Below are 49,273 nucleotides of genomic sequence, written 5' to 3' on the forward strand. Positions count from 1 at the left end.
TAGCTCCCGCATCAGTCTCATAGGTTTCGCCTTGCGAATTTTTACTAAATCCAGAAACCTTTCTACCCAATACAGGTAAAGCCAAACGACCTTTCAACTTATTAAAATCAGCACGTAACGCTAGCATTGTCGGCTCGCCTTGCTGATTACCGACAGCGTCTCCAAATTGAAACTTACTTTGACGTTCCAATTCGACAACAAGATCTTGCACGGACTGAGCCTTTTGCGCAAGTTCATCCATATGCAAGCGCTCATTTTCCAAACTTTCTTCAGATTTTTGTTGCAACTTAGCTTTTTCAGCCAATAAAAGTTGTAAACGCTTCTTTTCCTGCCTTTGGGCAGAAACTGAATTTTCAAGTTCTTGTGTTTCGTGTTTGACTTCGCTTTCGACAACCTCAAGCTCGCGTAAGGTAACATTTAATGCTTCCATGCGTTGGCGCATATCTGGAACAACCGCACCAAGAAGAGCCGCACTGCGCACCGCTTGCAATGCATCATCAGGATGGACAAGAATTGCTGGTGGAGGCTTAAGACCAAGCCGCTCTATAGCAGCCAATACTTCAGAAAACTCAGCGCGCCTTTTTGCAAGTCTTTTTTCAACCACTTGTTTTTCATCGAATAAACCAGCAAGACGAAATTCACCACGTTGAACGGCTTCAGCTAAGTGCCGCTCTTGGCTAGCGCTATCTACCAAAGCTTGCGTCAAACTATGTTGGTCTTTTTTCAAACCATCTACTTCTATTAAGAGTTCTGCTGCTCGCTCCTTGGACAGCGTCATATTTTGCTCTATTTCTTCCAAGGCTTTATTGGCTAAGGCTTTACCATCATTTGGGCGATTATCTTGCGCGAAAACGAAATTTATAGAAAATAAAACGAAAATAGCAACTAAAGCCAAATGCAAACTTACAGCCAAACGCTGCCCCGCAGCCAATTGAGGCAGCGGAAACAAATGCTTATCCATATTTGGGCGCTTTAGAGTTTTAATCATGACACTTTATATGAGGTGATATTGGCAAAAATCAGATTACAAATATTTTTTGGCTTTTACTAACGATTTTTATTCTATTATTACAAATAATTAATATAAAACTAAAACACTATAAATTTTATAGTAATTGATATTTCAAAACAACAAAAACAAGCCAAATGATTATCAATCACCTAGGCAGATGTAAAGCCTGTAAATATATCATTTTATAAAGGGAAAAAGAAAAAGGCTGCGCGGGAGGAGATGCGCAGCCTTTCAATCTCGAATATGGCTTGGGAGGAGGAAGATGCCATATTCAGCATGGGCTCTTGGGAGGAGGAGTAGAGCCCAGTGACCATATGTATATTTCAAACGATTTAGTTTCACAACCAACAATAATGCATAGCTGACATGCACTAACCGCAAAAGGAATTTGAAACAGAATTTAAATTGCCTCACCTTTTAATAAACGGGGTGAATCATTGCTAAGACCCGACGCTTCTTTAATGAAATAATTTTTCAGCGCCGGCAAACGATCTACAACTCCAAGACCAAAGTCGCGAAGCGCCCGCAATGGCGTAAAATCATTAGAGAACATGCGGTTTAAAACATCGGTGGTAATGCCCATCCGCACAGTTTCATAACGACGCCAACGCTCGTAACGCTCCAATGCTGACATTGCGCCAATATCAAGTCCAAGGCGGGTAGTTTCAACAATAACTTCAGCAAGGGCAGCAACATCGCGGAAACCCAAATTTAGCCCCTGCCCTGAAATAGGATGAATACCATGGGCGGCATCGCCAGCCAATGCAAAGCGTGGACGAACAAAATCGCGCGCCAGAGTTAGACCAAAAGGAAAGCCGCGTTTTTCGCCTTCAAGGCGAATAGCACCCAAATGGTGACCAAAGCGCATTTCAAGCTCAGCCTCAAACACAATGTCATCACTTGCCAATAATTTCTTGGCATTTTCTTCTGACTCATTCCAAACTAGTGACGAGCGGTTGCCTTTAAGCGGCAAAATAGCAAAAGGTCCTGCGGGTAAAAAATGCTCCTCAGCACGGCCATTATGGGGGCGCTCATGTGATACGGTACACACAATACCAACTTGGCCGTAAGGCCAATAAAGCGTTTTAATACCAGCCTTATCACGCATTTTAGAGCGAACGCCGTCAGCCCCAACCAAAAGTTTTGATTGATAAACCTCACCATTATCAAGATAAATACGCACATGATTATCAAAGGTTTCAAAATTTTCAACCTTGACACCTTCATGAACAATAACCCCAAGCTCACTGGCTTTTGCATGTAACGACGCATTCAAATGCCTATTTTCCACCATATAAGCAAAGGGTTCACCAGGATTAACATCGCCTTCAAAAGTTAGAAAAATGGGACGCACCGGATCCGACAAGCGCGAATCTGTTATAACCATATCAGTGATAGGCTGAGAAAGTGGCAATACCTCTTGCCAGCAATTTAAATGGTCGAGCATACGCACTGCGGCAGCGGCAATAGCTGAAGCGCGAGGATCATTTTTCCATGCACCGGGTTTGCCTGCATCAATAATAACCACATTAAGCTGCGGCGCGGCTTTTTTTACTGCCACCGCCAGAGAAAGACCAACATATGCGCCACCTGCAATAACAAGATCGACATTTTTGCCATCAATGGATTGAGCCTTAGTCATCGTGGTTTTACTCCTGATCGGATCGTTTTTTGTCTTTCATTTGATTTTTCATAAAATCAAATGCGCCCACCATATTACTGTTCTTCACCAAGAATACAAGAAGAAGTGTATACCCAATGATTGACTCTGACTTTAATGCCGGTTTAAAAAATATTATAAGGGTTGAAATTATATAAACACGGCAAGTATGCGAATTGAACCTCGCCGATTTTCAAAGATTAAAAATGGGAGTTTAAGATCATGGTCAAACAGGTTGATGCACTTTTAAATATTCTCGATCTGGAAATGATTGATATTGATCTTTTTCGCGGTCAAAGTGGTACTTCCCTTTGGCAACGCGTTTTTGGTGGCCATGTGATTTCGCAATCCTTAGTTGCTGCACAAAACACGGTAGAAAGCACACGTTTTGTTCACTCTCTGCATGCTTATTTCATGCGACCTGGCGACCCAGAACACCCGATTATTTATCATGTAACCCGCTTGCGTGATGGCCGCAGCTTTTCAACACGCCATGTTATTGCCAGCCAAAATGGTAAACCAATCTTTACCATGACTGCATCCTTTCAGGTGGAAGAACAAGGCCTTGAACATTATATGGCAATGCCTGACAATGTGCCAATGCCCGAAGATATAAAGGATGACCCCAGCGCCAACCAAAAACTCATGGAAAAAATGCCCGAGGATATGCAACGTTATTGGCGTTGGGATCGGCCATTTGCGTTGCGCCCCGTTTCACTTGAGCATTATATTAGCGATGAAAAACTGCCGCCGCGTCATGGCGTTTGGGTAAAGCTATTTGATGAAATTCCACAAAATCCACAGTTAAATGCAGCAATGCTGGCCTATGTATCCGATACAACCATTCTTGACACTGCGCTTTTTGCCCATGGTCTTTCAATTACCGACCCATCAATTCAAGCCGCTAGCCTTGACCATGCGATGTGGTTTCACCGTCCATTTTCTTTTGATGACTGGTTATTTTATTATCAAGATAGCCCAAGTTCAAGTGGTGCGCGTGGGTTTAGCCGTGGCCTTATTTATGACCGCCAAGGTGTTTTGGTGGCCTCTGTTACGCAAGAAGGGCTTATTCGCAAAATCTAATTATTCTGTGCTCTAAACTTTAGCAAATGCAATTATGGGTAATGTTGAATTTCGTGAGACATTACCCATAAAAGCTATAAAACATTGAGCATTAAATTGATCGACAGGTAAAATTAAAACCAATTAATTTAATTTTTTCACCAAAAACCAAGATACATCGAAAAACCTAATGTATTTAATAGTGTAAATTTTACATAAGATAAGTTGCAGTTTTAATAAAGACAAAATTTCTCGATTAATTTTTTTAAATTTTAAAAAATTTATTTATATTTAAAAAACACTCAAAGCCTAAACCACTGTGTTTATTTGTTTTAAATCAATGTTTTTTTTAGCAGTTAGTATAATATTGACATTATAATAACTTTAAAGGATGCATCACTATGGTTAGGTTAAACAATATAAACCGACGCAATCTTTTAACCGGAGCTGCTGCAATTGGGGTCGTTGCACCAATTATTATTGATCGCGCCTTTGGACAAGATAATACCAATAAAGCAGATGTCAAAAATGAAGAAGACATTGCACATTTACCACGAAAAAAAATTGAACTTGTTGCACCTCCATTTGTGCATGCTCATGAACAAGCGACCAATAGCGGTCCTTGTATCATTGAAGTTACCATGACTTGTGAAGAAAAACTTATAACATTAGATGATCAAGGCACTAAGACTTGGGCAATGACATTTAATGGCTCAGTTCCAGGACCATTACTTGTTGTTCATGAAGGCGATTATGTTGAACTTACCCTTATAAATCCTGCAACCAACCTTTTAACCCATAATATTGATTTTCATGCTTCTACTGGTGCCATGGGCGGCGGGTCACTTACCCAAATTGCACCAGGAGAAAAAACAATTCTTCGTTTTAAGGCTGATAGAGCAGGCACATTTGTTTACCATTGCGCAGCACCTGGAATGGCTCCTTGGCACGTCACAAGCGGTATGAATGGTGCCATTATGGTGCTACCTCGCCAAGGCTTGAGTGACGGCAAAGGCACTAAGCTTCATTACGATAAAATTTATTATATCGGCGAACAAGATTTTTATATTCCCAAAGATAAAGATGGTAACTATAAAGAATATGAAAATATTACGGATAGTTACGAAGACACATTAAAGGTCATGAAAGGACTTATTCCTACTCATTTGGTTTTTAATGGTTCCGTTGGTGCTTTAACCGACAAAAATGCATTAACAGCATCGGTTGGCGAAACTGTTTTATTTGTACATTCTCAAGCAAATAGAGACACACGTCCACATTTAATTGGTGGGCATGGTGACTTTGTTTGGAACACAGGCAAATTTGCAAATATGCCCGAACGAAACATGGAAACATGGTTTATTCCAGGTGGTGCCGCAGGTGCAGCTCTCTATACGTTTAAACAACCCGGCACTTATGTCTATCTTAATCACAACCTTATAGAGGCGTTTGAACTTGGAGCTTTAGCACAAGTTAAGGTGACAGGCGAATGGAATAATGACTTAATGAAGCAAGTATTGCCAGCGACCGCCATTTAACCTGTTTTAGCACTCTTCATTTTAATGCAATATAGCCAGATTAGCGTGATTTAAATTCAAATCGCGCTAATCTGGTTTTTTGTTTTTTAAAGCTTTATTATCAGTGGCATTTTTTTGCTATTGATATTTTTAAATTTTGCGTACATCTATTGTACAAGGATTAATTAAATTGCAAAAATAATTATTTAATACTATAAGTTATTTAATATCATTATCGATATATTAATAAGAATTATTATAATTTTGAAATTTGGCATTTTAACACTTATTACCATTTTTAAAGCTTATTTAATTGTAAAGTTTAAAAGACCCTTGCAAATAAAAATACTTTAATTAATGATTGCATAAAAATTTTTAATAAATCATCTATTTATATAATTTTAAAGGAAATGAAGTTTTATGAACTTCCCAGAGAGCCCGCCAAAATCATGCACCCGCCCAGCCAAAAAGCGTTTCTGGCGCATTATTGGAAGCGTGGTTTTAGCGGTATTTGTTCTTTATAGCATTGCTTGGTATTTTTTATCAGCCCATGTGCAAAAAGTGATTGAGGAACGCCTTGCAGCTTCTGCTGATCGTGGCATGATTATTTATTGCGAAAATTTACATAAAACTGGTTTCCCCCTGCGCATTGGCAGCGCATGTGACAGTATTAACTATCAATGGCCAACAGCAGGCATTGCTATTTCGACCAATGGCTTTGTTGCAAGTGCCCCTATTTTTGCGCCACGTTGGCGCTTATTACAAGCAACCTCACCCGCCAATTTTGAAATACCCGGTCTGAAGCCGATTGGCGCAAATTGGCAAAGATTGCAAATCGATTCAGAATTAGAGCACGGCCATGTGAGCGAGTTAAACTTACGCATTGATCAACTTGAAATGCATAATTTTGATGACAATCGCCAAGAGATTGGACTTTTAAAAGCCGATTTTATCCGCCTCGTATCAAATATAGATAGCGCAGCAATGCATATTGATCTCACTTATGATCAATTAATCTTGCCGCTGTCGATTAGTGGCAACACCATAGTTTTACCAGCCATTAATGGTAAGATGATAATCAACCTTTATGAACCACAGCAATTGCTTCAGCCATCAATTGGTCCATGGAGTAATCGCTTACGCTCAATGCAGGGTAATATTGAAAATGCCAGCTTAGAATTTGAAGGTGGTGGCGCATTTAGCCTTTCGGGAAAGTTTAATTTTTCTCAAGATGGTTATCTTAATGGCAACTTTCAGATTGCTTTTATAAATACAATCGACCTAAGCCAGAAATTACGCACTATATTCCCAGCGCAATCATCCAATATTAGTAGTTTTTTCTTTGCTCTTAATTCACTTCCTAAAGATCAAAACGGCAATCCAATTGTTAATTTTAATGTAAAACACGGCGAAATTAGCGCGTTATTTTTCAAATTGGGACACATTCCTCCCGTTTAAATTGCATATACTTTTCATATAATTTTCAAGGAAACGAATAAAGGGCATTTACCTTCTACAAGTTAAATGCCCTAAATGCTTAAAAAACGCCTAATATGGGCTAAATCTTAATTTTCATTAGTTAGCAAACCTATCTCATTTCAAACGACGATGCTTGGTCGCGTTTTTGTTGTTTTTTGCGCCGCCATGGCGCATTGATCAAGCAATCACCCGCCATGATAGAGCCATAAGGGATTACTTCTTCAACAATATCGGCAAGGCCGTAATCCTTTATTTGCTGCTTTACTGCTGCCGCATTTTTATAGGCAGATGGTAATTCCGACACATCAGGATGACCTGAGAAAAAACGCACATCAAGCCCCTTTGTTTCACGCGCGATAATCTCTTTGAAATGCTGATCGCCAAGACTATTTTTATCGACATTAAACTCAGCACAAAGATTACGCACATGACCAGAGCGAGAAAAATTCCGCCCTGCCCCATGAGGTGAAAACCCTAAACCATGATCAGCATTGCTTCCACGCACAATCAAAATAGGCTCCGCCATGTTAAGCGGAATTATAGTTAAATCTGTAGCATCATGCGACCACGCCGAAAATGCTGGCGTTGCGCCTTTGGCGTGATAAAATAATCCATCACTTTTGCGGAAAACAAAATTATGCTCATTCCAAAAACGATCATTGACTTTAACACCAAGTACATCAGCTGCAAGATCGTGAATTGCAAAATGGTTTTCTTTGGTCCACTGCCGAATAATCTGCAAAGCAGACCAATAAGTCTCACCCTCAACACTATCGGCAGGAATCCACGCATTAATAGTTTGGGTTTTTGGCGAAAGTTCTTTGCGAAAACGATCAGCAACTTTCATACCCGTTTTATAAAGGCGAGCACCGGGGGCGCGTGAACCATGATGAGTTACCAAAACCGTTTCCCCAGTTGACTTTAACTGGCCAACATAAGCAAAATGATTGCCATCGCCTTGGGTTGCAAAATGTTCAATTGCAACACTTTGCTGCTTTTCAAGATAAATATTATCAGCAAAATCTTGCATGACCTTATCGCTTGGGCGAATTTGATTACCGCGCTCACGTCCACCTGGACCAAAATGGGTTACCTTATGTACTGCATTCAACAAATCTGCGGGTGCTACTCCTTTAAATACTGAAATAGCAAGCGAACAGCAAATATCAGCAGAATGCATACCGGGGTGGATGGCTTCAGATGCAACGATGCCACCAACTGGAATTTCACCAAAAGATCCAGTAGGACAAGCATCAGGCATGATGGCTGCCGCTTTTACCACTGGTGTCTCAATCAAAGACTTCATGGAAGCAATGACCTTATCGATATTTTCTTGCTCAAAATCATTTTCAGCACGAATATTAATATGAAGCGGTACATCACTTGCGTCTTGCAAGCCAATAGTTGGAAGAGGTGCAAAAGCAATAGCTGCAGCCAAGGCTTGCTCGCGAGTACCGCCTTCTTGTAAAATTGCGTTTCCTACTTCAAGCGCTTTTGCAAACCATTTTCCGCTTTGCTGCCCAGCTTCAATCAAATCTGTTCCAAATAATTTATTAGTCATTTTAAAATCCTTCTCATCGTAGCAAACACGATTTATATTTGCTTAAAGGCCAGAGACAAAAAATCATAACTCTGTACCAATTAATATTTTTTATAAATACAAGAACCGTGCCAAACTAACGAAACCATTTTAATTAACAAAAAATAAAAAATTAACTTATTGTTTTTAAAATAATTATTTATTTTAAGACAAAAATAAAATATAGAAAGAAGAACACAATACAAGCGACAAAAATATAAAATAATATAAATAATTAGAAAATATTATCGTAATTTTAGTCAATAAAATCTCTTTAATTAGAATGTAAATATTACTCTATCATGATAATAGAGATCATACACTTTGTTAAAAACAGCTATTCATAAATGCGCAAAATGCCGCAAGCGCAGGAATATTCATTTAAAAACTTGCCATTCAACTGCAGGCATTTTATGAACTAAAGGATCAAGAATTTATAAGGTCTGTGAGATATAAGGATCTGCATAATGTCCCAATATGAAAAAGAGAATGACCCGCGTTTTCCCAAAGGCAGCGTGCTTGCACCTTTTGCATTTATGGTACTGTTCATCTTATTTATTTATTCGCCTTTGCTTGTAGGGCTGCTTTTGCTCGCTCGATGGATCATCGATGCTAACAATTTAACATTTTTTCTCAATCTCGGCGCGTGGGGCGATCTATTGATGCTGTTCATCGTGACGGCAAGTTGGATTTTGATTGTTCTTGGCATTTCCATCATACCTTATCTGATCTTACGCTCAAAAGGGCAATTTATTTTGGCAGAAAAAGTGGCTGCGGTGATTAGAATATTATTATTCCACATCTTTGCATTTCCCTTTATTTGCTGGCGCATGGTTCGTAATAATTCGCCGATTTTACGTCGCCGCTATCGGCAAAAATTAAAGACCATGGTCAATGGTAAAAAAATGCAAGAGCGAAAAATGGAACGGCTTGCACGCATGCAAAACAAGTTGCGCTCAGTTTAGTGCTGAGCACGACACCTATAATTACAATTACATACTAAAATAAGGATAATCGAGGTAGATTATGGCAAGTTCAGCAGAGCAAATCCGCAAATGGCAAGGCCCCGCTATATTGAGCTATGGTTATCGACCGTTTTTCCTATTCTCGGCTATTTTAGCACTTTTCGCGCTTATTGCATGGATTTTTATCTATGCAGGCGTTATGGAACTTCCAATCGCCTTAGATCCTATATCATGGCACGCGCATAGCTTCATATTTGGTTATTTATGGGCAGTGGTTGCAGGCTTTTTATTAACTGCAGTACCAAATTGGACAGGTCGGCTACCAATTGTTGGATGGCGACTTATGGGACTATTTTCGCTCTGGCTTATTGGTCGCATCGCTATTTTTATTTCGCTTTATCTTCCCTATTGGGCAACAATTACGCTTGATCTTATTTTTCCTGTTGCACTTGCCTATGCAATTGGTCGCGAGATTATTACTGGCAAAAACTGGCGCAATTTAAAAATACTCATTCTTGTTGCCCTTTTAATTATTGCCAATTTGATTTTTGATTATCAAGCCCTTTATGAAGGCTATGGTGCTGGCGGTATTGGCGCACGTCTTGGTGTTGGCGTTGCCATCATGATGATTGCTGTCATTGGCGGCCGCGTTGTGCCAAGCTTCACTCGCAATTGGTTGGTGAAGCAAGGGCAAGACAACCTGCCCGCACCCCATGATAAAATTGATATAATTATTATTGTATTCACCGCATTAACTCTTATCACTTGGATTATTTTGCCTAGCAGTAAGATCACTGCTGTCTTTTGCCTCATTGCGGCCATTGCCAATTTTTATCGGCTGTATCGGTGGCGTGGTTGGCTAACTTTGGGTGAATCTTTGGTTTGGGTTCTCCACCTAGCTTTCTTTTTTATTCCTTGCGGTTTTTTAGCCATTGGCCTTGAAATATTTGGGTTTTTGCCCGGTGGAATTGCTCCTGTCCAGCATTTATGGATGGCAGGCGCGATAGGCCTTATGACGCTTGCCATCATGTCAAGGGCAAGTCTTGGTCATTCTGGCCGCGCACTTCATGCAACAAAATTTGTCACTAGCCTTTATATAGCGCTGTTCATTTCTGTTTTTTTACGGATGCTATCTGGTTTAATGGAAAATAACGTTTCCCTATTACACCTTTCGGCAACTTTATGGATTTTTGCTTTTGGTGGCTTTATCATTGCCTATTGGAACATTTTAACCAAGCCCAGATTGCAATAAAATACAATTTTTAACGGTTAACACTGGTAACATGACGAAGAGAGGCTTTTCTTTTAAGCCTCTTTTTTATTTTTTGAAGAAGTGAATCACAAACAGACGCTGCAAACATTGATAATAGACAATAGGGCAAACAAAAAACACAAGCTAAAAAATACGCATAATCTGTAGGATAATTAAAATAAGCAATACCTAACATAATAAGAAAACAACCGACAAGCATGATTAAAAAGCGCGTCACTTCATTTAACTTACCGGTTTTTATAGAATAAAATTTCAAACAAACAGCTAGCAATGCAACTGGCCCACCAATTATATAACCAATGCCTACTGCGAAACCTATTGCGATAAAAGATAATGCAATTCCCTCAAGACTAAAGCTTAAAAGTGGCACCACGGAAAAAAATACAATAAATGGTAATGTTCCAATCACTGGCCCAATCGCCATATAAATAAAAAACACCAAAAGATATTTTTTAAAATTTTTCATGATCTCCCCAATAAAACATGACCTATTTCTTTATCATTAGCAATAATCTAGTTTATAAATACTGATTAGCAAAGGGAATAGTATTCTAAGTGCGGGTATTATCCTATATAGTTTTTTTTCAACTATTTGAGTAATAAACAATCCTAATCTTAAAGGGACAGTTCATGAAGCAATTGAGTGATATTGAAATAGCACGCAGTGCTAATAAAAAAGCAATTGGTGACATTGCTGCAAAGATTGGACTGACCGCACAAGATATATTGCCCTTTGGTCATGATAAGGCAAAACTTACCAAAAATACGATTGAGAATTTGCCGCAGCGAGATAATTCTCATCTTATTTTAGTAACCGCCATTAACCCTACCCCGGCGGGAGAGGGTAAAACCACCACGTCAATTGGTATTGCTGATGGACTTAATGCTATTGGCAAAAAAGCAATGCTAGCCTTACGCGAGCCTTCCCTTGGTCCTTGCTTTGGCACGAAAGGCGGCGCTGCAGGCGGCGGCCATGCTCAACTTATTCCTATGGAAGATATTAATCTCCATTTCACAGGCGATTTCCATGCGATTACATCAGCGCATAATCTTCTAGCCGCATTAATCGATAATCATATTTATTGGGGCAATAGTTTGCAAATTGATAGCCGCCGTATCATGTGGCGCCGCGTTATGGATATGAATGAGCGGGCATTACGTGATATTGTTGTTGGTCTTGGCGGCGTAAGCAACGGCTTTAGCCATCAAAGTGGTTTTGACATTACGGTAGCTTCGGAAATCATGGCAATATTTTGCCTTGCTGAAAGCTTAGACGATTTGATGATTAGACTTGGTAATATTGTAGTTGCTTATAATTTCAATAAGGAACCAATTTACGCCCGTGATCTTGATGCGCAAGGGGCAATGGGGGTTTTGCTTAAAGATGCATTTTTACCAAATCTTGTACAAACGCTCGAAAATAACCCTGCCCTTGTCCATGGTGGGCCTTTTGCCAATATCGCCCATGGCTGCAACTCGGTTATTGCTACCAAAACCGCATTGAAACTTACTGACTACGTGGTGACAGAAGCAGGGTTTGGCGCAGATCTTGGTGCGGAGAAATTTCTCGATATTAAATGTCGCTTGGCAAAATTGCAGCCATCGGCCATTGTAATTGTGGCAACGATCCGCGCCCTTAAAATGAATGGCGGCATTGCTAAAGCTGATCTTAACCTTGAAAATGTGGAGGCTGTCCGCCTTGGCGCCGGCAATCTTATTCGCCACATCAATAATATGCAAAGCTATGGGGTACCAGTTATTGTTGCGATCAATCATTTTCATCAAGATAGCGATGAAGAAATTGACACTTTGCGCAGCATTGTCGAAAAATTGGGCGTTGATGCTATACCGTGCCGCCATTTTGAACTTGGATCAAAAGGCACGGTTGAAATTGCAGAAAAACTAGTAGCATTGATTGATACCCACCCTTCCAACTTCCATTTTCTTTATGAGGATAACATACCGCTTATTGATAAGATCAACAAAATTGTCACCGATATTTATGGTGGTGAAAAAGCAATTATCAGCGATAAAATTAAACAACAACTTTTAGAATATGAACAAGCAGGCTATGGTCATTTTCCTGTTTGTATGGCTAAAACCCAATACTCTTTCTCGGCTGATCCAAATTTGCGTGGTGCGCCTAGCGGTTTTGATATCCCTGTGCGAGAGATACGCTTAGCAGCTGGGGCGGGCTTTATTGTTGTTATATGCGGTGAAATCATGACTATGCCGGGGCTTCCCTCAAAGCCTGCAGCGGAGCATATTTATCTAGATAATCAAGGTGAGATTTGCGGTCTTTCTTAAGCACCGCATGATGAATTCCAATATAGGTTTTGGGAAATAGATTAAGAAATCTTACAAAATTGCAGCAGATAATTGCTATTATTTATCAAGAAGGCGTGCTTCTGATGCCAGCATGATTGGCACGCCATCACGAATTATATAAGCAAGGCGAGCTTTTTGTGAGATAAGCTCTTGCCTTGTTTCATCATATTCAAGCGTAGCACCCGTTAACGGGCAAACAAGAAGCTCTAACATTTTCCTGTCGGTATGAGAGGTCATGAAAAGCTCCTTTACTGCAACACACTATGCCTATTTGCATGATTATTGGAATTATGTCCCAAAATTGAACGTTCAGCAATGGCAATTAATGTTTCCGAACGTGTCTTCAAGTCTGGTGCTTCCAACAAAGCCTGTTTTTCCTCACCGCGAAAAGGAGCAAGGGTCGACATTGCATTGATCAATGTTTCGTTACTAGCTTCAAGTATAGTGTCCCAGTCTGCATCAATCTGGTTGAATTCCAAATAATCTTGAAATACTGATAAAAATGCATCGCGATTAATATCACTTTCTTGTTGGCCAGCAATAAGGTCATCAAAAAATGGCGATACCTTACAACGAAGGTAAGGTGAATCTGAGACAATCCTATTAGCAATGCGAAAGCGACAAACACCGTGCAATGAAATAAGAATATTACCATCACCAACTTCACTATAGCTCGTGATACGAGCGATACAGCCAACATCACAAAGACGTGTTCCGTTATCAAGAACGGAAATTTGTGATACATTATCCATTGCAGGTTGTACAAGACCAATAAGACGATTTGTTCTCATAGCTTCATCTGCAAGACGAATGTTCTGCGGCTCGTCAATCTGGACGGCTATAAAACCACCAGGAAGTAAAACAACAGATGCCAATGACAATATAGGCATATTCGTCGGAATATCTTGTGCTGTACGATAGAATGCGTTACCAGCCTGCATAATTTGCCCTTTCATTCCTTTAAATAATTAAGCAAGGCCCCCTTTAGAGACCTTAATATCGAAAAAGATCAAATTACAATCACTTTATGTAATAATATGCTTCGTAAATACAACCATTTAACTGGTTGATCTTCTTCACTTTAACAACGCATTGCATTGGAAGTTAGTTCCAGAAAATATTTGTGACAATTTTAAGATGACATAACAATAATTTAATATTTTTAATTATATATGTATATAATAACATTAATGATTTCGTGAATTCGTTTAACGAGCGTTAGTTCTGTCACAAAAAAAATGAAAAAACTTTTAAGCGCCGTAAATATTCCCAATCTGGAACAGGTTTCCATGTGGAAATTTAGTTTTTAAATCGATTTACATTGCGAATCAAATTAGGCGTTACGCCTATAAAACTATTAAAAAATTATAATATAATAAATATCAAATACAATAATTCAAATCACAATCTTGTTAATTTATCCATATACCAATAACGGTAAATATGCTTGCTGTTATCAAGCCATATGCTAACAATACGCAATTGAGGAACATTGTCACTTTCAACACCTATTCTTAAAGTAATCGCTTACACAGCTTTAAAACTTAGATTTGTAGCGATTATTATAAGCTCTCAGGACTTGATTATATTAAAAGGCCGACAAAAGCGTTATAAACGAGCAAGAAATTAGGAAATATTACTCTGTTTGGGTGACGATAAGCCAAACCAATCATAGCGATAGTAACCGCTAAACCAGGAGAAAATGCATTGCGTCTATCACATATAAGTGCAGGCTTCATTGCAGCAATTGTCGGCTTTGGCGGTACTTTGGCCATTTTAATCCATGCTGCAACAATTGTCGGTGCTTCTCCAAGCCAAATCATTAGCTGGGTTAGTGCCGTCTGCCTTTCTATTGCTTTATCATCGCTTTTTTTATCTTGGCGCTACCGCATACCGATCATCACCGCTTGGTCAACACCAGGCCTTGCCTTGATTGGCGCAACATCAGGTTATGACATGGCACAGGCGAGCGGTGCATTTATATGTTGTGCTCTTGCTATTATGCTTACAGCCTTCATCAAACCCTTATCGCTTGCCCTTAATCATATACCTGCCGGTATTTCTTCAGGCATGCTTGCAGGAGTTTTACTCAGCTTTATTATAAAAGCCATGGCCTTAATGAGTAGTGATGCCGCCTTTGTATTACCACTTATTATTCTATTTTTTGTGGTTCGGCGCTTTCAGCCATCTTTTGCAGTGCTCATTGTTTTAATTGCAGGCCTTATCTATGCTAGCATTAGCGATAACATTAATACCATACCACCATTGCAATTATCTTCGCTTGAATTTAGCATACCAAGCTTCCAATGGAATGCGCTTATCGGTCTTGCGCTCCCACTTTATCTCGTTACCATGGCATCGCAAAATCTTCCAGGCTTTGCTGTCTTACGTGCTAGCGGATATGAGCCTCCCGTCAAATCTTGCCTTAGTATAACTGGTGTCTTTTCGCTTATTTCGGCATTTTTATGTGCCTCATCCACCAATCTTGCCGCTATTTCAGCGGCAATTTGTACCGGCAGAGATGCAGGAAAAGACCCTAAAACAAGATGGTACTCCGGCATTGCCTATGCTGGATTTTATTTGATCTTTGCCATTTTTAGTGCATCACTCGTTTCTGTTTTTGCATCCCTACCAGCCACCCTTATCGTCCTTATATCTGGCCTTGCTCTTTTAGGTGCTTTTAGCGGTGCGTTAACCCAAGCACTCGTTATTGATCGCCAACGCATTGCTGCTATTATAACCTTTGCAATAACCGCATCCAATATCTCAATATTTAGCATTGGTGCGCCGTTTTGGGCCTTAATGGCTGGTCTGATCATCTATATTATTGGCGAGCCAAAGCATTAGTTTCATCCTTATTGCGCACTTAATCAAAAAGCGTAGCAATCTGCCGTTTTGCTTCTTCCTTATAGGGTATGACTCGATCGAGGATTTTTTTTGCGCTCATAAAGTCAAGGACGTAAATACCAGCAACTGGCGGCACAAGAACAAGGTCGGGTTTTACGGCTAAAAACCGCGTATTCATTAACGAGCGCTGTGAAATCATATTAGCCGCAAACAAGGTTTCAAGGGTTGATGGCTTTTTATCCATATGAAGGTTTTCTTCAAAACCTATAATATCAATGGCAATTATCTTATCAACATCATCGCCAATACAATCGACTGGAACAGGATTGCAAACCGCGCCATCTACGAGCAAATAACCATCACGACGCACCGGTGCAAATATACCCGGCAATGCAGCTGACGCTGAAATGGCGGAGCGTAAATCACCATCATTCATCACCACCATTTCGCCTGATAGAATATCGGCTGCAACAACCGATAAAGGGATTTGTAATTGCGCAAAATCAAAAGGCACACAATCGGGCAAAAAGCCCCGCAATATCTCCTCAAGGCTAAATTGTGATAATCTTAAACCACGCCGCCGTAATTCCTGAAAACTCATTGGGCGAATAGACCATAGAGTTGCAGCAACATCACCAACCTTGCTAAAGGTTTTTAAAAAATAATCTTGTAAATCTGCGCCGCTCATACCACTCGCAAGCGCCGCCCCAACCAAGCCACCAATAGATGTTCCAGCAATGCGCGCAGGCTTTAAACCAAGTTCTTCCATAGCCATGATGATAGGAATATGCCCCATCCCTCTTGCGCCGCCACCACCTAATGCTAGCCCAATTCTTTCACTGCTCGACATATAAACCCCATTAAATAGCGAATAATAAAAAATAAAAAACCCGCCTTTTACAGCGGGTTTTTTATTAATTTTTCATAGGTCCAACAACAAGTAATGCTGGTTCATCTTTAAAAATCTTTTTTGCAACCTCGTGAACATCATCCAAAGTTACCCCATTGATCAAATCTGCACGTTTTTCAATGTAGTCAATCGGCAAATTTTCTTGCTGAAGACCTACCAAAACCGATGCAATCGACGATGAAGAAGAAAGATTATTCACCGCATAAGACCCAACCACAAAACTCTTGGCATTTTTTAGTTCATCTGCAGTAATATTATTCTCAACCAGATTTTTAATCTCGTTGCGGATTGTTTTTAACGATTCTTCGGCCTTTTCGGCCCGCGTTGCGGTTGAAATCATCAGCGCTTCGGCATGATCATAATTGACAAGACTACTTGATACACCATAAGCGAGACCACGCTTATCACGTACCTCGGCAAATAGCCGCGACGTCAAACCAGAGCCGCCAAGAATATCATTCATAAGATATGCTGCAAAAAAATCCTTATCTGAACGCTTTATACCAGGATAAACCAAAGCCAGTGTTGTTTGCGGCAAGTCATAATTAACATTGGTCATGCCACCAAGCTGCAATTTTGCATCAGGAATTTCAATCAAAGTTGCCTTTTCTGGTAAATCCCCAAATAATTTATCTACCAATTCACCTGCTTGTTGTTCATTAATCGGGCCAACAAGCCCAATTTTTAGATTATCGCGTGCCAAAATATTTTTATGAGCCGCAATAATATCATCGCGATTAATCTTGGCTAAACTGTCAAGCGTCCCTTCACCTCGGCGGCTATAGGGATGTTTGCCATAGAGCATTGCATTGAATTTATTTTGGCCAATGGTCATTGGATCGCGCTCAGAGCCTTTAATAGACGTAACAATCTGCTCACGAATACGATCAATTGCATCTTGGTCAAAACGTGGTTTATCGAGCGCCAATTTCAAAAAATTAATCGCTTCATCGCGATTTTGCGCCAAAACCCGTAAAGAGCCACTTATTTTATCTCTATTTGCATCAAAAGCGATATCTGCGCCAATATCATCAAGCTTTGCCTGATATTCAAGCGAAGTAAGATCCCCGGCCCCCTCGTCGAAAAGGCCGCTCATCAAATTGACTAGTCCTTCTTTGCCCTCAGGATCTTGTGTTGTACCACCAACCCAAGAAAATTGTAAGGCAACAAGCGGCACGCTTTGATCTTCCACTAGCCATAATTTGATACCTTTTGGCGAGGTAACTTCCTTAATTTCAATAGCATGAGCAGAAAACGCTGAAAATACAACAAAGCAACAGCCAATTATGACAGATAGATAATTCAAAAAACTATTTTTAAATTTATTTTTCATCGGAATATCCCTTATTGCCAAAAGCTATTGCTGTTCGCTCTCATCAGTGCCCATGGCAGGTGTCGCTGACGTTGCATCTTCACGAGGTTTTTCACCTTTTGGTGGCAATAAGTAACTGACAACCCCCTTATCTCCATCAAGATAGGCTTTGGCCGCTTCTTTAATTGCCTCGGGAGTTACCTTTTTAAGTCGCTCTGGCCATTCATGGATCGTTTCCAATGTTTGCCCAGTTGATAAGGCTGCTCCATAAATATTGGCAAGCCCTGATGGACTATCTTGGGAATAGATAATGGCTCGGATAAACCGCTCACGAGCTTGATTAAGTTCAGCCTCGCTTACGCCGTTCTTGGCAATATCAGCAATGACTTCATTAATCTCACTTTGTAATTCTTCAAGAGTGTTATTGTTGCGCGGCATAGCATAAACATAGAATATGCCATCATCAACACTTACACCACTATAGCCACTACCAACCGATGCCGCCTTGCCTTCTTGCACCACAAATTTAGTATAAAGGCGCGAGCGTTGTGATCCACCTAAAATCTCACCAAGAAGATCCAAGGCTTCAGCCTGTCCAGTTTTGGCGTTATTATAGGACGGCACAACCCATAAATGCTGGAAACTTTCATTGCTAACGCGCGGATCGCGCATCGTCACAACGCGCTGCGTGCGGCTAACTGGCTCTTGTGGGCGAATACGCTTTTGGGGTGGGCTTGAGCGTTTTTCTAACTTGCCAAAAGTTGCAAGGCTCAATTCACGCGCTTTTTCAGGCGTGATATCGCCCGCTAAAATGAGCGTTGCATTATTAGGGGTATAAAATTTATGATAGAAGTTAATCGCATCTTCGCGGCTTAAAGCTTCCATTTCCTGCTTCCAGCCAATAACTGGATTATGATAGGGACTATTTAAAAATAAGGTTGCTCGACTTTCTTCCGATAGCATTGCAGCAGGGCTGTTATCGGTACGCATGCGCCGCTCCTCAATGATAACCTGACGCTCCGATGTAATATCATCTTCACTTAGAACGAGGTTCAACATGCGATCAGCTTCGCGCTTCATCATTTCTTCGATATATTGCGACGCAACACTTTGGAAATAGGCGGTGTAATCATAAGAGGTAAAAGCATTTTGCTGGCCACCAAGACGCGAAATAGTCTGGTTGAACTCATCTCCTGGATAGGTCTTCGTGCCCTTAAACATTAAATGCTCTAGGAAATGGGCAATGCCTGTCGTACCCGGATTTTCATCCGCTGATCCAGCGCGATACCAAACCATTTGGGTGATGACGGGTGCGCGATGATTAGGTAAAACAATAACCTGCAACCCATTTTCAAGGGTAAAACGATAAGCATCACCGATTTTTTCAATATCTGGTAAAACCTGTTGAGATTGATCAGATTGACTTGGCTCAGTTTGTTGATTGGTTTCAACTGCATTTGGCGCGTTCTCAACCAAAGGTGCGGTGCTAGATGGTGCACCCGTTGCCGGTTCGTTTACCTGACTTATTCTATCACTTTGCTGCCCCAAAATAGGATTATTAACGGTATTTGCAGCAATGGTTAATGGTGCATTTATACTGCTTGCTAGAGCTGTTGAGGCACCAAGAGATAGTGCCATAAACGCGGTTAGAGCAAGTTTGGTAAATTTTCCCGACACGCTTTACCTCTTTTTAAAACTAACTAATTTGCATAAATTCATAAAGTCGAATGACCGTATTGCCATAGCCACGTTCATCAACCAACCGAAAATTGGCTGGCAAACTTACAATTGCTTCCTTTGTTTCTTCAAGCACAATAATGGCATCATTATGAAGCCAGCCACCTTCCATTGCACTAACAAAGGCCTTTTCGCCTAAACCTTTACCATAAGGTGGATCGGCAAAAACCAGATGAAAAGGCTGCATCGTACCAATTTCGCCAAGCTGTGTTGCATCTCGGCGCAAAATACGCGCTGAACCTGTTAAAGCAAATTCTTCTATATTTTTTTGGATAAGGCCGCGCCCTTCAACCGATTGCTCGACAAAAACACTCGCTTTCGCTCCGCGTGACAGCGCTTCAAAACCCAAAGCGCCTGTGCCTGCAAATAAATCAAGCACGCGCTTTCCTTCAAAATTGAAGGAAAGCCCATGATTTAAAATATTAAAAAGACTTTCGCGTGTACGATCAGTAGTTGGGCGAATATCATGCCCCTTAGGAGTGGCAAGAGACCTGCCACTCAAACGACCTGCGACGATACGCATTATTTATTATCTCCACCATGCGGCCTTGAACGAGGTCCATCACTTTTATAGGGACGACCACCGCTTGGGCGCGATGATTTATCAAAAGACTTATTACCGCCAAATGATTTACCACCATTTGATGAACGGCGATCGCCACCACCGCTACGATTGTCACCATCGCGGTTAAAACTTGGACGACGATCTCCGCCACTACGGTTTTCACCGCTACGATTACCACCATCACGGTTATAGCTTGGGCGACGATCTCCGCCATTACGGTTTTCGCCGCTGCGATTACCACCATCACGGTTATAGCTTGGGCGACGATCTCCGCCATTACGGTTTTCGCCGCTACGATTATCACCATCACGGTTATAGCTTGGGCGACGATCTCCGCCACTACGGTTTTCGCTGCTGCGATTACCACCATCACGGTTAAAGCTTGGGCGACGATCTCCGCCACTACGGTTTTCGCTGCTGCGATTACCACCATCACGGTTATAGCTTGGGCGACGATCTCCGCTACTACGGTTTTCGCTGCTGCGATTACCACCATCACGGTTATAGCTTGGGCGACGATCTCCGCCACTACGGTTTTCGCCGCTGCGATTACCACCATCACGGTTAAAACTTGGACGACGTTCTCCACCACCACGGTTTTCACCGCTACGATTACCACCATCACGGTTATAGCTTGGGCGACGTTCTCCACCACCACGGCTTTCGCCGCTGCGATTATCGCCATCGCGGTTAAAGCTTGGGCGACGATCTCCGCCACTACGGTTTTCGCTGCTGCGATTATCACCATCTCGATTAAAACGTGGACGACGATCATCACCACTGCGACCGTCTCTTGCACGATTTTCACCGTCACGCGGATAGGTTTTTTCAATACGTGTCTTTGTAGGGCGGGCACCTGGCGCCATCCAAACATTAACGGAGCGATTTTTACGTTTTTCGTTTACGTCAGGCTTATCACCTTCTGCACCCTTTGCGCCAAATCCTTTATCTTTAAAATCTTTGCCTTTAAAGCCTTTATCCTTGAAGCCCTTATCACCAAAAGAACGCTTTTCGCGTGGCTCTGAAAATTTGCTATCGCCACGATCACGGGAAAAACCACGATCCCCTCGCTCGCCCCTGTCACCACGGTCGTCTTTGCCAAAACGCCCCTTAAAACCACCTCTGCGCGGTGCTGGTGCATCTGATGAAGCAATCCAACCCTCATCATCACTATTTGCGGATGAATTACTTGCGCTAGACACAGGCTTGTTAGAAAACGGATTTAAAACAGGGCCATCAAAGTCGGCATTGGCTTCTTCAATCAAACGATCGCCTAATTGATCGCGCAATGTGCGCCCCTTCACTTCAAGAACCATTCCGGTTTCTAATTCACCAAGCTGGAATGGGCCAAAAGAAATGCGGATAAGACGCGTAACACTCAAACCGAGTGAGCCAAGAATATTTTTAACTTCGCGGTTTTTACCTTCGCGCAATGACACAGCAAGCCAAAGATTGCTGCCCTGCTCGCGCTCAATCGTTGCTTCAACAGCGCCGTAGAAAACGCCATCAACGGCCACACCGTTTTTAAGTCCATCAAGCTGTGCTTGGGTTACACTACCATGAACGCGCACGCGATAGCGGCGCACCCATCCGGTTGCTGGCAATTCAAGAACGCGCGCAAGACCACCATCATTGGTGAGCAAAAGCAAACCTTCAGTATTAATATCCAAACGGCCAACTGATAATACACGCGGCATTTCTTCAGGTAAATTATCAAATACTGTTGAACGCCCCTCAGGATCACGGTTAGTTGTCACTAAACCAGCAGGCTTATGATAAAGCCAAAGGCGAGTGCGTTCTGCCTGTTGCAAAGGACGGCCATCAACCTTGATAACATCGGTTTTTGTAACATTAACTGCAGGACTATCAAGCACCTTGCCGTTAACTGATACGCGGCCCGCAGCAATCATGCTTTCGGCTTCACGACGCGAAGCAATGCCAGCACGCGCTAGTCTTTTGGCTATGCGTGAACCGCCATCATCTTCTTCGGCTACATGCACAGTGCTCTTCTTGTCAAAATCACGCTTGCCAAAACCATTAGCATCGCGGCTCCGCCCTGCACCAAAGCTGCCAGAACGCTCATTATCTTTTCCAAAACGACTTCCACCTGGCTTTCTAAAACCACGGTCCTCAGACTTATTAAAAGAAGGCTTGCCTTCATCACGACCTTTTCCACGTGAAAAAGGTGGCTTACGCCCCTCATGACCATTGTCATTCATATATATAATACCTCAAATACAGCACGTAATCACTACGTCAAGTTAGTTCTATTCTTGTCTTCGAACGGGGATGGAACAAACGAATTTGCAAGTTTTACAAATCCAGTCAGTCGATTGGAATTTTACGCAGCCAAAATCATTATAAATTACCAACTAAACCCATTTGTCAACTGACATTGGTTTTTTAAGTATATTCTAAAAAAACGATCATCAATGACCAATACAGGTAGTATCAATTTATTTTGATGAGATCTGCTTTCACTCTAAAGCTAGCATCCTATGGAACAAAATGCTATAACCCTTTGCTCTTGCCATTGAAAGTAACACAAATTAAAAAAATCACCAATAGCACCGAGCACAATCAATTAAATTTTGTCAATTATTATCAGCTTTGTTCGATCAACAATGTGCAAACTGTTTTGCCTAAAATAGCATTCAGCAAAATTATTTAAATTGATCGTGACGATTTTTAATTTTTGTTTATTGATGCAATATAGTTAAACGGACTTCTAAACCTAAGCAAAAAAAGATAATAACGAAATTGAACAATAAAAAACCCGCTTGATCGCTCAAGCGGGTTTTTTATAAAATAATATAAATTATTCAGCTGATGCAGCAGCTTCTGCGGCAGCAGCAGCTTTTGCAGCTGCATCTTCTTCAGCTTGTTTCGCCATTGCAATACGCTCAACAGCTTTTTTACCTGGCTCACCTTTTTTAGGATTGCTACGGGCATCACGCTTTGCAAGGCCAGCATCGTTCAAGAAGCGAAGAACGCGGTCTGTTGGCTGTGCGCCTTGTGAAATCCAATGTTGAATACGCTCTGTTACCAATTGAACGCGCTCACCATCCTTTGGAAGCATAGGATTCCATGCACCAACTTTTTCGATAAAACGGCCATCGCGTGGGCTACGAACATCAGCTACTACGATATGGTAGTAAGGACGCTTTTTTGAACCTGCACGGGCCAAACGAATTTTTAAAGACATTATATTCTCCTGTTATAGATCGCCGGTTGGCCGGCAGCTCGTAATTTTTTCCGACATAATCGAAAGTGTTGTTTAGCTGCCAATACGGGCAGCGGTATCTTCATGATGACGAATTACTTCACGCACGATGAAATTTAAAAACTTTTCCGCAAAATCTGGATCAAGCTGTGATTCTTCAGCCAATTTACGCAAACGTTCAATTTGTCTTTTTTCGCGGTTCGGGTCAGCAGCAGGTAAATTGCGCTCCGCCTTTAAAACCCCAACTGCTTTGGTGCACCGAAAACGCTCGGCAAGAATATGAATAAGCGCCGCATCAAAATTATCAATTGATGCTCTAAGACTTGCGAGTTCTGCCGGAATTTCATTCTCACTCATGGTCTTTGCCTTTCATTTTCTTATATTAAAACTTCACGTTAAAGCGGCTTATTTCTTTTTAGGCAAACCACCGCCAAGTCCTGGAAGACCGCCTGGTTTTGGTAAACCGCCAAGGCCGGGCAAACCACCGGCCTTACCACCCAAATTAGGTAAACCGCTATTTTTGCCAAGGCCGGCGGCTTCTGCCTGCTTTTGCAATGCTTCCAACTGCTTAGGGTCAAGCGAACCAAGATCAGGCATACCACCGCCAAGGCCAAGCTTGCTACCAAGCCCACCCATAAGGCGTTTCATCATGCCGCCACCGCCTTTACCGCCCATAGCTTTCATCATATCAGCCATACCACGATGCATTTTTAGCAACTTGTTGATATCAGCAGCAGATGTTCCCGAACCCTTGGCGATACGCTGTTTACGGCTATGCTTCAAAATATCGGGATTAGCGCGTTCTTGCTTGGTCATTGAAGAAATAATTGCCAATTGCCGATTAAAAATATTTTCATCAAAACCAGCGGCAGCCATTTGGTCTTTCATTTTGCCCATGCCAGGCATCATACCCATAATGCCGCCCATGCCGCCCATTTTTTTCATTTGACCAATTTGCTCAGCAAGATCATTAAGATCAAACTTACCAGCCTGCATTTTTTTGGCCATAGCAGCCGCACGCTCAGCATCAATATGCTCGGCAGCTTTTTCAACCAGCGATACAATATCGCCCATGCCCAAAATGCGGTCGGCAATACGCTTTGGATGAAACTCTTCCAAAGCATCCATTTTTTCGCCAGTAGCAATAGCTTTAATTGGCTTACCGGTTACAGCACGCATCGAAAGCGCCGCACCGCCGCGACCATCACCATCCATACGGGTAAGAACAATACCTGTAATACCAACACGCTCATCAAATGAGCGCGCAAGATTAACTGCATCTTGACCAGTTAAACTATCGGCAACCAGCAAAATTTCATGGGGTGCAGACTTGGCCTTGATTTCGGCCATTTCCACCATTAAAGGCTCATCAATATGTGTACGACCAGCTGTATCAAGAATCACAACATCATGCCCGCCAAGACGGGCAGCTTGGACTGCACGCGATGCAATATCAACTGGTGATTGGCCGTTAATAATAGGCAAGGTTGCAACACCAGTTTGCTCGCCCAATTGGCGCAATTGCTCTTGCGCGGCTGGACGACGTGTATCAAGCGAAGCCATCAACACTTTTTTGCCTTGCTTATCGGTAAGGCGTTTTGCAATTTTTGCTGATGTGGTGGTTTTACCTGAACCTTGCAAACCAACCATCATAATTACAACTGGTGAAGGCGCATTTAAATCAATACCAACGCCTTCAGATCCAAGCATATCCACGAGCTCGTCATGAACAATCTTGACCACCATCTGGCCAGGCTTGATTGATTTTAAAACCTCTGCGCCAACTGCTTTATTGCGAACACGGTCGGTAAAGGAGCGCACAACATCAAGGGCAACGTCAGCTTCAATCAAAGCACGGCGCACTTCGCGCAATGCGCTTGTCACATCTTGTTCTGAAAGAGCGCCACGCCCTGTCAGATTATCAAAAATGGAACTTAAACGCTCCTGCAATGATTCAAACATTAAATACCCTTTCTGGTTGGCCGCTTTATGCTTTATCCACTTAGCATGATAAAAGCTCTGTTTATAAAACTGGCTCCAGCGCTTCTTAACTATCCACAACCAGATGTATATTTGGGAAACACCCAATCCAAACCCACATGCTAATATTGTTAAACAACATTTCAAAGCAAATGGCACCCGAGGGCGCATCGCGCTGTCGGGTGTGGACCTCTGGCATCAATTTTTATAAATTGCACCAGTCGGTGGCTCCAAGTCATAACTTGTTGCAGATTTTGTTTGTTTGAATACGATATTTAGTCATTTGTCAAGGTTTTGCTGTCATTTTATTAGATTATGAACGGATTGACATGAGATTTTATGGATTTTTAGCAAAAGTAAGCAATATAAGCCAAAAGAATCGGCATTACTTACAAAATCCATAAGCTTTGTTTGATAGCTTTTAAAGTAAGGATTTATGAAGGAATGAGAAAATTGTTGCGCAACCGCTTTAGTCTGGCCAGCATTGCTGCCCTTGGTTTAACCCTTATCATCGGCTCTTCAGCTGCAATGGCGTCACCGAAATGCGGCAATACATCAGCCGGCTTTGCCAATTGGCTAAGTGAAACAACTAAAGACGTCAAAGCCAAAGGCTATGGCAGCAAGGCACTTAACGCTCTTGCCAATGTACGCTATGCACAAGCCACTATTAATGCTGACCGCAACCAACATTCTTTTAAACTAAGCCTTGAGCAATTTATGCAAAAACGCGGATCTAGCACCATTGTTGCCCGCGGCAAAACTTTGAAAAAGCAAAATGCGGCATTGTTTGATCGTATTGAAAAAAAATATGGCGTACCTGCAGGCCCATTATTAGCAATTTGGGGCATGGAAACAAGTTTTGGTAATTATATGGGTAAACAGCATACGCTTTCTGCTGTTTCAACCCTTGCTTATGATTGCCGCCGCTCGGATTTCTTCACCGACCAGCTTTATGCAGCATTAACCCTTGTCGATCGTGGTGACTTTGATCCAAAATCCGTCGGCGCTATGCATGGCGAAATCGGCCAAACACAGTTTCTACCCGTTAATGTCTTGAAATATGGTGTGGATGGTGATGGCAATGGCCATATTGATATGATCCGCTCACGTGCGGATGCCTTGGCATCAACCGCTAATTTCCTTAAAGGCCATGGCTGGAAAGCTGGCCTTGGCTACCAACAGGGAGAGCCAAATTTTAAGGCAATTGAAGGCTGGAATAAAGCATCGGTCTACCAACGCGCCATTGCCATTATGGGTAAACAAATCGACGGCAAATAAAATTCAAATTTTGGGGTAAATACGCTTGCAATAAGCCGAAAATTATTTCGGCTTATTGTCTTTTTCTCCAGATCTGTTTTTATAAAGCCACAGCGCGGCAAGCCCAATAAGCGGCAACCCAATCATTGCTACCTTCTTGTCACCAGCAATAGCTGCTGGAATAGCCGCAAGTGCAGAACTAAACAATAAAGCGTTACGCTCTTCTTCTGCCTGCTTTTCCAAAACTATTTTTTGCTTTTTTGCTATTGATTGGCCAATTAAAAAAACCAACAAAGCAATAATAGCAAATAAAACAAATAAAATGCCGGCAGCCCATAGCGGCGCGACAAAACAAGTCAAACCCAGATAGACAAAAACGCAAAGAAACACCAAAGCCAAAACAGCAAAAATGCTAGTTAGACTTAAGATAAGCACTTGCGTTTTTGTTCGCTTGACGGCTTGTTTAATACCACCAGAGGTAAGACCGCCAAGCAAGGAAGTCAAAAGGCCAAACATTAGCCCTTAACGCCTTAAAATCTGGCCAAGCACAAAACCAATACCAGCTGCAATAGCTAGACTAGCCATGGGTTTTTCACGCACACAGGCACACATAGAATCTTGAGTTTGTGATAATTTATCACGCGCTTCATGCAAAGCTTCATCGCCTTGAGCGCGAGCATTTTCATACATGGTTTGAGCACGATCTTTGGCTTCATTCAATTTTTTTGAGCCAAGGTCGGACAGCGTTGACGCAATAGCTGCAATATCTTTGCGCAAATCAGCAACCTGCTTTTCAAGATCAGCTTGCTCAGCAGTATTTTCGTTTTCTTTAGCCATTGGACTATCTCCTTGGATATAACTTTAACTTGGGCATATTTTTAATTGGTTATCAAGAATTAATGATATTAACTGCTCTTCAAAAAAGCTAATATTACTAATTTAATTAATTTTACATCAATCCGTCAAAAACAAAAGTCTTTAATAGAATATTCCTATAACAGTTTTGTTATCAAAAATACTTCTATCAAATGATAGATTATAATATTGATAGATCAACAACTATTGTTACTAAAAAAGCAACAACAGAGTTATAAATCCATAAAAAAAATATATCGCATCAGAGTAAAACAACATGCCTTACTTTGATGATTATTGTATCACAATAATAAATACTTTATTTATTATGATACAAGCTACCATACATATGGTGTTGAAAACGGTAAAAGCCAATAGCCAAACTTGCTTTTTTAATGATAGTTGGGATTTTTTTTAATGCCTATCCTTTATCTAATGTTTTTTGCCTTATTGCATAAATTCTTCGTTTGAGTAATCATAACAAATGCAAGTACCTTACCAACTATATATTATTTTATAAGATGAGGTGATACGCATGCCAACAAATATCAAAATCTCACAAGCCAGTAAGATTGCAGGCGGCCTTATCGGTCTCCTGGTTGGTGATGCCCTTGGCGTTCCCTATGAATTTCATCACAAGGACACATTACCAAAACTTGATAATATTGAGTTTGTTCCGCCTCAAGGTTTTAATCGCTCTCATAATAATGTGGCGCCAGGAACATGGTCTGATGATGGGGCGCAAGCTCTTTGTCTTTTGGCCTCGCTTTTACATTGCAACAAGCTAGATATGCAGGATTTTGCCACCCGCATGCTTAATTGGTATGAATATGGTTATATGGCGGTAGATCACCACGTTTTTGATGTTGGCAATGCCACCGCACGTGGGCTAAATGCCTTTAAAGATGGCACATCGCCACTTTTATCAGGTGGCCTTGATGAAGATAGCCATGGCAATGGCGCATTAATGCGCGTTTTGCCCCTTGCGTTATGGCATAGGGGGAGTGATCTTGCCTTAATTGAAGATGCGGGTCGGCAGGCTTGTGTTACTCATGCACAACCACGGTCACAATTATGCTGCGCTCTTTATTGCCTCACGGCTCGTGCCTTGCTGCGTGATAATAACGACCCATGGGGCTATGCAGTTGAAAAAGTTTACAACTACGCCAAAAATAACGAGCGTCTATTGGCGGAACTTGAATGCTCAATTAGACCAATGGAAAATATTGAACCGGAAGGTTCAGGCTATGTAGTTGATTCCTTACGCGCGGCACGCAAGGCTTTATCTTTTGACGATTACCAAAGCGCCGTGCGTTATGGGGTAAGTTTAGGTGATGACACCGATACTACTGCGGCTATTATGGGCGGCATTAGCGGCATAAAACTGGGCCTTGGCGATATACCTGTTCATTGGTTTGAAGATTTGCTTGGTAAATCTATCTATAAGCCACTATTAGACCAATTATTGCTGCAGGTCGCTTGATCGAAATTATTGTTCCTTTCAACTTGTTATTTAGCTTTTATCGTTTTAACACTTATAAAATTGAGCAAATCAATAGTATCTTTAAATATTGCAATCAAAGCAGGCAGGAAAACTATGTCCGAGCAAAAAAAGACCATCCAAAAACATATTGAATCCTTTCTTGGAGAAATGATTACTATTCGGCATGATCTGCATATGTATCCAGAACTAGGCTTTAATGAGCACCGCACATCAAGCAAAGTGGCAGAGCTTTTAGAGCAATGGGGCTTTGATGTTACCCGTAATATTGGGCAAACAGGCGTGGTTGCTAGCTTGAAAAATGGCATAAGTAACAAATCAATTGGTATTCGCGCCGATATGGACGCTTTGCCAATTGAAGAACAAAGCAATGTTGATTATGCTAGCAAAAATAGTGGGCTTATGCATGCCTGCGGTCATGATGGCCATACCACCATTTTGCTTACCGCCGCACGCTATTTAAGCGAAACACGTAATTTTGATGGTACAATCCATCTTATTTTCCAACCCGCAGAAGAAGGTTATGCTGGCGCGCAAGCCATGATTGAGGATGGCTTATTTGAAAAATTCCCTTGCGATGCAGTCTTTGGCTTGCATAATTGGCCAGGTTCCCCTGTTGGCCATATGACCTTTTTAAAAGGCCCGATGATGGCTTCTGTAGACACCGCCTATATCACCATTGAAGGGCGTGGTGGTCATGGCGCAATCCCTGAAAAAACCATAGATCCAATTGTAGCAGCGTCGTCCATTGTTATGGCTTTACAAACAATTGTTTCACGCAATGTTTCGCCGCTTAATTCCACCATTATTACGGTTGGTAAATTTGTCGGCGGCCATGTATCTAATGTTATTCCAGACAGTGTCGAGCTTGAATTGACGATACGTGCTTTTTCAGCAGAAGACCGCGCCTTACTCGCCGAGCGGATCTGCGCTTTGGTTGAAGCTCAGGCAAGCTCTTTTGGCGCACGTGCCAACATCAATTATGAATATGGTTACCCCGTTTTAATTAATGATGATCAACAAACCGAATTTGCTACCACTGTCGCTCAAAATCTTTGGGGCAATGATAAGGTGACAGCCAAGGGCAATCCCGTTACCCCTAGTGAAGATTTTGCTTTCATGCTGGAAAAGCGCCCCGGCACTTATATTTTCCTTGGTAATGGTGATAGTGCTGGCCTTCATAATCCCCATTATGTTTTTAATGACCGCCTATTAGAAATTGGCGCAACCTATTGGGGCGAATTGGTGGAAACCTATTTGAAAAAAGCCTAGATTTTGGCGCCTAAATCCACAAAAGGCATGGCTTCTCCCCATGCCTTTTTCATTTGGAACAATATGATCTGTAATGGTGACTTTTTGCCTATTCTTGCTAAACCCATTTTAGCTAAAAATTGCCTAAAGCGCTTCATTACTTAATTTTTCCACTCATTTTTAATAAAATCAAGCTACTTTAAAATGCTTGGATAGCTTTAATCTTTGGGCTTGATAATTGGATTTTAAATCACTGCCATAAAGGGCTTGTGGGCGCTCCAACATATGCTCATAAACAAGGCGACCAATAATTTGCCCATGCTCTAATATAAAGGGCACTTCATGGCTGCGTACTTCAAGCACCGCGCGGCTACCCGTACCACCTGCAGCACTATGCCCAAAGCCGGGATCAAAAAAGCCAGCATAATGCACACGAAACTCACCAACCAGTGGATCAAAAGGTGTCATTTCAGCAGCATATAGCGGTGGCACATGAACAGCTTCGCGCGAAACCAAAATATAAAATTCATTGGGATCAAGCACAAGATCACGGCTACCACGGTCATAAATTGGCTCCCAAAAATCAAGCACATTATGGGCATTCTTCTTATCAACATCAACAACGCCGGTATGGCGTTTGCCACGATAGCCAATAAGATGATTGGCATCACCACTTAAATCAATCGACAACGCAACGCCGCCGCCGCTAATATTGGGTATTTTATCCGAGATAAGCACTTCACTATCATGCAAATTTTGCAATTCTTTTTCGCTTAATAAAGGGTGGCCTTTGCGGAAACGAATTTGCGACAAACGCGAGCCAGTGCGCACCAAAATAGGAAAAGTGCGTGGGCTAATTTCTAAATAAAGTGGGCCTTGATAACCTGCAGGAACTTTGTCAAATTCTTGCGCATTGTCGGTAATAATGCGGGTAAAAATATCAAGACGACCTGTCGAGCTCTTAGGATTGGTCGAAGCTGAAATCTCAGCAGATAAAGCAAGGCTTTCAAGCAAAGGCACAATATAAACGCAGCCCGTTTCAAGCACAGCACCATCGCTCAAATCAAACTCATGCAAGGTGAACTTATCAAGCTTGTCTTTTACCTTGGTATTAGGCCCCGGCATAAATGAAGCGCGAACCCTAAAAGCACGTTTGCCAAGACGCAAATCTAAGCTTGCCGGTTGGATCTGATCATCATCAAGAGGCTTGGCTGTTAATAGGCCGCCATTGGCTAAAAGTGCTGCAAGGTCTTTATCAGCAAGAATTCCTGTTGCGCGTAGCATTCTTTTCCTATTTTATCCTCTTAATTAACTTTCAAACTTTGTAACTCAAAGCTAATTTTTATTTCCGTTCGTCTTATCCATCTGATTTAAAAATCAGATGCGCTCACTTTTTTATTCTTGTTCGTCTTATTCATCTAATTTAAAATCAGATGCGCTCACTTTTTATTCTCGTTCGCCTTCATCATCTGATTTAAAATCAGATGCGCTCACTATACAACAAAATATGATCTTTGAAACCTTTGCAGCAATTGACGTATCCTTGCAAGAGTTTTAAAGTCTTTTCCATTCCGTGGTGATTTGGCCGGCCGGCTTGCAGCCACGTTTCTTAAATGCTAAAAGGCCGTAGCTTTTAAAGCACTTTTGCGGTTTTTTGGTTGGTATTAATTTACAAAGCCATAAAAGTCTAGTCTTTCATAAGCTATTGTCTTTATTATTAGGTTTATTGACAGCTTATCATAAACTAGAAAATGCAAAACTAAAAATATACTCATTTTGTTTTGCAACATACTTTCCTCTGGCTTTGTTGACTGAATTGACAGACTGGAAGCATTGATGACACTTGATCCCACACGCAAATATCGCGCTGCAACTGAAATGGTTCATGGTGGCGTAACACGCACTCAATTTGGCGAAGTTTCCGAGGCCATTTTTCTGACCCAAGGCTTCACCTATGAAAGCGCCGAACTTGCCGAAAATCGCTTTAACGGTGAAGATCCAGGTTTTGTCTATTCGCGTTATGCCAATCCAACCAATGATATTTTTGAAAAGAAAATGTGCATCATGGAAGGCGCTGAAGATGCGCGTGCGGTTGCCTCAGGCATGGCCGCCGTTGCTAATGCCATCCTTTGCTATGTAAAAGCTGGCGATCATGTAGTGGCAAGCCGCGCCATGTTTGGTTCTTGCCATTATATTATTGATACAGTTTTGCGCCGGTTTGGTGTTGATGTTACCATTATTGATGGTGCAAAAATTGAAAATTGGGAAAAGGCGATTACACCAAAAACCAGCCTTATCTTTTTTGAAACGCCGGCCAATCCAACCTTGGAAATTGTCGATATTGAAGCTGTTTGTAAAATTGCCCATAATGTTGGAGCAGTTGTGGTGGTTGACAATGTTTTTGCAACGCCGCTTTATCAAAAGCCATTGGCGCTTGGTGCTGATGTGGTTGTTTACTCCACAACCAAGCATATTGACGGCCAAGGGCGATGTTTAGGCGGCGCTATCCTATCCAGCAAGGAATGGATTGCCGATAATTTACAAAATTATTTCCGCCATACGGGCCCCGGAATGAGCCCCTTTACTGCATGGGTCATGCTAAAAGGCTTAGAAACCATGCCGCTTCGGGTGAACCAAATGACAAAATCAGCAGGTGCAATTGCTGATCTTATTGCCGAGCATCCAGCTGTATCGAAGTGTTTTTATCCAGGACGCAAAGACCACCCACAAGCGGACATTATCGCTCGCCAAATGAGCGGCGGCTCAACCATGATTGCTTTTGAATTAAAGGGCGGCAAAAAGTCGGCTTTTGAGTTCTGCAATGCACTTACTATTCCGCTTATTTCGAATAATCTTGGCGACGTACGAAGCATTATTACCCATCCTGCAACAACTACCCACCAAAGCATTGGTGCAGAGGCACGTGCAGAACTTGGTGTGAGCGATGGTCTATTGCGCTTTTCTATTGGCCTTGAAGATACAGATGACTTATTGGAAGATGTTGCATCAGCTCTTGACAAAGCAAAATAATACAGAAAGACTTGTTTTTTCGACAATCTTGTGCTATAAACTATCAATATATCGTTGTTAGTCTTTACATATCTGTTCAATTGGCGACTGTTGAAGTTAACATTTAGAAGCAGATGTGTCTATTATATCCCTTTTAAGCGGGGGGAATTGGGGAAACAGTCAAAACGATTGTTTCCCTATCATTTAAGCAAGATATCAAATTTATTGCAGATTTTAGTGATAAATCGGGTCTAATATTACAACAATTATAACCGCATAAGTTAGGTTTTTGGCTTCCAGCTTTTTACTAGCAATTCCTAAAAGCGCGATACGCACTGCTTTGTAACAGTTTAAAGAACACTTCCCAGTTATATCGTCTAAACAACATCGCTCCCCATGCATTGATAAAGGCCGAATGTGCTTGCCACCAAAAATCGTCAGAACAAAATAAGTTCAAACTATTTTTCATCAAATAATAATTCAAAACACTATTTTAGGTGATTTAAGGTGTAATTTAGAATTAACTACGCCTCGTATCTCGATTTCATACAAAGGATGGCAAATGAAAAAGAAGAAGCATTACAAGAAAAAGTGTAAAAAATATAAAACTCGAATGGAGCGCTTAGGTAAAGAACACGATGTTGTGTATATCAAGCTAGATAAACACCATCAAAACGAGATGACTGGTTGCGTTAAACACAATTTAAACCTTAGCAAACTCCTTGAAAATACCTTACCAATCAAAGGGCCTGATATTTTATTTGATATTAACCAAGAAGGTTATGTTGTCGGTATTGAAATACTATATTAAAAAACAACCATTTATAATTCTTAGCAATTCATCATTTAAAACGCTGATATCATTGTTATTTATTAAAAAATCGCTTAATCAGAAAGGCCTAAAAAGCAAAATACCCATTTGTGTAATATGCCAATAAGAACGAGCGATAGTACCAAGCAGATGGAATAAATGGTAATAAAACTTGGCGTAAGGACTAGGCAGGGCATTGGGCTTCCTTCATTATAAACACAAATATCTCCCACTTTACCGGCTAGAAAAAGTGTTAAGCGCGTCAGTAATAAAACCATAATAATAATTGCAATTTCCGCTACAGCCAAGAATATAGCGTAACATAGTGCAGTAAAATTTCCTTTGAATAAATTAAATAATGCAACAATGCCAAAGATAATAATGGCAAGCACAAGAATTGGCATAGAATAAATAAAGATTTCGATAATTGCATCATCACCAACAACAAGACAGGGGAAACCATAGCCTTCAACAAAGATATCGCCGTTATAACAGTAATTTGCGTATCTATAGTTTGAATCCCATGTTCTTAAAAATGGTAAAAGCGAGCACATATAGGCTAGAATGGACAACGGCAATATAATTTTCATGGCATTTAAAGTCCCAACCTATATTAAAAAAACTGAGCATTATTCATTATAAATACCCTATACCTTACAAGTAGCAATAATTACCTGCTAGAGTTTGATGTGTTTTTTAATTTTTAGATTTGTGATGTTTCCCCATTTTTTAAACAGACTATTTTATTATTTATTTGTTATAGCGTTTCAATAGCTTTAACATTGGACATGTTTTTATTCTTATAGAGTTGATGCCCATGCCTATCCGCCGCCTTAGTGAAACTATGATCAACCAGATTGCCGCCGGCGAAGTTGTGGAGCGGCCGGCGAGTGTGGTCAAGGAACTGGTTGAAAATGCCATTGATGCTGGCGCAACCCGTATTGATATTGCAACGGCAGGCGGCGGAAAAAACCTTATTCGTATCACTGATAATGGTTGTGGCATCATGCCTGATCAACTTTTGCTTGCGGTTTCGCGCCATTGTACATCCAAAATGGGTGATGATATTCACGATATTCGCGCCCTTGGCTTTCGTGGTGAAGCGCTACCTTCGATTGCGTCAGTTTCACGATTACGGCTTTTATCGCGCCATATTGACCTTGATGAGGGTGCTGAAATTATTGTAACTGCCGGCAAGATTGAGGGACCGCGTCCTGCCGCAGTTACCAAAGGCACCGTTGTTGAAGTAAAAGACTTGTTTTTTGCAACACCAGCGCGACTTAAATTTTTAAAAACCGAGCGTGCTGAAAGCACTGCAATTAGCGATGTAGTAAAACGCATTGCCATTGCTTTCCCCCATATTCGTTTTACCCTATCGGGGCCAGATCGCAGTTTAAGCGAATATGCAGGATCAACCAAAGATCTTGATGGTTTAAGCGTTAGGCTTGGGCAAATATTGGGCAAGGAGTTTTCGCAAAACATGGTTGAGCTTAATGCTGAACGTGAGGGGGTTAAATTAAGCGGTTTTGTCGGTGTTCCATCCTTTAATCGTGGCAATGCGCTTCATCAATTTGTTTATGTTAATGGCCGCCCCATTAAGGATAAAACCCTATCAGGCGCAATTCGTGGTGCTTACAGTGACGCTATCGCCCCTGATCGTCATGGTGTTGTTGCACTTTTCATTACTATTGATCCACAAGATGTCGATGTTAATGTCCACCCTGCCAAAGCAGATGTGCGCTTTCGTGACCCAGGCCTTGTGCGTGGGCTTATTGTTGGCGGCATAAGATCTGCCTTGCAGCAATCTGGCATACAGCCAGCCACCACTGGTGCAAGCGCCATGTTAAGCGCATTTCGCACCGAGCAATCCACCAATGCGGCTATGACAAACCAAATGAGTGGCCAGCCTGCCCATTCTTCCTATCAAAACAAATATTATCAGGGGCAAAATAAAGGCGCAACTTACCGGCCGCAAAGTAAAGCTTGGACGCCGCAAAATGGTCAAGCTTTTCATCGACCGCTTGATGATAATCACGTTTCCATGCCAGCTAAGACTGATATTTTATTGCAAGAGCAATTGGGTGCATTTATGGAGCCAAGTGCGGATTTGCGCCCTAATCTTGTTGAACCAGCCATTGACCAATTAAATGCGCCGCTTGGTGCGCCGCGCGCACAAATCCACAAAAACTATATCGTTTCACAAACACAAGACAGCCTTATCATTGTTGATCAACATGCAGCGCATGAACGCCTCGTTTATGAAGCATTAAAAGAAGCACTTTATGATAAGCCATTACCGTCACAAATGTTGCTTATTCCTGAAATTGTTGATCTGCCGCAAGATGATGTTGACCGGTTAATGAATCATGCCAACACACTGCAAAAATTTGGTCTTGGCATTGAAGCCTTTGGTGAAGGTGCGCTTGCCGTACAGGAAACACCCGCCATGCTTGGTGAAATTGATGCACAAGCACTTATCCGAGATTTGGCTGATGAGGTAGCCGAGCATGATACGGCAGATGGTTTAAAATCCATGCTTGATTATGTTGCCGCAACCATGGCATGCCACGGCTCTGTGCGTTCTGGACGCATTTTAAAGGCCGAGGAAATGAACGCTTTATTGCGCCAAATGGAAGCAACACCGGGATCTGGTACATGTAATCACGGTCGTCCAACTTATATTGAATTAAAACTTCATGACATTGAGCGCTTATTTGGGCGGCGCTAATGATATATTTAATAGGCATTCCATTTCGACTAGTCCGAAAGAACAAGCAATATTCAAGGAATATGTCATGCCGCCAATTGATATGATTGAATATATTAAAAAATCGTTTTCATTTTTACAGGAAAATATCGACGAAGATAGTTTGTATAAATGTCAATTTGATGTTCGCAATTTTACTGTTGACGATTTTGAAGGTTACTTAATCGCTAAACGTCCGCGCGATCCATTTAGTCCGGACAATATAAATAGGTTGAAAAAACGGGCTAACTATAAATACGAAGTTGAATTACGGGCAAATTATAATGAGGTCGATTGGTTGATTGACTGCCATATTGTTGATCAACCTTTTCGCCAAGAGGGCGAATATTCCTATTTTAAATATGTTGATATACTATATTTACAATTTTTAAAACGACTAAAGACCATTCATCCAAGCCTGTCCGCTTGCCGATATTTTAGAGGGCTTGATGGAGCTATTTTTACATTTTTTGCGCTAAGGACTAAAGAAAGCCAATTGATAGCATCGGCTAATAATGAGTTTTTATATCCTGATTTTGATGAAGAGCTGTTTCTCAATGAGGTTAGACCGGTTATAAAATCTAAACTTGATGAATTAGATTATTCAAATATTGTTTCTTACCGCAATTTTAAATATTTGGCGTCACAGTTTGATGCAAAGCAGGTAGATGCTTTACTGGCAAAAAAGCTTTTCGGAAGGGCGTTTAATTACGACAATGAGGAATCTATTAATCAGATTTGCATCAATGATATTATAAAAACTGATAATCTATTAAAATGTGACATCGCTGCAAATCTTGCCTATGAAATGATTTTAAAAACATTCACCGACGATCATTTTGTTGAAGGCTATATTGTCAAATATTATAATGATGACTTCACCAAGATTTATATTTCGTTTTTAAGCAATTTAAATGATCTGGCTAACTCTTGATGTAAATATCGGTAATGTTGATTATTTTATACTGAAGTGATTGTTCAAATGGATGATTGACGCTATATAGAGTGCAACACAAAGTTTTTAAATAGATAACCTACCGACCATAAGTCTCGTGGGTTATTGCTTTATGGAGTAATAGCGGAGCTATGGCGCGCCAATTTATTTATCATATGGCCGGACTAAATAAGTCTTACGGCAATAAGAAGATCCTTGAAAATGTTCATCTTTCATTTTATCCCGACGCAAAAATTGGTATTTTAGGTCCCAATGGCGCCGGTAAATCAACCATTTTGCGCATTATGGCAGGTTATGACAAGGAATATAGCGGCGAAGCTTGGCTTGCTGAAGGTGCAACTTGTGGCTATTTATCGCAAGAACCTGAACTAGATCCTGCAAAAAATGTCCGTGAAAACGTCATGGTAGGCGTTGCCGACAAACAGGCTATTCTTGATCGCTATAATGAATTAATGATGAATTATTCCGATGAAACGGCTGATGAAGGTGCAAAGCTGCAAGATATTATTGACAGCCAAAATCTTTGGGACCTTGATTCGCAAGTTGAAATGGCGATGGAAGCTTTGCGCTGTCCACCAGCTGATGCCGATGTTACCAAATTATCAGGTGGTGAAAGACGTCGTGTCGCGCTTTGCCGCTTGCTGCTTTCTAAGCCTGATCTGCTATTGCTTGATGAACCAACCAACCACTTGGATGCTGAAACAACCGCATGGCTTGAAAAACACTTACGTGAATATGAAGGCTCAGTTTTGATCATTACCCATGATCGCTACTTCCTTGACAATGTTACCAATTGGATTTTGGAACTTGATCGCGGCAATAGTATTCCTTATGAGGGCAATTATACTGCTTATCTTGATGCAAAAGCCAAACGTATGGCACAAGAAGGTCGTGAAGAAGATGCACGCCTAAAAGCTCTTGCCCGTGAGCAAGCGTGGATGGCAGCTAGTCCAAAAGCCCGTCAATCCAAATCAAAGGCTCGTATTAAGGCCTATGATGAATTGGTTGAAGCTGCTGAAAAACGCCGCCCGGGCGACGCGCAAATCATTATCCCTGTTGGTGAACGCTTAGGGCAAGTGGTTATCGAGTTTGATGGCATTTCCAAAGGCTATGGCGAACGCTTACTGATTGATGACTTGACATTCAAGCTCCCTCCCGGCGGTATTGTTGGTGTTATCGGTGCCAATGGTGCGGGTAAAACTACATTATTCCGTATGATTACTGGTCAAGAAAAGCCTGATAAAGGATCTATTCGTATTGGCGATACTGTTGATCTTGGTTATGTTGATCAAAGCCGCGATACGCTTGATGGTAATAAAAATGTTTGGGAAGAAATTTCCGGCGGCAATGATATTATCAAGCTTGGCAAATTTGAAATGAATAGCCGCGCCTATTGCGGTGCTTTCAATTTCAAAGGCGGCGATCAACAGCAAAAAGTCGGTAACCTTTCGGGCGGTCAACGTAACCGCGTGCATTTGGCTAAAATGCTTAAAGCTGGTGGCAATGTATTGCTTCTCGATGAGCCAACCAACGATCTGGATACCGAAACTTTAGCAGCACTTGAAGATGCTTTGGAAAATTTCGCTGGCTGCGCCGTTATCATCAGCCATGATCGTATGTTCTTGGATCGCTTGGCAACTCATATTCTTGCCTTTGAAGGCGACAGCCATGTTGAATGGTTTGAGGGTAACTTTGCCGATTATGAAGCCGATAAGATCCGTCGTTTAGGACCTGAAAGCGTTAATCCGCGCCGCGTAACCTATAAGCCACTAACACGCTAAACTTATTAAGGCTTGTAAAAATTAAAACGCTGGTCAAAATTTGGCCAGCGTTTTTTTATGATATTTTCTAGGCAATCAAGTTAATGTTAGCACGAAATTGAAATGACTTCCTTCCATTTCAATTTAAAGCTCTAAATAAGATTTAAGAGAATATTTTTAAATTAGGGTGTCTTATGGCTAAGTGGATTGAAGTAAATGACAAAATGCAAACAGGCTATAAATATCAACTAGTTTGTGCGGCTGGTAAAGATTTTCATCCTGATTTTCAACCCCAATTGACCCCAGCAGAAATGCTAGAGCTTGGGGTAATGGGCGGAAAATATATGACCGATTGCAGGGATGAATTTCCCAAAAGCTGGTTTGAAAATGCCAAATTATCACCCGAAAAAAAGAACGCGAAACTTAATTACTTTGGCGTTATGGCAGGAAAACCACTATCCTATTGGCAACAGAAAGGTTGGATTTATGAAGATGATCCACGCGGTTGGTTTCAATGGTATTGTCGCTATTATCAAGGACGCCGATTAGAAAAAGAAGATGCACGACAGATTAAACGCTGGCGAATGATGAAACGCCACCAAACACAATTGCGTAACAATTGTGAAGAAGGCGATCCTTTTTGCCGTCCGCGCCAACGCCAAGCTTTGTTACAATGGGCCTATGATAGCCGTAAAATATAATTTATAACCTGTCTAGAAGTGCAAACCAGCTTAGGCCAAGGTAAAGCAAGGCGCTTCGTAAAGCACCACCTGGAAAGCCTGAAATTTTAAGCTCTCGCATAATATCAAGGCGATCTTTTTTGCCCAATATGGCTTGTGCATAAAGATAACCAAAATAATGCGACAGCATAACACCGTGCCCTGAATAGCCGCCACAAAAAGTAATACCGGGCTCCACTTCACGCACATAGGGCATGCGCTCAACGGTTATTGCAACCGTGCCGCCCCAAACGTGAGTTAGCTCAATATCCTTTAAATCTGGATAAATTTGGGTTAATTGCTTGCGCACTGATGCCGTCATATCACGCCCATCAGGGTTGCCATAGGCTTCACTACCGCCAAAAAGCAAGCGGTTATCAGGCGTTTTACGAAAATAGCGCACAACAAAGCGTGAATCATCTACCGCTTCAAAACCGGGTAAAATCGACGTATTATCGCTTAGTGGAACAGTTGAACCGATAAAACTACGAATTGGCAAAACATGCGCCTGTGCCTTATTATTAATTTTGCCACCATAACCATTAGTAGCAATTAAAACACGCTTAGCACTAATGGTTCCTTGCTCGGTTTTAATAATAATATTGATACCATTGCGCGTTACCGATAAAGCAGTTGTACGTTCATAAAGCGCAGCGCCATTATTATGGGCAGCATTAGCAGTGCCGATCACTAGCTTTAATGGGTGAATATGCCCTGTTCCCATATCTCGGATGCCACCATAATAATGGCTCGCCCCAAGACGCTCACTTGTTTCATTCTTCTCCATAAATTGCAGATGATTATAGCCATAGCGCGCCATATTATCGACATGGCTCTTATAATCATCAAGGTAACGAGGCTTATGAGCAACGGATAATTGACCGGGCAAATAATCTATTTCAAAATTGTGCTTACTGGCAAAATTATGGATATGGGGCTTGGCTTCCTCGGCCAAATCAAACAAGGCCTTGGCGCGTTCAAAACCATACTGCTTTTCAAGATCTTCGACCCAGCGGCGTTGGCCGGTGCCAAATTGCCCACCATTACGTCCTGATGCCCCCGCACCAAAGCGGCGCGCATCAATGACAATAGTCGACACATTATTTTCAGCTAAATGACATGCCGCCGAAAGACCGGTAAACCCGCCACCAATAATGGCAACATCACATTGATGGTCGCCTTGCAATATTGGATAGCGCGGACGATCATCCACGCTTTGCGCATACCATGAAATTCCCGGCGACATTGCATCTTGTTGCATAAATTAGCCTCACACATTCAGCAATAAATATTCCCGTTCCCAAGGGCTGATAACCTCCATAAAGGTTTCATATTCCTGTCTTTTGACCGCTGCATAGGTGGCAACAAATGTATGACCTAAAACATCGCGAAGCTCAGTATCTGCCTCAAAAAGACTAACCGCATCAATAAGGCCACGCGGCAATTCAATATCAGCAGCATTAACCGTTTCAGTTGTCGGCTCATCAGGTTGTAGCTTTTGTCGCAAACCAATAAGACCACAAGCAAGCGAAGCTGCAAGGGCAAGATAAGGATTGGCATCCGATGATGGTATACGATTTTCAACACGGCGCGCTTCAGGACCAGAACGTGGTACACGAAATGCGGTAGTACGATTATCATAGCCCCAACGCAAATTCACCGGTGCCGAAACATCGGGAATAAGCCGGCGATAGGAATTAACATAAGGTGCAAGCATCACCAAAGCACTTGCCATATGTTTTTGCATACCGCCAAGGAAGTGGAAAAAGGCTTCACTTTCGCTGCCATCAGGATTGGAAAAAATATTTTGTCCCGTTGCAATATCAACGATTGATTGATGAATATGCATTGCCGACCCCGGCTGACCTTGAATAGGTTTAGCCATAAAGGTTGCATACATATCATGTTTGAAAGCTGCTTCACGAATGGTGCGCTTGAACAAAAACACCTGATCGGCAAGCTCTATTGGATTGCCGTGGCGCAAATTAATCTCTAACTGGCCTGCACCTTCTTCGTGAATAAGCGTATCAATTTCCAAGCCCTGCGCTTCAGAAAAATGATAAATATCGTCAATCAACTCGTCGAACTCATTCACACCTGCAATGGAATAGCCCTGCCCGCCGCCTATCGGGCGACCCGAGCGGCCAACCGGCGGCGTTAGCGGATAATCCGGATCTGGATTGGTGCAAACAAGGTAAAACTCAATTTCTGGTGCAACAATCGGCTTTAAACCAAGCTCGGTGTAAGCATTAATGACGGAGCGTAAAACATTACGCGGTGTAAATTCGGCATAGCCGCCTTCTTGATAAACAAGATCGCAAATAACCTGCGCGGTTGGATCACTTTCCCAAGGCACAACCGATAAAGTAGATAAGTCGGGCACCAGTTTTAAATCGCCATCATTTTCAGGAAAGAAAAAGCCATTGCCATTTTCTGGGTAATCACCCGAAATGGTTGCCATAAAAACCGCCGATGGCAAAGCAAGCGATGTATCAGAATTGAATTTTTTGGTTGGCATCATCTTGCCGCGCGCAACCCCTGCTTGATCGGGAGTGATGCATTCAATATCCTCGATCTTGCGATAGGCAAGCCAATCTGCGGCTTGCTTATGGTTTTTTGCACCAGATAGCGCAGTAATATGCGGCTTTAAATTTTGTTCTTTTGAGCGTGACTTCTTTTTATCGGAAGCAGACATGGGGGCTTTGGCCTTAAAAATTTGAGTTATTCACCTTTTACCATATGTGCATAGGCTTGTCGAATTGGTCAAGGCTTGAAACAATAAATCATTTTTTATTTTTGCCCGTTCGAAATGAATTTATAAAGCAGATGTATGTTATAGCATCTCCAGTAAATTTTGAACCAATTTTTACATCCCTACAATGTGAAAAAATGAAGAAATTAGCGCAATTTACTGCTTCAATATAATAAACGTATTTTATGTGTAAAACCGTAAACATAGTAGCCCGATTTTTACATGAAATAAGATAAGCCTATCAATTGGAATGTTTTATTTCTGTATAATATTCAACAAGCTTTTGGTACATTTCAGCATAAGCATTACAGCGTTTGGTAACACTCTCATAACTACCTGATGGATCTCGAGCTTCGCACCCCAAAAAATAAGCACCATAGCTACAACCAGCTAATTGCTCATCTTCGCCCCAAGCAAATTCGCGAGTTGTGTAGGAATTACCTTCAATATGATGATAAAATTTGCGATAAGGAGGTTTTACAGCACCTTTCACATGCGCCATATTAACTTCAAACCATGCATATTGCGATGTTGGAAAACCTAAAACAAAAATCTCTTTTAGATTTTTCAATTTAATTAAGGACGCTAAAGGCAGGCCTTCCTTTTTAGGTGCAATTGATGTGATACGTAATACTTCCAAATTTTCCATCTCACCCAAAAAATCAAAATCAATTATTTTCTGGTTCCAGTCAAATGTTCCTTCAATCGACAGATATCGCAGTTTTTTTAGGTTCCCCAAAGGAGAAAAATCTTCAACATTGCGTAAATTTTCAATCGCCAATGATGTAAGATTAGTCAATCGGCCAATCGGTTCTAGACTAGTCGGCTTGGAAACATAAATAAGCTTTAACTCGGTTAAGTCCGTCTGCCTATCAAGACAGGCAAAACTATCAGGCCTCGCCTTGCATAGAACCATTCTTTTAACCTTTGGAAAATCTGGCAATGCTAAAAATTGCGCTTTATTACAAAAATAAAGCTGCAATTCTTCAAGCTGTTTGAATTCTCTCGCCCGCTGCCAATTAAGCGTATGAGAGGTTAGCGTTAAAACTTTTGTATCAATAGGCGCATCATTAAGATTATCATAGTGATAGCGAAAATGCGTGCCGTCATCAGCAATTAGTGACCAATATGGATTTTCCAAGACTTGCTCCTTATGCTTTATATTGGGGGACCATACCCATACTACTTATCAATGAGGAATAGGTCTTTTACCAACCCCCAATTGACGCCATGCCGGACGCGCCAATGACCGATAGGCCCTGTCGTCTCTACATTTTTATTGGGTCTGCGATCAAGCTCCGCAAAACTTGTCTCCTTGGCTAAAATACCCGGATAATCTGGTGTACTTAACACCCCTATCAAACCAAGTGCTTCAAGAAATGTTTCGCATCGGTATTTTTGAGACCGTTTAAGCACTCTAGTTTTATGTAAAGTATCTCTGGTTTTTGCATAAGTAAAATTTTCAGGCAGAGTTTCAATCCATTGCAAGAGATTTTTAAATTGGCTACGCGCTGCCTGTGAAGCTTGTGGCCAGTGTTGATTTTTTTCGGCAACTTGAAGCGTATAGAGCGCATCAGGGCGATGATTTTCGCCAAAACCAGATCCTTGAATATTGGCATAGTATTTATGAAAAGCTAATTCTTCGGGTAACAAACTATGACCGCAAATCCAACAGATTTGTTCTCGATCTTGCGGACGTAAAATATGTGCCTCATGGGGAACAAGTGTTTTTGTAATAGCCAAAGAGGGCAAGACAGCCTGCCATGCCAGAGAGACCTCACCATCAAAATTGGCGGCAATAAACGCACTTGCTGCAGCTTTAAGATCAAACCGGCTACCAATTTCAATCATCTGCGTTACAAACTCATCATGGGAAAATTGAAATGATTTCCCAAGGACAAGACCAGCAGAGCGCAGTTTATCTTGTTCCTGTTCTGTTAATTCAACTGGCAATTTAGAAAAATAGTCCTTTAAAACTTTATTCCCAAAAAGCTTCAATACATCATCACTCAAATTATCCATAGGCTTTCCCCTTTACCAATATCACCGCCCCAACCATTTTGACTTTGTATAGCTTGACTGAGTTATATTCGCTGCTTATCCTCCTCATACAAATCCAGTTTTGAAAAGTTAAATTAATAATGATTTATATAATATTATGGAGATAGTAATCATTGCAAAGTGCACACGCAATAGAATTAAATAAGCTCTGTGAACGTAGCATTGTTAAAATGACTGATGTCGAAGCATTTGAGCTTATTGGTAATTTAATCGATATGTCTTTTGACGCATCATTTAATCGTGGCGCCAAGCGGGCACTTTTTCTACTTGATGAATTATCAAAACGTGATCTCAAAGATGAAGACGAAATTATCGTCGAATATTATTGAGCCAATGCATGGAGTGCTTTATCACACAGTGAAAAAAAACACTTGTCTTGGGCTTGGGAATCAACTGAACGCCAAGAAGAGTTATTGGCTCTTTCGCGTGCATCGAACCATTGTTATTTTTCACAGATCGATAAAATACGGCAGTGTCAGATACTAACTAATCACGCGAATCTACTAAATTCAGTCGGCCGATTTATTGATGCTATTGCCTTATATGATAGAGCATTACAAATTATTCCCAATTTTGCCATGGCTCAGATCAACCGAGGGTATGCTCTCAAAACATATGCCGGCGTGATAAACGATGACTATGAACGTGCGGTTATAACCCTCCATGCCCATGATAGTTTTCTTGCTGTTAGCGCAAATAATGCAATTTTTGATGCTGATAATAAACATCTCATACAAAATGCATCAATGCAGTGGGTTCGAAGTCTTGCAAGTGCTGTTAATGTTAAGATAGTTCGCTCAATACAAAATCTTGACATTGGTCCCAAGAACCAAACAAATAAGGAGCTGGCATATCGCAATTGGTGTCTTGATAACCGCTTATTTCTTTCGCCAATAAATGATCTTGGACCTTATTGGGCCGCAGCTTATGACGACCTCGTAATTCCTACAATATCCGAAAAAACAAACGAGCGAACTGATGGGCATTTACCTCCCCCGATTTTCGGCTTTTTTAATCAGATAAAGCAAGAATATGTATCCGTGCGTTTCACGTTATTTGAGGGATTGAATAGCAATAAAATTCACTATTCTGATCATCATGACACACTTTCAGATACACTTGACTACCTGCTATATTCTTTAGCAAGTGAGCGAATACGCATGGCCTTTCGTATTGCATATTCCCTATTGGATAAAATTGCTTATTTGGTGAATCACTATTGGGCTTTAAATAAAAAACTCGGCAGAATAAGTTTTAAAAATATTTGGATGGTTGAAAATAAAAAGCATCTTTTACCCCAATTTGAAAATTCAGACAACTTGCCTTTGCGTGGGCTATTTTGGTTATCAAAAGAATTATTTGATGAAGATATTAAAGCAACCACATCAGCTGACGCCAGAGATTTGCACACTATTCGCAATGCACTTGAACATTCATATTTGCGTGTCATAGAAGGTTGGGCAAAGCCATTCATGTCACCAGAAACATATGATAGCGGCTTGGGTATTACCATTGGCAGCGACGAGCTTGAATCTAAAGCAATATGCATCATGCAAATAGCTCGTATGGCGATCTTATATGTGTCTTTTGCAATTGGTATTGAAGAAAAGAAAAGGAAAGAAAAGCATCCGGCTGAATTAAGTTTTGAAATGCCCTTATTCGACCTTAAAACAACCCGCAAAAAGCGCCCACCTACACCTTACTAAGATCGCCAAAATTGTCGAATAAGTCAGTAAATTAGAGGTCTATTAAGCAAAATTTGCCCCTGCGGCCTTTCGGGTTTGATGAACAATGAGAACGATGAGCTACACATCAACTAGGTAAAATAAAGTCTTCGCGCCAGTAATTCTCATGCCATATGTCTCAACACGGCCCAAGAAAGCGCAAATCCGCCTATGTGGCGGTTATCATGTATATTTTAACAATGTGTCTATTATTTTGCTGATGGGTTTTATTGGTTGCGGGGGCAGGATTTGAACCTACGACCTTCAGGTTATGAGCCTGACGAGCTACCGGGCTGCTCCACCCCGCGTCAAGGGTTTTGTTTACTTCTTCACGACCGGTATGTTGTGAAGGAGTATCTGATATTAAGGCACATTTTTAAAATAATGTCATGCTTTTAGGAAGCGTTATTATCTTGATTTTGTGTCTTTTTTCCAAGGAATGATTTAAGCTATAGGGCTTATATTGCTTGGGATTTATCAGCTAGACAAATTGATTTGTTTGATGGTGAAGAGAAAATATTCATACATGCATTTTGCAGACCTGGCAGCGACCTACTCTCCCGTGTCTTAAGACAAAGTACCATTGGCGCTGGAGCGTTTCACGGCCGAGTTCGGAATGGGATCGGGTGCAGCCGCTCCGCCATAACCACCAGGTCGGCGAAAGGCATGAACGAATTGAAGCTGGATTATTTTCTGCTTTTTTATTAACTGGATATAGGTAATGGGAACGATCAAGCCGATTGAACGATTAGTATCAGTAAGCTTCATGTGTTACCACACTTCCACACCTGACCTATCAACGTGGTCGTCTTCCACGGTTCTCATGGGAATACTCGTTTTTAGGTGGGTTTCCCGCTTAGATGCCTTCAGCGGTTATCCCTTCCGTATATAGCTACCCTGCTATGCGGCTGGCGCCACAACAGGTCCACCAGAGATACGTCCATCCCGGTCCTCTCGTACTAGGGACAGATCCTATCAATATTCCTACACCCACGGCAGATAGGGACCGAACTGTCTCACGACGTTCTGAACCCAACTCACGTACCGCTTTAAATGGCGAACAGCCATACCCTTGGGACCTGCTCCAGCCCCAGGATGCGATGAGTCGACATCGAGGTGCCAAACAACCCCGTCGATATGGACTCTTGGGGGTCATCAGCCTGTTATCCCCGGCGTACCTTTTATCCGTTGAGCGATGGCCCTTCCACACGGGACCACCGGATCACTATGACCGTCTTTCGACTCTGCTCGACTTGTCAGTCTTACAGTCAGGCAGGCTTATGCCATTGCACTCAGCGAACGATTTCCGACCGTTCTGAGCCCACCATCGCGCGCCTCCGTTACTCTTTAGGAGGCGACCGCCCCAGTCAAACTACCCACCATACACGGTCCTGGTTCCGGATAACGGAACGCAGTTAGACATCCATGTAGATAAGGGTGGTATTTCAAGGAAGACTCCACAATGGCTGGCGCCACTGCTTCAAAGTCTACCACCTATCCTACACATGTCGACACGAATGCCAGTGTAAAGCTATAGTAAAGGTGCACGGGGTCTTTCCGTCTAACCGCAGGAACCCCGCATCTTCACGGGGAATTCAATTTCACTGAGTCTATGTTGGAGACAGCGGGGAAGTCGTTACGCCATTCGTGCAGGTCGGAACTTACCCGACAAGGAATTTCGCTACCTTAGGACCGTTATAGTTACGGCCGCCGTTTACTGGGGCTTCAATTCAATGCTTGCACATCTCCTCTTAACCTTCCAGCACCGGGCAGGCGTCAGACCCTATACGTCGTCTTGCGACTTCGCAGAGCCCTGTGTTTTTGGTAAACAGTCGCTACCCCCTGGTCTGTGCCACCCCCTAACGGTTGCCCGCTAAAGGGTCACGCTTCTTCCGAAGTTACGCGTGCAATTTGCCGAGTTCCTTCAACATAGTTCTCTCAAGCGCCTTGGTATTCTCTACCGGTCCACCTGTGTCGGTTTCGGGTACGGTCTATAATGTGGGAGCTATTTCCTGGAACTGCTTCACTGCATCATCAATCCAATAAGATGATACAATTTACGCAATCCGTCACTTCCCACAGGCCCACGAATATTAACGTGGTTCCCATCGACTACGCCTTTCGGCCTCGTCTTAGGGGCCGGCTCACCCTGCTCAGATTAACTTTAAGCAGGAACCCTTGGACTTTCGGCGAGGGAGTCTCTCACTCCCTTTATCGTTACTCATGTCAGCATTCTCACTTCCAATACCTCCAGGATCCCTCACGGGTATCCCTTCACAGGCTTATGGAACGCTCCGCTACCACTTACACTTACGTGTAAATCCACATCTTCGGTGTATGGCTTTAGCCCCGTTACATTTTCGGCGCAAAGACCCTTATTTAGACCAGTGAGCTGTTACGCTTTCTTTAAATGATGGCTGCTT

General features: G+C 41.8%; 40 protein-coding genes, 1 tRNA gene, 2 rRNA genes and 1 riboswitch (2 of these 44 cut by a window edge). Of the genes, 18 read left to right on the forward strand and 25 right to left on the reverse strand.

Annotated features, from left to right (window positions below; all coding sequences use genetic code 11):
* Positions 1-961 carry the 5' portion of a murein hydrolase activator EnvC gene (locus tag H3299_RS11970; RefSeq protein ID WP_182417889.1) on the reverse strand. Its footprint begins 317 nt before the window's first position, so the window shows 961 of its 1,278 coding nt (coding positions 1-961); the start codon lies at positions 959-961; its stop codon lies off the left edge, out of view.
* A 451-nt stretch (positions 962-1,412) separates the two neighbouring features.
* Positions 1,413-2,654 carry a ubiquinone biosynthesis hydroxylase gene (locus H3299_RS11975; protein ID WP_182417890.1) on the reverse strand — a complete coding sequence of 414 codons (1,242 nt, stop codon included), beginning with the start codon at positions 2,652-2,654 and terminating at the stop codon, positions 1,413-1,415.
* 240 nt (positions 2,655-2,894) lie between these two features.
* Between H3299_RS11975 and tesB the strand changes: the two genes are divergently transcribed.
* The 3 genes from tesB (at position 2,895) to H3299_RS11990 (ending at position 6,709) form a co-directional block, all read left to right on the forward strand.
* Positions 2,895-3,755 carry an acyl-CoA thioesterase II gene (gene tesB / locus H3299_RS11980; protein WP_182417891.1) on the forward strand — a complete coding sequence of 287 codons (861 nt, stop codon included), beginning with the start codon at positions 2,895-2,897 and terminating at the stop codon, positions 3,753-3,755.
* A 380-nt stretch (positions 3,756-4,135) separates the two neighbouring features.
* Positions 4,136-5,272, forward strand: coding sequence for a copper-containing nitrite reductase (nirK, locus tag H3299_RS11985; protein WP_182417892.1), 1,137 nt, complete (start codon positions 4,136-4,138; stop codon positions 5,270-5,272).
* 399 nt (positions 5,273-5,671) lie between these two features.
* Positions 5,672-6,709 (forward strand): DUF2125 domain-containing protein, encoded by a 1,038-nt coding sequence (locus H3299_RS11990; protein WP_182417893.1) that lies wholly within the window; start codon positions 5,672-5,674, stop codon positions 6,707-6,709.
* 130 nt (positions 6,710-6,839) lie between these two features.
* On the opposite strand, the gene H3299_RS11995 is transcribed toward H3299_RS11990, so the two are convergent.
* Entirely contained in the window at positions 6,840-8,291 is a 1,452-nt protein-coding gene (locus H3299_RS11995) for an RtcB family protein (RefSeq protein ID WP_182417894.1), read from the reverse strand.
* A 485-nt stretch (positions 8,292-8,776) separates the two neighbouring features.
* Here H3299_RS11995 and H3299_RS12000 point away from each other — a divergent pair, with 485 nt between their 5' ends.
* Together H3299_RS12000 and H3299_RS12005 are read left to right on the forward strand one after the other, a co-directional pair.
* On the forward strand, positions 8,777-9,274 hold the full coding sequence (locus H3299_RS12000; protein ID WP_182417895.1) for a hypothetical protein: 498 nt from the start codon (positions 8,777-8,779) through the stop codon (positions 9,272-9,274).
* Positions 9,275-9,335: 61 nt separating this feature from the next.
* Positions 9,336-10,526 (forward strand): NnrS family protein, encoded by a 1,191-nt coding sequence (locus H3299_RS12005; RefSeq protein ID WP_182417896.1) that lies wholly within the window; start codon positions 9,336-9,338, stop codon positions 10,524-10,526.
* Positions 10,527-10,536: 10 nt separating this feature from the next.
* Here the strand turns inward: H3299_RS12005 and H3299_RS12010 are convergent, their stop codons facing one another.
* A complete protein-coding gene (locus tag H3299_RS12010; protein WP_182417897.1) occupies positions 10,537-11,013 on the reverse strand; it encodes a hypothetical protein in 477 nt (158 codons plus the stop codon).
* Positions 11,014-11,177: 164 nt separating this feature from the next.
* On the opposite strand from H3299_RS12010, the gene H3299_RS12015 reads away from it, so the two are divergent.
* Positions 11,178-12,854 (forward strand): formate--tetrahydrofolate ligase, encoded by a 1,677-nt coding sequence (locus H3299_RS12015; protein ID WP_182417898.1) that lies wholly within the window; start codon positions 11,178-11,180, stop codon positions 12,852-12,854.
* Between the two features lie 78 nt (positions 12,855-12,932).
* On the opposite strand, the gene H3299_RS12020 is transcribed toward H3299_RS12015, so the two are convergent.
* Positions 12,933-13,112, reverse strand: coding sequence for a Trm112 family protein (locus H3299_RS12020; RefSeq protein WP_182417899.1), 180 nt, complete (start codon positions 13,110-13,112; stop codon positions 12,933-12,935).
* 11 nt (positions 13,113-13,123) lie between these two features.
* Positions 13,124-13,816 (reverse strand): LON peptidase substrate-binding domain-containing protein, encoded by a 693-nt coding sequence (locus tag H3299_RS12025; RefSeq protein ID WP_182417900.1) that lies wholly within the window; start codon positions 13,814-13,816, stop codon positions 13,124-13,126.
* A gap of 766 nt (positions 13,817-14,582) precedes the next feature.
* Here H3299_RS12025 and H3299_RS12030 point away from each other — a divergent pair.
* A complete protein-coding gene (locus H3299_RS12030; protein WP_182417901.1) occupies positions 14,583-15,722 on the forward strand; it encodes a benzoate/H(+) symporter BenE family transporter in 1,140 nt (379 codons plus the stop codon).
* 19 nt (positions 15,723-15,741) lie between these two features.
* Here the strand turns inward: H3299_RS12030 and H3299_RS12035 are convergent, their stop codons facing one another.
* The 8 genes from H3299_RS12035 to ffh all read right to left on the reverse strand — a co-directional run bounded on the left by H3299_RS12035 (position 15,742) and on the right by ffh (position 25,431).
* On the reverse strand, positions 15,742-16,572 hold the full coding sequence (locus tag H3299_RS12035; protein ID WP_182417902.1) for a patatin-like phospholipase family protein: 831 nt from the start codon (positions 16,570-16,572) through the stop codon (positions 15,742-15,744).
* A gap of 64 nt (positions 16,573-16,636) precedes the next feature.
* Positions 16,637-17,965: a pitrilysin family protein gene (locus tag H3299_RS12040; protein ID WP_246708074.1), complete on the reverse strand. Its 1,329-nt coding sequence runs from the start codon at positions 17,963-17,965 to the stop codon at positions 16,637-16,639.
* A gap of 24 nt (positions 17,966-17,989) precedes the next feature.
* A complete protein-coding gene (locus H3299_RS12045) occupies positions 17,990-19,621 on the reverse strand; it encodes a pitrilysin family protein (RefSeq protein ID WP_246708075.1) in 1,632 nt (543 codons plus the stop codon).
* A 19-nt stretch (positions 19,622-19,640) separates the two neighbouring features.
* The gene (rsmD, locus tag H3299_RS12050; protein WP_182417903.1) at positions 19,641-20,204 is read right to left on the reverse strand and encodes a 16S rRNA (guanine(966)-N(2))-methyltransferase RsmD; all 564 of its coding nucleotides are present in this window, start codon (positions 20,202-20,204) and stop codon (positions 19,641-19,643) included.
* Positions 20,204-22,465 carry a pseudouridine synthase gene (locus tag H3299_RS12055; protein WP_182417904.1) on the reverse strand — a complete coding sequence of 754 codons (2,262 nt, stop codon included), beginning with the start codon at positions 22,463-22,465 and terminating at the stop codon, positions 20,204-20,206. Before H3299_RS12055 ends, rsmD begins: the two co-directional genes overlap by 1 nt.
* A 599-nt stretch (positions 22,466-23,064) precedes the next feature.
* Entirely contained in the window at positions 23,065-23,451 is a 387-nt protein-coding gene (gene rpsP, locus H3299_RS12060) for a 30S ribosomal protein S16 (RefSeq protein WP_182417905.1), read from the reverse strand.
* Positions 23,452-23,523: 72 nt separating this feature from the next.
* Positions 23,524-23,826, reverse strand: a complete 303-nt coding sequence (locus tag H3299_RS12065; RefSeq protein WP_182417906.1) for a chorismate mutase — start codon at positions 23,824-23,826, stop codon at positions 23,524-23,526.
* A 48-nt stretch (positions 23,827-23,874) separates the two neighbouring features.
* Positions 23,875-25,431: a signal recognition particle protein gene (gene ffh, locus H3299_RS12070; protein ID WP_182417907.1), complete on the reverse strand. Its 1,557-nt coding sequence runs from the start codon at positions 25,429-25,431 to the stop codon at positions 23,875-23,877.
* Positions 25,432-25,893: 462 nt separating this feature from the next.
* Between ffh and H3299_RS12075 the strand changes: the two genes are divergently transcribed.
* Positions 25,894-26,727: a lytic transglycosylase domain-containing protein gene (locus H3299_RS12075; protein WP_182417908.1), complete on the forward strand. Its 834-nt coding sequence runs from the start codon at positions 25,894-25,896 to the stop codon at positions 26,725-26,727.
* 42 nt (positions 26,728-26,769) lie between these two features.
* On the opposite strand, the gene H3299_RS12080 is transcribed toward H3299_RS12075, so the two are convergent.
* Positions 26,770-27,222: a phage holin family protein gene (locus tag H3299_RS12080; RefSeq protein ID WP_182417909.1), complete on the reverse strand. Its 453-nt coding sequence runs from the start codon at positions 27,220-27,222 to the stop codon at positions 26,770-26,772.
* A 6-nt stretch (positions 27,223-27,228) separates the two neighbouring features.
* A complete protein-coding gene (locus H3299_RS12085) occupies positions 27,229-27,543 on the reverse strand; it encodes a YqjD family protein (protein ID WP_182417910.1) in 315 nt (104 codons plus the stop codon).
* A gap of 553 nt (positions 27,544-28,096) precedes the next feature.
* Here H3299_RS12085 and H3299_RS12090 point away from each other — a divergent pair.
* Entirely contained in the window at positions 28,097-29,044 is a 948-nt protein-coding gene (locus H3299_RS12090) for an ADP-ribosylglycohydrolase family protein (RefSeq protein WP_182417911.1), read from the forward strand.
* Between the two features lie 114 nt (positions 29,045-29,158).
* Positions 29,159-30,334, forward strand: coding sequence for a M20 aminoacylase family protein (locus H3299_RS12095; protein WP_182417912.1), 1,176 nt, complete (start codon positions 29,159-29,161; stop codon positions 30,332-30,334).
* A 168-nt stretch (positions 30,335-30,502) separates the two neighbouring features.
* Here H3299_RS12095 and H3299_RS12100 read toward each other — a convergent pair whose 3' ends face one another.
* Complete coding sequence (locus tag H3299_RS12100; RefSeq protein WP_182417913.1) at positions 30,503-31,597, reverse strand: 2'-deoxycytidine 5'-triphosphate deaminase; 1,095 nt, start codon at positions 31,595-31,597, stop codon at positions 30,503-30,505.
* Between the two features lie 279 nt (positions 31,598-31,876).
* Positions 31,877-31,953: riboswitch (SAM riboswitch) on the forward strand.
* A 196-nt stretch (positions 31,954-32,149) separates the two neighbouring features.
* Here H3299_RS12100 and H3299_RS12105 point away from each other — a divergent pair.
* Together H3299_RS12105 and H3299_RS12110 are read left to right on the forward strand one after the other, a co-directional pair.
* Positions 32,150-33,343 carry an O-succinylhomoserine sulfhydrylase gene (locus H3299_RS12105; protein WP_182417914.1) on the forward strand — a complete coding sequence of 398 codons (1,194 nt, stop codon included), beginning with the start codon at positions 32,150-32,152 and terminating at the stop codon, positions 33,341-33,343.
* A gap of 541 nt (positions 33,344-33,884) precedes the next feature.
* Positions 33,885-34,133, forward strand: a complete 249-nt coding sequence (locus tag H3299_RS12110; RefSeq protein ID WP_182417915.1) for a DUF2283 domain-containing protein — start codon at positions 33,885-33,887, stop codon at positions 34,131-34,133.
* Positions 34,134-34,207: 74 nt separating this feature from the next.
* Here the strand turns inward: H3299_RS12110 and H3299_RS12115 are convergent, their stop codons facing one another.
* A complete protein-coding gene (locus tag H3299_RS12115) occupies positions 34,208-34,723 on the reverse strand; it encodes a hypothetical protein (RefSeq protein WP_182417916.1) in 516 nt (171 codons plus the stop codon).
* A 227-nt stretch (positions 34,724-34,950) separates the two neighbouring features.
* On the opposite strand from H3299_RS12115, the gene mutL reads away from it, so the two are divergent.
* The 4 genes from mutL (at position 34,951) to H3299_RS12135 (ending at position 40,295) form a co-directional block, all read left to right on the forward strand.
* Positions 34,951-36,861, forward strand: a complete 1,911-nt coding sequence (gene mutL / locus H3299_RS12120; protein WP_182419761.1) for a DNA mismatch repair endonuclease MutL — start codon at positions 34,951-34,953, stop codon at positions 36,859-36,861.
* Between the two features lie 67 nt (positions 36,862-36,928).
* Entirely contained in the window at positions 36,929-37,813 is an 885-nt protein-coding gene (locus tag H3299_RS12125; RefSeq protein WP_182417917.1) for a hypothetical protein, read from the forward strand.
* Between the two features lie 152 nt (positions 37,814-37,965).
* Positions 37,966-39,615, forward strand: a complete 1,650-nt coding sequence (gene ettA, locus H3299_RS12130; RefSeq protein WP_182417918.1) for an energy-dependent translational throttle protein EttA — start codon at positions 37,966-37,968, stop codon at positions 39,613-39,615.
* A 173-nt stretch (positions 39,616-39,788) separates the two neighbouring features.
* Positions 39,789-40,295: a hypothetical protein gene (locus tag H3299_RS12135; protein ID WP_182417919.1), complete on the forward strand. Its 507-nt coding sequence runs from the start codon at positions 39,789-39,791 to the stop codon at positions 40,293-40,295.
* Position 40,296: 1 nt separating this feature from the next.
* Here H3299_RS12135 and H3299_RS12140 read toward each other — a convergent pair whose 3' ends face one another.
* The 4 genes from H3299_RS12140 to H3299_RS12155 form a co-directional block, all read right to left on the reverse strand.
* Complete coding sequence (locus tag H3299_RS12140) at positions 40,297-41,574, reverse strand: FAD-binding oxidoreductase (protein WP_182417920.1); 1,278 nt, start codon at positions 41,572-41,574, stop codon at positions 40,297-40,299.
* A gap of 9 nt (positions 41,575-41,583) precedes the next feature.
* A complete protein-coding gene (locus H3299_RS12145; RefSeq protein WP_182417921.1) occupies positions 41,584-43,008 on the reverse strand; it encodes a glutamine synthetase family protein in 1,425 nt (474 codons plus the stop codon).
* 298 nt (positions 43,009-43,306) lie between these two features.
* Positions 43,307-44,206, reverse strand: coding sequence for a hypothetical protein (locus H3299_RS12150; protein WP_182417922.1), 900 nt, complete (start codon positions 44,204-44,206; stop codon positions 43,307-43,309).
* Between the two features lie 41 nt (positions 44,207-44,247).
* Positions 44,248-45,087 (reverse strand): hypothetical protein, encoded by an 840-nt coding sequence (locus H3299_RS12155; protein WP_182417923.1) that lies wholly within the window; start codon positions 45,085-45,087, stop codon positions 44,248-44,250.
* Positions 45,088-45,296: 209 nt separating this feature from the next.
* Here H3299_RS12155 and H3299_RS12160 point away from each other — a divergent pair, with 209 nt between their 5' ends.
* Complete coding sequence (locus H3299_RS12160) at positions 45,297-45,455, forward strand: hypothetical protein (RefSeq protein ID WP_182417924.1); 159 nt, start codon at positions 45,297-45,299, stop codon at positions 45,453-45,455.
* A gap of 294 nt (positions 45,456-45,749) precedes the next feature.
* Positions 45,750-46,832 carry an LA2681 family HEPN domain-containing protein gene (locus H3299_RS12165; protein ID WP_182417925.1) on the forward strand — a complete coding sequence of 361 codons (1,083 nt, stop codon included), beginning with the start codon at positions 45,750-45,752 and terminating at the stop codon, positions 46,830-46,832.
* Between the two features lie 249 nt (positions 46,833-47,081).
* On the opposite strand, the gene H3299_RS12170 is transcribed toward H3299_RS12165, so the two are convergent.
* From H3299_RS12170 to H3299_RS12180, 3 genes are all read right to left on the reverse strand, one after another.
* Positions 47,082-47,158 (reverse strand) — tRNA-Met (locus H3299_RS12170).
* 231 nt (positions 47,159-47,389) lie between these two features.
* A 5S ribosomal RNA gene (gene rrf, locus H3299_RS12175) occupies positions 47,390-47,504 on the reverse strand.
* A 73-nt stretch (positions 47,505-47,577) separates the two neighbouring features.
* Positions 47,578-49,273, reverse strand: a 23S ribosomal RNA gene (locus H3299_RS12180) (it continues 1,117 nt past the right edge of the window).

Source organism: Bartonella sp. HY038 (genome assembly GCF_014117425.1).
Classification (GTDB): domain Bacteria; phylum Pseudomonadota; class Alphaproteobacteria; order Rhizobiales; family Rhizobiaceae; genus HY038.

Excerpts from the sequence above, each read along its gene's own strand:
- H3299_RS11975 (WP_182417890.1), bottom strand. The coding sequence starts at position 2,654 with ATGACTAAGGCTCAATCCATTGATGGCAAAAATGTCGATCTTGTTATT.
- tesB (WP_182417891.1), top strand. The coding sequence starts at position 2,895 with ATGGTCAAACAGGTTGATGCACTTTTAAATATTCTCGATCTGGAAATG.
- nirK (WP_182417892.1), top strand. The coding sequence starts at position 4,136 with ATGGTTAGGTTAAACAATATAAACCGACGCAATCTTTTAACCGGAGCT.
- H3299_RS11990 (WP_182417893.1), top strand. The coding sequence starts at position 5,672 with ATGAACTTCCCAGAGAGCCCGCCAAAATCATGCACCCGCCCAGCCAAA.
- H3299_RS11995 (WP_182417894.1), bottom strand. The coding sequence starts at position 8,291 with ATGACTAATAAATTATTTGGAACAGATTTGATTGAAGCTGGGCAGCAA.
- H3299_RS12000 (WP_182417895.1), top strand. The coding sequence starts at position 8,777 with ATGTCCCAATATGAAAAAGAGAATGACCCGCGTTTTCCCAAAGGCAGC.
- H3299_RS12005 (WP_182417896.1), top strand. The coding sequence starts at position 9,336 with ATGGCAAGTTCAGCAGAGCAAATCCGCAAATGGCAAGGCCCCGCTATA.
- H3299_RS12010 (WP_182417897.1), bottom strand. The coding sequence starts at position 11,013 with ATGAAAAATTTTAAAAAATATCTTTTGGTGTTTTTTATTTATATGGCG.
- H3299_RS12015 (WP_182417898.1), top strand. The coding sequence starts at position 11,178 with ATGAAGCAATTGAGTGATATTGAAATAGCACGCAGTGCTAATAAAAAA.
- H3299_RS12020 (WP_182417899.1), bottom strand. The coding sequence starts at position 13,112 with ATGACCTCTCATACCGACAGGAAAATGTTAGAGCTTCTTGTTTGCCCG.
- H3299_RS12025 (WP_182417900.1), bottom strand. The coding sequence starts at position 13,816 with ATGCAGGCTGGTAACGCATTCTATCGTACAGCACAAGATATTCCGACG.
- H3299_RS12035 (WP_182417902.1), bottom strand. The coding sequence starts at position 16,572 with ATGTCGAGCAGTGAAAGAATTGGGCTAGCATTAGGTGGTGGCGGCGCA.
- H3299_RS12040 (WP_246708074.1), bottom strand. The coding sequence starts at position 17,965 with ATGAAAAATAAATTTAAAAATAGTTTTTTGAATTATCTATCTGTCATA.
- rsmD (WP_182417903.1), bottom strand. The coding sequence starts at position 20,204 with ATGCGTATCGTCGCAGGTCGTTTGAGTGGCAGGTCTCTTGCCACTCCT.
- H3299_RS12055 (WP_182417904.1), bottom strand. The coding sequence starts at position 22,465 with ATGAATGACAATGGTCATGAGGGGCGTAAGCCACCTTTTTCACGTGGA.
- rpsP (WP_182417905.1), bottom strand. The coding sequence starts at position 23,451 with ATGTCTTTAAAAATTCGTTTGGCCCGTGCAGGTTCAAAAAAGCGTCCT.
- H3299_RS12065 (WP_182417906.1), bottom strand. The coding sequence starts at position 23,826 with ATGAGTGAGAATGAAATTCCGGCAGAACTCGCAAGTCTTAGAGCATCA.
- ffh (WP_182417907.1), bottom strand. The coding sequence starts at position 25,431 with ATGTTTGAATCATTGCAGGAGCGTTTAAGTTCCATTTTTGATAATCTG.
- H3299_RS12075 (WP_182417908.1), top strand. The coding sequence starts at position 25,894 with ATGAGAAAATTGTTGCGCAACCGCTTTAGTCTGGCCAGCATTGCTGCC.
- H3299_RS12080 (WP_182417909.1), bottom strand. The coding sequence starts at position 27,222 with ATGTTTGGCCTTTTGACTTCCTTGCTTGGCGGTCTTACCTCTGGTGGT.
- H3299_RS12085 (WP_182417910.1), bottom strand. The coding sequence starts at position 27,543 with ATGGCTAAAGAAAACGAAAATACTGCTGAGCAAGCTGATCTTGAAAAG.
- H3299_RS12090 (WP_182417911.1), top strand. The coding sequence starts at position 28,097 with ATGCCAACAAATATCAAAATCTCACAAGCCAGTAAGATTGCAGGCGGC.
- H3299_RS12095 (WP_182417912.1), top strand. The coding sequence starts at position 29,159 with ATGTCCGAGCAAAAAAAGACCATCCAAAAACATATTGAATCCTTTCTT.
- H3299_RS12100 (WP_182417913.1), bottom strand. The coding sequence starts at position 31,597 with ATGCTACGCGCAACAGGAATTCTTGCTGATAAAGACCTTGCAGCACTT.
- H3299_RS12105 (WP_182417914.1), top strand. The coding sequence starts at position 32,150 with ATGACACTTGATCCCACACGCAAATATCGCGCTGCAACTGAAATGGTT.
- H3299_RS12110 (WP_182417915.1), top strand. The coding sequence starts at position 33,885 with ATGAAAAAGAAGAAGCATTACAAGAAAAAGTGTAAAAAATATAAAACT.
- H3299_RS12115 (WP_182417916.1), bottom strand. The coding sequence starts at position 34,723 with ATGAAAATTATATTGCCGTTGTCCATTCTAGCCTATATGTGCTCGCTT.
- mutL (WP_182419761.1), top strand. The coding sequence starts at position 34,951 with ATGCCTATCCGCCGCCTTAGTGAAACTATGATCAACCAGATTGCCGCC.
- H3299_RS12125 (WP_182417917.1), top strand. The coding sequence starts at position 36,929 with ATGCCGCCAATTGATATGATTGAATATATTAAAAAATCGTTTTCATTT.
- ettA (WP_182417918.1), top strand. The coding sequence starts at position 37,966 with ATGGCGCGCCAATTTATTTATCATATGGCCGGACTAAATAAGTCTTAC.
- H3299_RS12135 (WP_182417919.1), top strand. The coding sequence starts at position 39,789 with ATGGCTAAGTGGATTGAAGTAAATGACAAAATGCAAACAGGCTATAAA.
- H3299_RS12140 (WP_182417920.1), bottom strand. The coding sequence starts at position 41,574 with ATGCAACAAGATGCAATGTCGCCGGGAATTTCATGGTATGCGCAAAGC.
- H3299_RS12145 (WP_182417921.1), bottom strand. The coding sequence starts at position 43,008 with ATGTCTGCTTCCGATAAAAAGAAGTCACGCTCAAAAGAACAAAATTTA.
- H3299_RS12155 (WP_182417923.1), bottom strand. The coding sequence starts at position 45,087 with ATGGATAATTTGAGTGATGATGTATTGAAGCTTTTTGGGAATAAAGTT.
- H3299_RS12160 (WP_182417924.1), top strand. The coding sequence starts at position 45,297 with ATGACTGATGTCGAAGCATTTGAGCTTATTGGTAATTTAATCGATATG.